Raw genomic sequence first — 56,841 nt, forward strand, 5'->3', positions numbered from 1 at the left:
AGACGGCGGACGGTGCCCTCGCGGCCCGACAGCACCGCAAGCACTTCGGGCGCGTTGGAAAGGTCGAGCCTTACCACGACGCTCGCATCGGGCTGGCGGATGAGGAACGCGCGGCTGTGGGCCGGCAGCGAGCGGATCAGGGCAAGCTCGTGGCTGGTCAGTCCGAAACCGTCGCAATAGTCCTCCGCCCGTGCGCGGGCGTTGGGCATGAAGATCATCGTCGCCGTCTGCTCGACCAGCGCGGTGGCGATGCGGCTATCCAGCGCATCGCGCGCCGACTGGGTGGCAAAGCCGACCAGCGCGTTGCGCTTACGCAAGGTCTTGAGCCAGTCGCGAATGCGGGCCGCGAACACCTCGTCGTCGAGCGCCTTCCACCCCTCGTCGATCAGGATCATCGTCGGCTTGCCGTCGAGCCGTTCCTCGATCCGGTGGAACAGGTACATCATCGTCGGCGTGCGCAAGCGCGGATTCTCGAGCAGCGCGGTCATGTCGAATCCGAGCACGCGCGCACCCAGATCGAGCCTGTCCTCGGCGTTGTCGAACAGCCACGAATGCTCGCCGCCCGCGATCCAGGCGGAGAGCCGGTCGGCCAGGTCACCCGGTTGCGGCCGCTTGGCGCCCGACAGCAGTTCGCGGAAATGCTTCAACCTGCGCAATCCGGCATCGTTGGCATAAGCGGCATCGACCGCTCCGGCGATCGTCGCCAGTTCCTCTGGTCCATCGGCCTTCAGCAGCACCGCCAGCCAGTCGCGCAGGAAGGCGCGGTTGCCGGGCGTGTCGGGAAGAGCGAGCGGATTGAATCCGGTGGGTTCGCCGCTGGCGATCCGGTCGTAGCGCCCGCCGATGCCCCGAATGAAGAGTTCTGCACCGCGATCCTTGTCGAAAAGGATCGTCCTAGGGCTGAATTTCTGCGCCTGCGCGGCGACGAAATTCATCACTACCGTCTTGCCGGAGCCCGAGGGACCAATGACCGTGAAGTTGCCGAGGTCGCCGTTGTGGAAGTTGAAGAAGAACGGGGTCTGGCTGGTCGTCTGCAGCAGCGTGACCGCATCGCCCCAGTGGTTCCCCTCGGCCTGGCCGAGCGCCATGCCGTGCAAGGACCCGAAGCTCGCCATGTTGGCGCTCGAGATCATCGCGCGGCGGGCGATATAGCCCTCGTTTCCGGGAAACTGGCCCCAGAACGCCGGCTCGAGGTTGGTATCCTCCCGAACCACGATGGCGCCCGTATCGGCCAGCGCCGCGGCGCAGGCGGCGGTCGCCTCGTCCAGAAGCGGCAAGGTCCGTTCGCGCACGAGGACCGTGAGGTGGTGGTCGCCGAAACCGACAGCTCCATTGCCCAGCGCGTCGCGGGCGGCGAGCATGTCGTGCCGCTCGGCCATCGCCTCCTCGTCGGCGCTCTTCAAGCGGCGGATCGCCAGGTCCATCCGCTCGCGCGCCGTCGTGCGTTCGGACGGAGCATAGCTTTCGGACACAACCATCTCAAACGGCTGGCGCAGCAGCGCGTCGAGCAGGCCAGGGCTGGTCGCCTCGGGGTAGTCCTTGAGGCTGAGGATCGCGGCAAAGTCCGGTTCGCCGCTGCCGCGCAGCTCCATCGCGTCGAGGCCGAAGCTCGCCCGGCGATAGGGCAGCATCTGGCCGATGTCGGTCTCGTCGGCCGGACGGCGCACCGGGCGCATCTCGCCGTTGTAGAGCGCGCTCAGCAGTTCGAGAATCTCGTTGTTGAGGGCGCCGCTCGGGCCCTCGTAATCGTCGAGCATCGTCGCGCCATAAGCCTGCAGCGAGGCGACGAGCCCGGTGGCCGCCGCCCTTAAGGCGCGCACGTCCTTGGGATCGGCGTCGACTTCCCGCTGCCCCTTCCTGCTCCACATCTTCGCCGCCTTTTCGGCGAGGCCCGCCTTGCCGCGCGCCGGTCGCCGAACGAGCGTGACGAACTGATCGTTGACGAACAGCGAACCACTGCCCAGCCGCTCTTTCCAGCGGCGGTCGATGTGCGCGCTGAGGGGATCGGGAAACTCCGCGTCGAGCTCGATCTGCACCCGGCGGCGAATGACGTGGTGATACAGCACGAACCGCGCATCGAGCGTCGAGCGCAGCATCACCTCACGCGTCGCGGCATGGTGGTTGAGCGCGTCCGAATCCTCGGTCTCGAACAGCAGTCCGGGGACCTGCAGAGCGGTCATCACGCTACCGTCGCGCAAAAGCACGGTATTGCCGTCGATGAGGCGGGCGTAGGGCAGGCGGTCGCCAGCGCGGGCTTCCTTCGCGCTCCAGGCGGCGGCGCCGATCCATTTCTTCATTCGCCGAATCCTTCCATCAGGCGGCGTAACTGTTGCAGCCCCAGCGCTTCCAGTTGGGTACACGGGGACACTTGCTGACCTTGGTGAGCCAAAGGTCGAAGATGCGGGGTTCGCGCAGGCAGGCGAAATAGCCGATCGCATGGAGGATGATCGGGATCGGAATGATCCAGAAACTCTTGAAGATCAAGAACAATTCCGACGATACGAACAGCCAGACGATGATGAAATAATTGAGCGTCACCCCGGCGAACATCTGCGGGCGGGTCAGCGCGCGGTGGACGGGGTGGCGGACCAGTTCCATCGCTCAGCTCGCCGCAGCGGCGCCCTGGATGCCGGCGACGATCGACGCCGATCCGAACAGGATGAACACCCCGATGATCACCGTCGCGCCGAAGCGCCAGTTGAGACGGCCGGTCAGCATCATGAACCCGATCGCGGCAACCGCCATCACCGCCACCGCGGTCGCAACGTTACCGAGCAGGGTGCCCTGCAACCAGGAAAGCGCCGCGACGATCGGACCGGAACCGGCGGGATCCTGCGCAAAGGCAGCGGTCGGCATTGCCAACAGGGCAACGGGGAGAAGGCGGGTCAAGCGATGCATGAGTGTCAGTTCGGCTTTCGTGAGTGATCGGACAGGCGCCCCATGATCGCGGCGACGTATCCTTGCGTTTCGCGGATGCGCGGAATGCCGCCAGCGGCGATCACACGCCCGGGACCGGCATTGTAGGCGGCCAGCGCCTTTTCGATGTTCCCGTCGAAGCGGTCCATCTGCTCGCGAAGGTAGCGCGCGCCCCCCTCGAGATTGGCGAATGGATCGTCGGGGTCGACACCCAGGTACCGCGCGGTGCCGGGCATCAGCTGGGCGAGCCCGCGGGCACCCACGGGCGACCTGGCAGACGCATTCCACCGGCTCTCCTGCCAGACCATCGCCTCGATCAAAGCGGGACTGAGATCGAACCGGCCGGCGAGTTCGGCCACCTTGGCGGCGTATAAGGCGGGTACCATGCCGGCGTGCGCCGCCGCGTCGGCGATCGCGTGAGGGGGTACGACATGATCACCCGAGAGTTCGACCAGAGCGGCGGCGTCCTGTTCCGGCGCGGCGGGATCGGCGGCTGCCACAGCAAGCGCCCCGGCTATCCAGCGCGGCCCGGCGGGTCCGATCTCCAGCACATCGGCGCGCACGGGAGCGGCGGCGCAGAACAGCGCAAACGCAGCAAACGTGCCCGCCTTGGCGAGAATCATGGAATACCTCCGTCGTCCGGGCCCCAGTGCCTACACTAAATGACAGCGGGGTGACAGATTCCTGAACCGTCCTGTTCGCCTTGCAGACAATAAAAAGGCCCGCCGGCGCAAACCGGCGGGCCACGAAACCCGAAGGATTGTATGTTTTTAGCGAAGCGCGGTGCGGGTTGCGCCGGACGCGAAGGCACCCCGATCGAGAGCCGCAAGCGCGCGCTTGGCCAGCGCCTGGCTGTCCACCCAAGCTCCCCCAGCGGTTTCCAGCTGATAGTGCCGGTTCATCTTAGCGGCGCGTTCAAACAGGCGGCGCGCCTGCGCGTGGTCGCCTTCACGGGCGTATGCCACGCCAAGATTGATAAGGCTGGCGGGATGATCGACTGCATCACCTGCCGAACTCTCGATCTGCGCGATCGCTGCGGCGTTTCGTCCCGCGGCCACATCGTCGAAAGCGACATCGACCTGCTCCACGTCGGGCAGGGGGGCGGTCACCAAGATCGCCGCGACCAGCAAAGCAGACATTTCACTCTCCCACGTTCGTTATGGATGCAAAATGCTACTGGATCGCGCGAAGTGCAACATATCTGAAACATTGTCATTGTTTTGTAATATTCGACCTAGCTCAGCTTGTAGGCGTGCCGCCCGCGTACCGCCACATTGCGACCGATACGTCATTCGCGAGTCATAGTTACGTCGTATTCGTATCGCCGTAATATTGCAAAGAAACCGTCACTTAGTCCCCCTAGTTCGCGAGTCGCGGCGATCACGGATCGTCTGTTCTTTCGACATGAGGGGAATTCAATCGTGCAGAGATTTCAGGGTCTGGTCCTTGCCGGATGCAGCGCACTCGCATTGGCCGCCTGCGGCGCCGACGACGTGGTCGCACCGGGCGGTCCGATCATCGTCAACCCGGCTCCGACGCCGACCCCGACGCCGACGAGCGTCCCCGGCGGTTCGGTTACCGCGGCTGCATCCTGCACCCCGGGCACGACCGACGCCGGGACCGTCGCCTTGCAAAACGGGCGCGGCACGATCCGTAACTGCGTCGTTCCCAACCTGATCACCGGCACCCTGACGCTCAGCGGTCGCCGGGCCGACGGCATCATGTATTCGATCAGCGGACGGACCGACGTGGGCCGCGACATCGACCTCACCGGCGGCACCGCCGGCACCCTGAACGTCCTTCCGGGCGTTACCGTCTTCGCCGCAACGCGCGAGACCACCCTGATCGTCAACCGCGGCTCGCGCCTCAATGCGGACGGCACCCAGGCGCAGCCGATCATCTTCACCGCCCTGCAGAACCTGACCGGGTCGGGCCTGACCGAGGCGACCGACAACCTCTGGGGCGGCCTCATCATCCACGGCCGCGCGCCGATCTCGCGCTGCGACCCGACCGTTTCGACTTCGACCGTCGGCGGATCGGCGGGCTGCTGGCGCAAAGCCGAAGGCGTGTCGCAGGACACCCTGTTCGGCGGCAACGTGAGCAACGACAACTCGGGCATCCTGCGGTACGTCCAGGTGAACTTCACCGGCGTCGGCTCGGGCGGCAGCGAAGTCCAGGGCATCACCACCGGCGGCGTCGGCTCCGGCACCGTGATGTCGTACATCCAGATCCACAACAGCCTCGACGACGGTATCGAATCGTTCGGTGGAACCCAGAACATGGACCACCTGGTGATGACCGGCATCGCCGACGATTCGCTCGATACCGACAACGGCTACATCGGTTCGGTCCAGTTCATGCTCGCCGTCCGCCGCGCCAACGGCAACGTGGGCGACAGCATCGGCGGACAGACGATGCTTGAGATCGACAGCTCGGGCACGAACGACGCCAGCCCTCGCCAGTACCTCAAGCTGGCGAACTTCACGCTGCTCCAGACCACCCCGAACGAACCCGCCATCCGCCTGCGCGGCGGCGCGGACGTCGACTTCATCAACGGCATCGTCGTCGCCCGCTCCGGTGGAACGACCGGTTGCCTCGACGTCGACAACGCCGAAACGGTACAGGCTGCCGGAACCTACAACGGAACCGCCGATCGCGGCCCGCCGCGGTTCCTGTCGGTGGTCTTCGACTGCCAGCTTCTGATCGATAGCGACGCCGACGCCTTCGAGGATGCCGCGCTGAACAACCCGGCCAACTCGAACGTCAACCGCGCCTTCACCAACACGCTGCAGTTCCTGACCGGATCGAGCGTGGGGCGCATCGCCAACGGCGCCAACGAATCGGCGGTCGTCGCGGCGACCAGCCTCGGCTCCATCAGCAGCTTCCTGACGACGGTGAACTACATCGGCGCCTTCAGCGGCCCGAACGACACGTGGACACGGGACTGGACGTGCAACTCTGACGTCGCCGACCTGCGCGGCGCCCTGGGCTGCACCGACATCCGCGTTTTCTGATCAGACCGTATCCGGCGGGGAGGCGGCGCATGCGGCGCTTCCTCCCCGTCCATTTTTCGGGGGAACCCACAATGCGCCGCCTGCGACCCTTCGCCGCCGCTCTCCTCGCAGGGACCGGCCTTGCCGCTGCACCTGCACTCGCCCAGGCCGAACCCCAGCCCCTGCCGACCACCGGCGAGCAGGTTGCCGAGCCTGCAACCTCGCCCGAAGCGACCGACGCCCAGACGGAAGAGCAGGTCGAGGTATCGACCCCCGGCTCCGAAGGCGCTGAAATCGTTGTTACCGGACGTTTCATTCCCGAGCCGGTACGCAACACCGCGCAGGTCGTCAGCGTCCTGTCTTCGGCGGAAATCGCCCGCACCGGCGACGGCGACATCGCGGTCGCGCTGCAGCGCGTGACCGGCCTGTCGGTCAACACCAACGGCTTCGTGTTCGTTCGCGGCCTCGGCGATCGCTATTCGCTGGCGCTGCTCAACGGGTTGGCGCTGCCGTCGCCCGAGCCGCTGCGCAGGGTGGTGCCGCTCGACATCTTCCCGACCAGCATCGTGTCCAGCGCGGTCGTGCAGAAGAGCTATTCGGTGAACTATCCGGGTGAATTCGGCGGCGGCGCGATCAACCTGACGACCGCCTCGCTACCCGACGAGAACTACCTGACGGCCGGCATCGGCATCAGCGGGGACAGCGAGACCACCGCGCAGCTCGGCTATACCTATTACGGCAGCAAGCGCGACGTCTTCGGCTTCGACGACGGCACGCGCGACCTGCCCGCTGCGTTGCGCGACAATGGCGGCGAACTGGTCGACGCCGGCGTGCTGGAGAACGAGGACACCCTTATCCTCCAGCGCAACAACCAGATCCCGGCCAACTTCAGCGCCTCGCTTGCGGGCGGGTACGCCACCGACATCGGCGACACGCGGTTCGGCGCGATCGCCTCGGCCAGCTTCTCAAACGGCTGGCGTACCCGCGGCGCGACGCAAGAAACCGCCACTGCCGGCTCGCTGTTCACCAGCAGCTATGGCGTGCGGACCGAGAACCGCGTGCAGGCGAGCGGGCTCCTCGCGCTCGGGCTGGACTTCCCGCAGGAACACAAGATCCGCCTGACTAACGTATTCATCCGCGATACGTCCAAGGTGGCACGCGTGCGCGGCTCTTTCGAGAGCATCCAGACCCCGTTCGAGGATCTCGAGGACGATCGCCTGACCGGCCCGTACGATGCGCTCAGCTATGAAAGCAGCTATGTACAGCGCCAGCTGATCACCTCGCAGGCGGTCGGTGAGTTCGAATTCGGCGCGGTCGAGCTGGACCTGCGCGGCAGCTATTCGAAGTCCGAACGCGATTCGCCGTATGAGCGCACGACGCAATACCGGTTTGTCGGCTCGACCGGCGGATATGCGGTCAACCTGGGCACCCCGACCGGCGTGATCTTCAGCGAACTCGACGAAACGGTGTGGGCCGGTGGCGGCGATATCGGCTACGATCTGACCGGCCTGATCAACGGCAAGCTGTCGGTCGGCTATGCCTACAGCGACACCCAGCGTACGTTTCAGAGCCTCAACTTCCTTTACAACGACGGGGGCGCTCCGATTGCCGGCACCGGGCAATCTTACCTGCCGATCTATGCGCTGCTGACGCCCGCGCTGATCGATTTCGAGGATATCGGGTTGCGCCAGGTTAACCGCGCGTTTGGCCAGACCGAATATCGCGGCGACCTGACCGTCCACGGCGCATACGTGCGCGCGGACGTCGAGGTGGCGACCGGCGTACGGCTGGAAGCGGGCGTGCGCTACGAGGATGCGGTTCAGCTGCTCACGCTCCCCGATCTCTACGGCAACAATCCGTCGGGGGCCGGCAACGAGGCCGTGATCCGCAAGGCTAACGACTACTGGCTGCCCGCCGCGACGGCGACGTGGAACTTCGCCGAAGACTTCCAATTCCGCCTTCACGGCTCGAAGACAATCGCGCGTCCGCAGTTCCGCGAGCTGGGCACGATCCCGGTTCTCGACGTGGAATCCGACCGTTTCCTTTCCGGAAACCCGTTCCTCACGGACAGCATCCTGTGGAATGCCGAGACCCGGATCGAATGGTATCCGGCACGCGGCGAGCGCATTTCGATCGCCGGCTTCTACAAGTCGCTCGACGCGCCGATCGAGACGATTGCGACGATCGACGGCGCCGGGACGCTGCAGGTTACCAACGCCAACGCACCCAAGGCCACGCTTTATGGTGTCGAAGCCGAAGTGGTGAAGTACATCGGGCTCGGCGGCCTGGGCGACGGGCTGGCCCCGTTCCGCCTCGCGCTGTCGGCCAACTACACCTGGAGCAAATCGAAGCTGCAGGTTGGCGCCGACGACGAGACGATCCTCTACCCGGGCAACATCGACAGTCCGCTGATCGCCCCGGCAAGCCAGGTTTTCACGGACGGCAGCCCGCTTACGGGTCAGTCGGAGCACCTCGCCAACCTTCAGTTCGGCATCGAGAACACCGACCGGCTCGAGCAGCTGACGTTCCTGCTCACTTATGCCAGCGAACGGGTCACCTCGCGCGGCGCCAATACCGGCGGCGTGCTCGATCCGGACATCATCGAGCGGCCCGGAATCAATCTCGACATCGTCGCACGCCAGGGTTTCGAGTGGCCGGGCTTTGCCGAAATGGAAATCAAGTTCGAGGCCCGCAACGTATTCGGACGCGGACACATCGAAGAGCAGGACTACGGAACCGGCATTGCCCGGATCAACAACTACGACATCGGCACGACTTTCGCCGCATCGCTGAGCGCCAAGTTCTAATGCCGGAATCTAATGAGTGGGTGACCGGGCGGCACGAGCCGCCCGGTCGTCCGCTCTAATATAAAGCCAGAACTTCAAAGCAGATCGAGCACGTAGCCCAGAGAGCGGACCGTGCGCAGCGGGTTGCCCGCACCGGCAGTCTTGAGCGCCCTGCGAAGGCGGCCGATCCACACATCCACCGTGCGAGCATCGATCGCCGGCTCCTGCTTGCCGAGGCCTGCGATAAGCTGTTCGCGGGTCATGACCTGGTTCGGGTTCTCCGCGAAGAACAGCAGCAGTCGAAATTCGTTTGGCGGCAGGACGAGCGGTTTTCCGCTCCAGCGGGCCTGCAGGGCCGTCATGTCGATAGTCAGGTCGCCCACTTCGAAGCGCTGGCCGATCCTTCGCTGTTGCTGCAGCGGATCGACTGCGATGACCCGGTCCAGTACGGCATTCCGGTCCACCGGGCCGAGCATGTAATCGTCCGCCCCCGCTTTGAGTGCGCGGCGACGATCGTCCGGATCGTCGGCTTCCAGCACCATGGTGATGTGCGCTTCGCTGGTGCGCGGATCGGACCGCAGCCGGCGACACATCTCCAGCCCCGCTAGATCGTCGAGCACCCAGTCGACAAACGCCCAGACGGGTCCTTCGACCAGTCGTTGCGGCCCAGCGGCGTCGATCCGCGCAAATGTGTAGCGCCGGCCGGCGTGAACGAAGTCGTCCATCGTTTCGGCGTTACGGTCGGTGAGGAAAATATTGACCACGTCCATCGATGCCCCCGGGCGTTAGAGCGACGGAATGCAGGCGGGATGTGACGCGCGGATGACTAATGTTGCAGTCGTCCCATGACCGGCGATTAACAAAAGATGCTGTTTTTTTTCAATGATGCGGAACCGAACACCCGTCTCGACCGATAGGGTCAGGGCATGGTGGACGATGTAACGAGATTCCCGCTGACGGGTCGTTTCCTGATGGGACGATCCCGCCACGCACTGGGAGAGCGGGAGAAGGAGATCCTGGAAGCCTCAATCGCTGAGGTCCGGGATTTCGACAAACCCACCCGAATTCTGGCGCGGGGGGAGCCTACGTCCCGTTCCACGATGCTGATCGACGGATTTATCCTGCGCACTATTATCGAGAACGATCGACGCTATGTCGTCGGCATTCAGGTTCCGGGCGACTTCGTCGACCTTCATGCGTACGCGTTGAAGCGACTCGATCACGACATCGTGACCTTGGGGCGGACGAAGGTGGGCTACGTTTCGCACGACACCATCGCGCGGATACACGAAAACGAACCGCACCTGTCGCGCTTGTTCTGGTTTTCGACGCTGCTGGATGCCGCGATCCATCGGCAGTGGACGCTCAAGCTACAGCAGCTGAAAGCAAGCCGCCGCGTCTCGCATCGTATCGCAGAAATCTGGAAGCGGCTCGAAATGGTCGGGCTGGGGCGACAAAGCGGTTTTCGATCCCCTCTCACCCAGACCGATCTTGCGGACATGTGCGGGACCACGCCGATCCATATGAACCGCGCGCTTGCCGAACTGCGCCGCGACGATGTCGCCGAATTTCGCCGCGGCCTCGTGGTGGTCAGGGACCGGGAGGCGCTGGAAAGACACGGCGATTTCGATCCGGCGTATCTATACGGTGAAGGACTACTTCACGTCGAGCACGAGCTCGACGCGCTCGCCTGAAGATACAGTTTCAGCCGTGCGCGCCGAACAGATTGGCGATAGCCACCGACACTCTTAGCGATAGGGCCTGCGCCGCTGCGATCGGGTCGATGAAATCGCGGTGAATTGAAGCGTACCCTTCCGCCTCGCCATCCGGGTATTCCCCCGGTTCGTCCACTTCGAAGTCGGCGGCCCTGGCAACCTGTGCAGGATAGGCCCTGCGGAGCTGCGCCAGCGCATCGTCGATCCTTAGAGTGAACACCATTTCCAGCACGTCATCGCGGCTGATGTCGTTCGCGCGACTGAAGGCAGGAATACTCACCGCTTTCAAGAACATGTGCTGCAACAGGGCAAGGCGCAGCGACTGGAGCACGCCTATCTCGCGCCGCACCTGTTCGCGCGTTGCGAGCGGGCTGTCGTCAGGCACCAGCTCGAGCAAGCGATGGAGCTTAAGGGCATCGACCCGCAACCGCGAGGCCAGACGTCGGAACACTCCGTTCCGGTCATCCTTGGTCAGATACTCGGCAAGCGCCGCGCAGGCAGGAGCGAGGTGCTCCTCCGTTCCGCGATAGGTCCGGCTGGCCCAATAGGCGGAGTTGAACAGTTCGCCGTATGCCGCCACCGTCTTGATGCTGGCGAGCGCGTTGGCAGCACGCAGCAGCCGGACGATCTGACGCCCCCGCGCACTGTCCCGTAGCAGCCCGGCCAATTCCTCGAGATTGCCGTCGGCGGCGCTGCCGACGCCCGCGATCACGTTAACCGGATAGCCGAGCTGCTGCAGAACCGCGTTGTGCGGGATCGCGCGAATCTGACGCAGGTTCATGTCGCGGTCGGCCGCAAGGTCAGACTGGCGGCGCGATTTTCGGCTGCCGGTTTCGACCAGCATCCCCAGTCCGAATGCGGTGATCGCCCGGCTGTAGGTACCACTCTCCAGGTGTTCGCGCTGGTGGTCCTTGATCGCGCGATAGAAGTCGAGGCTCAGGTCCGTTCGGCGATAGAACGGGTCCACCGGCGCCTGCACGTCGGTTTGAGCCGGGCTGAGAGCGGCGATCCTCGTCAGCGTAGCGAGCGCGAGTTCGGGTGTGGCAAAGAACAGGTACCCGTCCCCGCCCTGAAAACTGACTTCCGGCTCAAGCGCGATGCCCGCGCGCGCGAAGCGCCGCCGCGCCCACGGCGACAATGGCCATTCGAGCCGGTCGGCGAAACTGGACGGGTGTGCGCCCCGCCCCATGCTCTCGCCGTGCGTGTCGAAAATCAGCGCGGCGACTTCGGTCAGCCCGTTCGCCTCCATCGCGGCGGCGAGGCGGCCCTGTAGACGCTCGATCGCCAGGCTTGCCGGAATCTGCCCCACGAAGCGCCCGGCATCGGAGAAACCCGTCTGCACCGCTACCCGTCCACGCCGGCGCGCGTAGGCCTGATAGGCAGGCTCGGCCAGCAGCGCATCGAGCAGGCGACCGCCGTGCTCCAGCGCGCTCTCGGTCTCGAACAGCGGCGATACGTCGACCTTGTCGGCCACGCCGAAAAGCTCAGCAAAATAGAGCGCGGCAAGCACGGTTGCGGGCTGTTCGCATTCGGCGATCAGCATCCGGATCGGCGCGTCGGCATCCACATGGTGCAGTATCTGCGCCATGCTGATGAACTGGCGGATCGCAGTCGAGCTTTCGACGGCCAGTGCCGCGAAATTGGCGCGGAGCGGGCGCACTTCGGCGAGCATGGCGCGAAGGGTCGCCAGCGCGCCTCTGCTGGCGATCTCGATCGCGTGACCTTCGGGCAAGCGGCGCCGGATCGCATTGTGCAACTGGCTCGCGTTCACCCGGAAATGGATCCAGCCCATGCCCAGTCCATCGGCGCGCATGGCAGCGGCCAGTGTGCGGAAGGCCACCGCCTGCGGGCCTGCTTCCGCCTCGGCTTCGATCTGCGCGATGACCGGCGCCAGCGTCAGCAGCTTGTCGGGGTGGTCCGAAGTAAGGCCATTCGCAGCAGCAGCAAGCGCCGCAGGATCGGAGAGGTCGGCCTCGAATTCGGTGGCGTGGCGTCCTGCGTGTGCGGCGGCGCGGCGCAGTTGGTCCACAAGCTGGTGACCGGGCGCGATCCCTTCCAGACAGTCCGCATAGCGACCCAGGCGCCGAGCCTTCTCCGCAAGCCGATAGGCGATCGACGTGTGCCACTTGATGTCGGTCCGGCCATCCATGTCGTAACCGACCCAAGTCGCGAAACGGAAAGGAACCGGTGCCAGCTCTCGCCACCGGTCCGGCCACCGCGCCTGCGCCTGCTCGAATATGCGCTCCGCGATCCGGTCGCGCGCATCCTGCGCGTGGGCGATCGCCCGCATCGCCTCGCCATGCTCAAAGTCTAAAGTGAGCGCCGGTCGTTCTCCGCTGACCGCGCAGACCGCGTCGTCACTGCCGTCGCGGTCACTGGCCGCCGCGGCGATCGCATTGGACTGCGCGGGTGCGAGCAGGAACGTGGGGTGCGCGGTGAAGACCGCATGGAGTTGCGGGCGCGACCAGCGCTCGGCGAAGGCATCGAAGTCGTCTTCCTCGGCGACCAACATCGCGATCGTCGCATCGGCCTTGTCCGGCTCAACGAGCGCCTCGAGACGATCGGCGCGGCTCTTTAGGCCGGAACATTCGAGTTCGGCCACCATCGCGCCCAGCCCGTCGATCGTCAACGCGCCGCTTTCGAGATCGCGCGACAGGTCAAGCGAAAGCTGGAATACCGGGTTGAACAGGGGAGTGTCGGCTGTCTGCCGATGATGCACCCGGAGGCGCTCGACGAGATCGGCGACCGTCTTCATCGGCCGAGCGCGGCAGCCTCTCGCGCCAGTCGTTCGATCACCTCGCGATCGGGGGCACCCTTGGGCGACACCCAGCTTCCGCCGACGCAGAGCACGGGGTCGAACGCCAGCCATTCTGCCGCGGTCTCTAAGCCGATGCCCCCGGTCGGGCAAAAGCGGCATTGGCCGAACGGAGCCGCAAGCGCCTTGAGCGCGGGAAGCCCGCCCGCCGCCATCGCCGGGAAGAACTTGAAGTGGGTCAGGCCCATGTCCAGCCCGCGCATGATGTCGCCAGCATTCGCGATACCCGGCAGGAACGGAATACCCGCCGCGATGGCCGCTTTGCCAAGGGGTTCGGTCAATCCGGGCGAAACGATGAATTGGCTTCCGGCGTCGAGCGCCTGCGCAAGTTGGGCGGGATTCGTGACCGTCCCTGCCCCCACGATCGCGCCGGGCACCTGTCGCATCGCACGGATTGCCTCGAGTGCCGCCGGGGTGCGCAAGGTCACCTCCAGCACCGGTAGCCCCCCGGCCACGAGCGCCTCCGCCAGCGGGACAGCGTGCGCGATATCCTCGATGACGATCACCGGGATCACCGGCGCGGTGCGCATGATGGAGGCGATGTCAGTCACATGTGCTCCGAGGCAAAGGCGGCCGCGGCACCATAGAGGCCGGGCTGGGGATGGACGATGAGCTTCACGGGGATCGCAGCCATCAATTCGGCAAAACGGCCCTTGGCGCGAAACCGCTCGGCAAAGCCCGACTTCAGCAGCGTGTCGCGGATACGGTAGCCAAGCCCGCCGGCAATCACGACCCCGCCGAAGCCGCCCTGGGCCAGCGCGATGTCGCCGGCGACCGAGCCGAGCGACAGGCAGAACCGATCGACCGCCGCGGCGGCCAGGCTGTCTTCCCCGCTCATCCCGCGAGTCCAGATCGCGATGTCGTCTTCCTCGATCAACGGCCGCCCTTCGAGTGCTGCGAGGGTCTGGTAGATATCGGAGATCGCCGGCCCGGCGACCACACGCTCGACCGACACACGGGTATGGCGCTTGCGCAGGCGGGCAAGGATCGCGTCCTCGATCTGGTCGAGCGGCGCGAAATCGATGTGACCGCCTTCGGTGGCCTGGACATGGTACCCGCCTTTGCCGTCGCGCCAGAGATGCGCCACGCCAAGCCCGGTCCCCGGCCCCAGCACACTTAGCGTACCGGACTCGGCCAGCGGCCTGTCAGGACCGGTCAGGTGAAGGAACTGGTCCTCCGGTGCCCGCGCCACCGCGTGGGCCACCGCCTCGAAATCGTTGACGATGGTATATCGCGTGACGCCGAGCTTCTCCTTCACCAGTGCCGGGCGGATGATCCAGGGGTTGTTCGTGAAGCGGATCACGTCGCCGCCCACTGGCCCCGCGATGGCCATCGCGATCGCATCGGGCAGCTTACCGCCCCGGCTCTTGCGGACGTCCTCCCAAGCGGTCTGGAAGCTGGCGTGATCGTCGGTGTGCAGCGTTTCGGGTTCGCCCAGAGTGATCGTGCCGTCGTCGGCGATCGTGGCGATAGCGAACCGCGCATGGGTGCCGCCGATATCGACTGTTACGATCTCCATCACAGACCTCCCGCCGCCAGCATGGCGCTCGCGCCCCGTTCAGCCGAATCCGCGCCCAGCCGGAACATGGCATACAGTTCGCGCCCCACGCCTTCGTGCACTTCGCCCGGCACAGCGGGTTCGCGGGACGCGAGGTCCGCATCGGTCGAAAGCGCACCGGTGTTCGCGCACAATCGGATGACGTCGCCATCGCGCAGCCGGGCGAGCGGACCGCCCCCGAGCGCCTCGGGGACGCAGTGGATCGCGGCCGGCACTTTGCCGCTGGCGCCGCTCATCCGGCCGTCGGTGACGAGCGCGACCTTGTAGCCACGATCCTGCAACACGCCGAGCGGCGGGGTCAGCTTGTGCAGTTCGGGCATCCCGTTCGCACGCGGCCCCTGGAAGCGGACGACGACCACGACATCGCGGTCGAGTTCGCCCTTGGCAAATGCCTCGGCCACCGCGTGCTGCGTCTCGAATACCCGGCACGGCGCCTCGACGGTATGGCGCTGCGGATCGACCGCGCTCGTCTTGAAGCAGGCACGACCCAGGTTGCCCTCGACCAGCCGCATTCCGCCGTCGGGATGGAATGGAGCCTTCACGGTGCCGAGCATTTCGGGGTCCCCGCTGGCCCCGACCTCGCGCCATGCGAGCGCCTCACCGTCGAGCCAAGGCTCCTTCGCATAGTCGGATAGATCGCCGCCCCAGACGGTCGCGATGTCGCGGTGTGCCAGTCCCGCCTCGAGCATTTCCTTGACGACGTACCCCATGCCGCCAGCGGCGTGGAAGTGGTTCACGTCCCCCGACCCGTTGGGATAGACCCGCGCAATCAGCGGCACGGCGCTGCTGAGGTCCGAAATGTCATTCCAGTCGAGCGCGATCCCCGCCGCGCGTGCCATCGCGGGCAAGTGGATCGCATGGTTGGTCGATCCGCCGGTCGCCAGCAGTCCTACGACCGCGTTGACGATCGCCTTCTCGTCAACCGTCCGGCCCAGCGCGAATTCGGGCTTGTCGGCGACCTCGACCAGGCGGTGCACCGCCGCGCGCGTCAAAGCCTGGCGCAGCGGCGTGCCTGGCGGAACGAACGCTGCGCCGGGTACATGGAGGCCCATCATCTCCATCATCATCTGGTTGGAGTTGGCGGTGCCGTAGAAGGTGCAGGTCCCCGGACTGTGATAGCTTGCGCTTTCACTCTCCAGCAGTTCCGCGCGACCGACCTTGCCCTCTGCGTAAAGCTGACGGACCTTCTGCTTTTCCTTGTTGGCGATGCCGCTGGGCATCGGGCCCGACGGGATGAAAATCGCCGGAAGGTGGCCGAAACGCAGCGCGCCCATCACGAGGCCGGGGACGATCTTGTCGCATATGCCCAGCAAGGCCATGCCGTCGTACATCGCGTGGCTCATCGCGATCACGGTGGACAGCGCGATGGTATCGCGGCTGAACAGCGACAGCTCCATGCCGTCCTGCCCCTGGGTCACTCCGTCGCACATCGCCGGGGTTGCGCCTGCGACTTGCGCAGTCGCCCCAGCCTCGCGCGCCCAGATCTTCATCTGGGGCGGGTACGCGCCATAGGGCTGATGCGCCGAGAGCATGTCGTTGTACGAGGTGACGATTGCCAGGTTCGGCGCGCGACCGGCCTTGATCGCGGGCTTGTCTTCCAGGGCCGCCGCAAATCCGTGTGCGAGGTTCGAGCATCCGAGCGAATTGCGATCCGGCCCGCGGCCGCGTTCGCGCTCCATCAGGTCGAGATAGCGGCGGCGGGTGCCCGCACTGTTGGCAATTATCCGCTGGGTGACGCGGTGGACGGTATCGTCGAGGTTACTCATGCCAGCTCACTCCATCGCGCTCGGCCAGCGCGATCGCCGCGCTGGGGCCCCAGGCCCCGGAAGTGTAGGTCTTCGGGGTCAGGCCGGCCTCCGCCCAGCCGGCGCGAATGGCGTCGATCCATTCCCACTGCGCCTCGACCTCGTCACGCCGGACGAACAGCGTCTGGTCGCCTTCGACGAGGTCGAGAAGCAGCCGCTCGTAAGCGATCCGCTTCATCGCGCCGGCAAAGGCATCGGGCATCGAAATGTCGAGCGGGACGGGTCGCAGCCGCAGCCCCTCGCGGTCGAGGCCGGGAACCTTGGCCATCAGCCGCAGCGAGATATTCTCCTCAGGCTGAATGCCTATGACCAGGCGGTTGGGCATCGTCTTCGCGCCGCGCCCCTCGAAGATCGAGAACGGGATACAGCGGAACTGGACAACGATTTCGGTCACGCGTTCGGGCAGCCGCTTCCCGGTTCGCAAGTAGAACGGCACGCCCTTCCACCGCCAGTTGTCGACGTGCGCCTTAATGGCGACGAAGGTCTCGGTGTCGGAGTCCTTGCCCAGTTCGTCGTCGTAGCCGGGCACTGCTGCTCCGTCGATGGCACCGGCACGGTACTGCCCCGTCACCGTCTCGCCTTGCCCCACGGGGCGCAGCGAGCGCAGGACCTTCACCTTTTCGTCCCGCACCGCGGTCGCATCGAAGCTCGTAGGCGGTTCCATACAGACGAGCGCGAGCAGCTGGAGCATGTGGTTCTGCACCATGTCGCGCAGCGCGCCGCTGTCGTCGTAATAGGCCACGCGGCTTTCCAGCCCGACCGTTTCGGCCACCGTGATCTGGACATGATCGATGTAGTTGGCGTTCCAGATCGGCTCGAACATCACGTTCGCGAACCGCAGCGCCAAGAGGTTCTGGACGGTTTCCTTCCCGAGATAGTGGTCGATCCGGAAAATCCGGTCCTCGCTGAACGCTGCCGCCACCGCGTCGTTGATCTCGCAACTCGTTGCCAAATCGGTGCCGAGCGGTTTTTCCAGTCCGATGCGGACCTTGGGACCGGTCAGCCCGGCGGATTCGAGGCCCGCGATGGTCGGCTCGAACAGGCTGGGCGCGGTCGACAGGAAAATTGCGAGGCCCTGCTCCGGCTGGCCCACTTTTCGGGCCAGTTCGGCGAAACCGTCGGTAGATGAGGCATCGAGTGGCTGGTAGGTTAGGCGACCTAGGAAATCCTCCATCCCGCCGCGGCGATTTTCCGGGAGATACTTTTCCAGCGCCTTGCCGGCGAAATCGCGAAACTCGTCGTCGCTCATCGCCGAGCGCGCAGTGCCCACGATTTGCAGGTCGGACGACAGAAGACCCTCGTGCGCGAGTGCGCATAGCGACGGCAGCAGCATCCTTTGCGAAAGGTCGCCGGTGGCGCCGAACAACAGCAGCCGGTCGGCGGTAAAGGCAGCGCTGGCACGGGCTTCGATCATGATCTTCCTGGACTTGCGGAACAGACGATCCGTACTCGGGGACCTAGCAACCGCGCGCCCTCGGGCATAGCGCGGGCATACTTATTCATGATCCGGACGTGTCATTCCCCGATCGCGGTGAGCACCACCTCGCGGCGGTGACCGCGCGCGCGGTGCTCTGCGAGGTAGATCGCCTGCCAGGTGCCAAGCAGCAGGCGGTTCCCCGTGAACGGCACGGTCAGCGAATTTCCCGTAAGCATGGCCTTGATGTGCGCAGGCATGTCGTCGGGCCCTTCGTCGTCGTGCTCGTACTGCGGACCCTCGGGCGCGAGCCGGTCGAACCATCGCAGAAGATCGCGCTTGACCGCCGGGCTGGCATTCTCGCTGATGAGCACACCCGCGCTGGTATGGCGACAGAATACCGTGAGCGTGCCCTTCACCAGCCGGGCCTCGGCGAGCCAGACCGCAACCTTCGAAGTGATATCGATCAGCCCGGTCCCGGTCGTCTCTATCCGGAGAATGCCCTGCGCGGTCCGCACTATTCGCCCGCGAGGCCCAGCGTCCGCTGCGCGGCCTTGAGATGCGGAATGTCCAGCATCTTGCCATCCAGGCCCACGACACCCGCCCCAGGCTCGGCCGCGAAGGCCGCGACGACGCGGCGGGCATCTTCGACCTCGCCGGCAGATGGAGTGAAGCCTTCGTTGATCGGGCCGACCTGCGCCGGGTGAATCGCAAGGCGTCCCGAAAAGCCCTCCGCGCGCGCCTGTCGACTTGTGGCGAGAAGGCCGGACTCGTCCTTGAAGTCCGCGTGCAGCGTCTCGATCGCAGGAACGCCCGCGGCATGGGCGGCCATCAGCGTAAGGGATCGCACTAGCCGGTAAGTGAACAGCCATTCGCCGTCCTCGCCCCGGTTGCCGGTAGCCCCGAGCGCGGCGGCGAGGTCCTCCGCGCCCCAGGTCATCGCACGTAGCCTGGTCAAACCCGCGGCCGCGTAGTCGCCCAGCCGGAACGGAGCGATCGCGGTTTCGCTGGCAACCGGGATGATCCCGATCGATCCGGGCTTGACCCCGTGAGCCAGTTCCATGTGGTCGAGCAGGCTCGACAGCTTCGCGCAATCATCGGGGCCGTCCGGCTTGGGCAGCATGATGCCGGCCGGCCGTGCAGGAACCACTGCGGCGAGATCGCTTTCGGCAAGGCCGCTATCGAAGGGATTGATCCGCACCCAAAGCTGCGGGGCAATTTCTGCGCCGCGATCGAAGCCGAACAGGAAATCGGCGACCTTGTCGCGCGCGGCCGACTTGTTGGCGGGCGTGACGGAGTCTTCGAGGTCGAGGATCACCGCGTCGGCGCCGCAGCCGGCGACCTTGGCGAGCTTCTTGTCGCTGTCGCCGGGGATGAACAGCAACGATCGCATCTGGCCGCTCATACCGGCTTCCTCCGCTGAAGCCCGCTTCGCTTGCAACTGGCGACAAGCGTGCCGTTCTGGTTGTACGCCCGGTGGGCGAAGGTCACGATCCCCGCTTCGGGACGGGACTTGCTGTCACGCAGATCGATCACCTCGGTCTCGACACGCAGCGTGTCGCCGACGAAGACGGGGGCGGGAAAACGCACTTCGTCCCAACCCAGGTTGGCGATCGCCGTGCCGAGGGTCGTGTCGCCCACCGACACGCCGACCATCAGCGATAGCGTGAAGCACGAATTGACGAGGATCCGCCCGTACTCGCTATCCTTCATGTACTCGGCATCGAGATGCAGCGCCGCCGGGTTGTGGCTGAGCGTCGTGAAAAGCAGGTTGTCCGTTTCGGTCACCGTCCGGCGGATCGGGTGATCGAAGGTCTGTCCCACGGATAATTCATCGAACCACAGGCCCGGCATCTGCGTCTCCTTGTTGTGCAGATCGACTAGCGCGGGCTTTTCGGAAAAGACAGGTCTGGCGCGAAACCGGTTCTCCTGCCAGGCGTTCGGCACGCCATGACCATCGCAATCAAGACCCGCTTCGACTTTTCGCTCGACAACCCGACCGACGTGATCCTCCAGTTCGAGGCTGCAGAGATTCCCGAGCAGGTCATCCTGTCCGCGAATACCGTGCTGACCTGCGGCAACGACTGCGCACGCGTGCCTGCTCACGAGGCGATCGGCGAACGTGTGCTGGTCAGGGCCGAGGGGCGTTTCGAGGTCGAGTACGATGCCACGGTCGATGTGCGGCGACTGACCCCCGACCTGGCCGGTCTTGCGCAGCTTTCGCCGCACGATCTGCCCGGCGATCCGCTCGAGTACCTGCTCGATTCGCGCTACTGTCCCGCCGACCGGCTGCAGTCCTTCGTGGAGGACGAATTCGGCGGGACTTCGGGCGGCGACCGGGCGCTGGCGATCCGAGACTGGATCGCGAAGCACTTTACCTACGAGCCAGGCTCCAGCACCGCGACCACGACCGCGCTCGACACGTTCGTGGAACGGCGGGGAATCTGCCGCGACTACGCCCATGTTCTGATCACCCTTGCGCGGGCATCGACGATCCCGGCCCGCTACGTCTCGTGCTTTGCACCCGGGGTTACCCCGCCCGATTTCCACGCCGTTGCCGAGGTATTCCTGGCGGACGAGACGACGCCGGGCGGAGGGGCCTGGTACATCCTCGACGCGACGGGCATGGCCGAGCCCCACGAAACGGTGAAGATCGGCGTTGGCCGCGATGCCGCCGATGTCAGCTTCCTCACCAGTTTCGGTCCATCCAATTTCGGCGACAAGTCGGTGGAAGTCGCCCGAAAGGCTTAACCTTTTCACTGTTGCCGTCCCGTTGGGGGACGTGCCGCGCCCGTGGGTGGAACAACCGCAGCCCGCGAAGCATACAGCGATCATGGATGCGATGTTCAAGTGGATCGGTGGCGGAACGGCAGCAGTGCTTCTGGGTCTGGGCGGCGCGGCCCTAGTGACGAGCATCGGCGACGACAGCGCCTCGTCACCGAAGGCTGCGGCGGCGCAACCACCTGCCCCGACGCCGATATCCGCCGCCGCCGAGGATGACGCGGAGCCCTTCATCGTCAAGCGCATCCTGCCGATCGACGGCCCGATCAAGTACGGCGAGTGGCACTGGGACGACGCCAACGTTCCCGATGGCCCCATCGTCATGACCGTAGACCTCGAGGCGCGAGTCCTTTCGGTGTTCAAGGGCGGTCACGAAATCGGTGCCGCCGCCGTCCTTCTGGGCACCGACGAATATCCCACGCCCATTGGCACCTTCCCGATTCTGCGCAAGCAGAGGCACAACGTATCGGAAAAATACGACAACGCGCCGATGCCGTGGTCGATGTTTCTTACGCAGGACGGCGTCGCGATCCATGGCGGAAGCCAGGTCGAAAACGGCTATGCCAGTCACGGCTGCATCGCCGGTCCTGACGAATTCGTCTCGCGGATTTTCGCGATCGCCAAGCCCGGCGACAAGGTCGTCATCACTCGAGGCGAAACGCTGGGCATGGGCGACAAGATCGTCTAGCGGCGCGGGCCTTCGGGCCGGACCGTCCAGGTGCCGCGCACGACTTCGACGATCGCTCCGCCCAAGGTGGCCCTGCCTCCGCCGCGCAGTCGCTCGGAAAGAGCAGCCAGCTCGCCGCCCCGCGGCTGCGAACCGCCGCTAAGAGCAATCATCCGTTCGAAAATGCGCAGGCGGATCGCTTCGGGCGCGTCGATGGGACGATAGACTAAGCCGTCGCCGCTTTCGGTAACCTGCTCGCACCACTCGCGCTCTACCGCCCAGCCGAGCGCCTGCTCGGCTTGGGCCAAGTGGCCCGCCGACCGCGCAATGCCTTCGGCATCGAGCCAATTCGCCGAAGCGAGGCCGGCACGAACCCTGGCTCGATCGAAACGCAAATCCGTGTTCGAGGGATCGACGACTGCCGCGATCCCTGCTTCGGTGACGATGCGCTGCAATTCGGCCTTCGTCCACGCCAATAGCGGACGCACGATCAACGTTCCGGTCGACGGAATGACGTTGACCGGGCGGATTGCAGACAACCCTCGCAGACCGCTCGCCCGGTTGAGCCGCATGAGAACGGTTTCCGCCTGGTCGTCGGCATGATGAGCGGTCGCGACGGCGACCAGCCCGCGTTCGGCCGCCCAGTCGCCGAGTGCGGCATAGCGCGCCTTGCGGGCGGCTTCCTGCATGTTGCCTTCTTCAACCCTCACGGGGATTGTGCTGTGGGCGACACCCAGTTCGGCGCACACGCGCGCAACCTCCACAGCCTCGCCAGCGCTTTCCGGGCGCAAGCCGTGATCGACCGTCGCCGCCTCTACATGGTCGGGCCTGAGTGCATGGGTCAGGAGAAGCAGGGCCAGGCTATCGGGTCCACCCGATACCGCGACCCCGAAGCGCAGGGGCAATTCCGCCCCGGCCTGCCAGACCCGGCGAAGATCGGCGGCGAACCGCTCTAGTGTTGCGGGTGCGATACCCGTATCAATTGCACTTCACCTTCGCGCGGTCGGCATCGTATTGGCTCTTGAGCCGCCCCGATGCGACCGCCGGGTACGTCTCGCTGAATTCCGCCAGTGCAATGCAGGCCCGCTTCGTGTCGTTCATCGCGATCATTGCCGAGGCAAGGTAAAGCAAGCTGTCCGGAGCGCGCGCGCCCTGCTTGTCGCTCTGGTAATTCTTGAGGAACCACGGGGCGGCCTCCTTGGCCTTGCCGTCGTCGAGATAGGCCCGGCCCAGCAAGTTGCGACCATAGCTGATCTGGCTGTGGTTCGGATACTTTTCCACGAACAGGGAAAGCTGCTGCTGCGCTTCGGGATAGAACTTCGCATCCCACAGGCGGAACCCGTAGCTGTATTCGTCATCGCCGGGATCGGCCGTCTGCGGCTTGGCGATCGCCTGGACCGCGGCGAGCCGCTGCGCGGTCGGACCAGTCGGTCGAACGGTAGCGGGTGTGGGCGCCGGCGTGACGGCCGTGGTTGCCGGTGCGGAAACAGGTGTCGCAATCGACGTGGCCGGGCGAACGACATTCGTGCCAGTGGTCGGCGCGCCCAGCGTGCTTGCCGGTACGCTCGCTCCCGATGCGGTGGCGGCGGCCCCGGTGGTGACTTCGAGCGCGGCAAGGCGCGTCCGCAATTGGGCGATCGAGTTGGTGTTTTCTTCCGTCTGGGAAGTCAGCCTGGCGATCTGCGACTCCAGCGCATCGAGCCGGGCAAGAATGTCGGTCACGGCAGTGGTCGACGGTACGTTCGTGGCAGACCCGATCGGCTGCGCGGGGGTAATCTGGGGCTCGAAAAAGCGACCGTCGCCGCCCGGAAAGACCTTGCGCTGCAAGGCGCGCACTTCGCCTTCGACCTTTCTCAGTCGCTCGGCGGTCGCGGCGTCCTGTGCCAAAGCCGGCGCGGCCGTGCCAGCCATGGCAAGAATCGCCAGCGGAGCGGCCAGCACGCGAAACGAAGTGAACCCCATCGAACCTGTTCCCGTCAGCTATCAATCTTGCGGCCTTCTAACCGGCGGCCCGCGAACCGTGGATGAATGTGGCAGCGGTGGTTAACGCCGCGCCGTCGACCTTGTCGAGCAAAGGTACCGGCAAATTTGGGGACAGCGATCAGGTCCCTGCGGCTGTCTGAGTCCCCGCCTCCGTTGCGACAGGCGACGCAGCATTGCGAGCGAGCAACGCCTCGGCAGTAACCGGAATGTCCCGCACGATGGCTTCCCGTTCCGCCAGCTTCGGGACGGTGCGGCCGCCGACCGTGATCGTCAGCGCGTCGGGGCGACCGGTCCAGACCTGCGGCCCGTTCGCATCCGCCGGGACGGTGTAGGTTTCGCCCCTAGCCATTTGCTTCTGCATGAGCTGGCTTCCGTCGGCATCGTAGAACTTGACCCAGATGCCATCCTCGAGCGCGGTGAACACGACCGGGCCGCCAGCCGGGGCGGCAGCCGTGGTCGCGGGGCGGGAAGGTGCCTTTGCCTGCGCCGCCTGACGGGCAAGCTGCTCTTCTTCGACGAGCGAACCCGGCCCGGAACCGGGAGCCAATATCCGATCGTAGAAGAAGAAGCCCCCCACCAGGAGCAGGACCACCGCCAGCAGGCTCAGCAGCGCAAGCCCCCGCGAGGGCACCCGCGCCGGGTCACCCGGCTCGAAGCTCGACGCCCGCGAGCGATCGCCCGGCGCGCTCATCGAAAGTTCCGCTCGGACCCCGTCGACGATCGCGCTCGGATCGAGGTCGACCGCCTTCGCATATGTCCGCGCAAAGCCGGTCGCGTAAGTGCGCGCCGGCAGGGCTTGCCAATCGCCCGCCTCGATCAGTTCCAGATGCCGCTGCGGAATGCGCGTCTCCGCCGCGAGCTGGGCGAGCGTCATGCCGGCCTGCTCGCGCGCCATGCGCAGCCTGTCGCCGACGCCATGCAGCGGCAGTTGTCCGTCAAGCGAACCCGTTTCCATATTCATGCGGCGTCCCGAAGTTGTCACTACCGCCCCCGCGCAGACTCAAGAGGTCCGCCGGGTTTGTGTCAAGCTTCCCGACAACGCGCCATCCGCAAGCCGGGGACAAAGCGCGCTTCACAAGCGATGAAATCAGTCGAACTCGATGCCCCGCGCGTCGGCCCAGGCAGACAATTCGGCACGCATCGATACGGGCGGAGAGGAAAGCCAGCCGTCCATCGCGGCGGTAATCTCGGCCAGGTCGACCTTGCGGACGAGTTCCTTGATGGGGCCAACCGCAACCGGGGTGATCGACAGCCGCCGGAAGCCGATGCCCAAAAGCGCCAGCGCCTCGAGCCGACGACCGCCCATTTCGCCGCAAATGCCGAGGTCCACCCCCGAACCAGCGGTCGCCTGAGTGATCCGCTTGAGAAACCGCAGGATCGCCGGGCTCAACCAGTCATAGCGTTCGGCGAGCTTGGGGTTGGCGCGGTCAGCCGCGAACAGGAATTGCGTCAGGTCGTTCGTTCCGACCGAGATGAAGCTCACCCGCGGCAGCAGCAGGTCCAGCGTCTCGGCAAGAGCTGGTACTTCGAGCATGGCGCCGAACTTGATCTGGTCGGGTAGCATCTTCTTCTGCGTCTTGAGCCAGGCGAGCTGCTGGTCGAACACGTCCTTGGCCGCGTCGAACTCCCACGGTTCGGAGACCATCGGAAACATGACGTAAAGCGACTTGCCCGCCGCGGCCTCGAGCAGCGCGCGCGCTTGCGCCTTCATCAAACCTCCGCGTTCGAGGCCAAGGCGTAGCGCGCGCCAGCCCATCGCCGGGTTCTCGTCCGCGTCGGCATTTTCGCTGTCGAGATAGGGAACGGCCTTGTCACCCCCGATGTCGACCGTGCGGAATATCACCGGCTTGTCTCCAGCCGCTTCCAGCACGTCGCGGTAGAGCCGCGTCTGCCGCTCGCGCTGCGGGAGGGTGGCCGAGACCAGGAACTGGAATTCGGTCCGGAACAGACCGATCCCGTCGGCACCCACCAGACTGAGCGCGGCGATATCGTCACGCAGCCCGGCGTTGATCATGACCTGTATTCGCGTGCCGCAGCGGGTGAACGGCTCGACATCGCGCAGCTCGGCATAGGCCGCCTGCCGCTGGCGGGTCTGCGCGAACCGTTCGGCGAACAGGTCCTGCGTCTGCTGGGTCGGTCGGATGTGGACGAGGCCCTTGTCGGCATCGAGCAGCACCTCGTCGCCTTCGCGCACCAGCCCGCGCAGGGCTCGCGCACGACCGAGCACGGGAATGCCCATTGCCCTTGCCACGATCACGACGTGCGCGGTGAGCGAGCCTTCTTCCAGCACCACGCCCTTCAGCCGCCGACGATCGTATTCGAGCAATTCGGCCGGACCGAGGTTGCGGGCGATCAGGATCGTATCGCGCTTGAGACCCTGCGTCGCCGCGGTGCCGAGTTGCCCCGAGACGATCCTGAGCAACCTGTTCGACAGGTCTTCCAGATCGTGCATCCGGTCGGCAAGCAGGGGATCGTCGATCTCCCGCATCCGCATCCGGGTGCGCTGCTGGACCCGCTCGATCGCCGCCTCGGCGGTCAGCCCGGAGTCGATCGCTTCGTTGATCCGCCGTCCCCAGCCCTCGTCGTAGGCGAACATCTTGTAGGTCTGGAGGACCTCGTCATGCTCGCCGCCGACGCCGAACTCGGCCTGGTTGGACATCGCCTCGATCTGGTCGCGCATCTTGTCGAACGCGCGGTAGACCCTCTGGCGTTCGGCCTCGGTATCTTCGGCGACGACATGCTCGATATGCACGCGCGGCTGGTGGAATACGGCGCTGCCTCCGCCGATGCCCTTTACCAGCGTCAACCCCTGGATGACTTGAGGGCCGGATAGTGCCTCGCCCAGCGTAGAAGATTCCTCGTCGACCAACCCGGCGCTGGCGATCAGCTCGCTCAAGACCATCGCAACCGTCTGCAGCGCCTCGATCTCGACATCTTCGTAGCGGCGCGGATCGGCGTGCTGGACGCACAGTGTGCCCACGGCGCGCTCGCGGTGGACGATGGGCACGCCCGCGAACGAGTGGAACTTGTCTTCCCCGGTTTCGGGGCGATAGGCGAAGTCGGGATGCGCGGCCGCCTCGGCCAGATTCAGCGTCTCGACGTGCTCGGCGATGATCCCGTTGAGACCCTCGCCCACCGCCAGCCGCGTGACGTGGACGGCGCTCTGCTCGAGCCCGCGGGTGGCGAACAGCTCGAGCATTCCCTCGCGCAGGAGGTAGATCGAACAGACCTCGCTATCGAGGCTTTCGCCGATGATCTGGACGACCTGGTCCAGCTTTCCCTGTGGATGCAGCCGCGACGCCATGACCTCATGGAGGCGGGTGAGGATCGAGCGGGCTGCGGCAACTGCTGTCATGTCCGGCAGGACCTAGCGCATCGACGGCGGACAAGGGAAGGGCGCTGGCGTCCTGAGCCAGGATATTGCTGCGGCTTTGAAAATATTGGATCCGTTGCAGCAATGGCGCGCGCGGCAACCGCCGAAGCGGCCAGCCGCTGCGCGCCATCCCTCCCGTCGCCGAAGGGTCCGGTTAGCGGCGCGAAGCCGCTCGAACTCAGATGTGGCTGAGTTCTTCCTTGATACGAAGCTTCGCCTTCTTGAGCTGCTGGATCGTCCCCGTGTCCGGCACGGGCCGGTTCATCTCTTCGTGCAGGCGCGCTTCGAGGTTGGCGTGCTTGGTTTCGAGAGCGTTCGCGTGGGAAGATGACAGCATCTGCGTCTCCTTTCAGGTGGACCGAAAGCGACTCGTGCCGGATGCGGCACGGGCCGCGCGTCGGCAATACAACCACAACAATCGTGCCTTGCGAACCCCTCACGAACGCCTAATCGGCGAGTCGCGCGCAATCGTGCGACAAGTCGATTCTCGATCTTGGATCCATGGGGGGACCGACCGGGCGTGACCGAGGCGGAACTGAAAAAACTGCTGGCATCGCTTCGCACCGAGCATCGGGATCTCGACGCGGCAATCGATGCGCTTACCGGTGCCGGCTCTACCGACCAGCTTCAGATCGCCCGCCTCAAGAAGCGCAAGCTGCGCCTGCGCGATCAGATCGCGATCGTCGAAGATCAGCTTCTCCCCGACATCATCGCCTGAATCCCGTTTCGGGCCATCCGACTCGCAAAACAGTTCCATTGCGGGACGCCTCGAAATTCGCGCAGGATAGTTAGGTTACCGCAGTGGCGGCCCGAGTCGCGTGGCGATAGCGAGGATGGACCAATGGGCAGCCCGACCGACATCAACCAGGCGATCATCGAAACGCTTTACTGCGAGGCTCTCGTCCTCGCCGACGAGGTGCGTTCTGCGTTCGATCTCATGCCCAAGCGCGCCGGAGACGAGGACTTCGTCCGAATTGCCCTTTCTGTAGAGGGGCTCCGCACGACCACGCGCATGATGCACGTGCTTGCGTGGCTGCTCAATCACCGCGCGTATTTCAGCGGCGAATTGAGCGAATTCCAGCTTCGCCGCCACGGGTTACTGCCCCCCGACAGGCCGTCAGACCCGGAGCAGCTTGCCCTGCTCGAGCCCGAGACCTGCGCGCTCATTGCCGATACCGAGGCTTTCCATGGCCGGATATCCCGGCTCGATGCCGCATGGCGCGACCGCTTCGTGGTCAGGCCCGACGCGGTCCACCGCTTGCGCGAGAGGCTCGGCCGCGAGTTCGGCGGCGGCTAGACCGCCCTCAGGGCTTTGTCCCAGCGGAAGAGCCGTTCGTCCCTGACAGCATCGTCCATCGCCGGATCGAATTTTCGCACCGCACCGCGCATCGAAGCGGCGGCATCGCTCAGCGAGGCGAATTGACCGGTTCCGACGGCGGCGAGCATTCCTGCACCAAGCGCGGTCGTCTCCACCATGTCGGGCCGCTCGACTTCGAGGGCCAGCACGTCTGCAAGGTCCTGCGCCATCCAGTCGTTGGCGCTCATTCCGCCATCGATGCGCAGCCGTCCCCACGGCGCGCCGTCGGCGGCGAATGCCGCGCACAGATCGTGCGTCTGGTGCGCCATCGCCTCGAGCGCGGCGCGGGCGAGCTGCGCCCTGCCGGTCGCAAAGCTCAATCCGGTCACGACGCCGCGCGCCTCCGCGTTCCAGTGCGGCGCACCCAGTCCCGACAACGCCGGCACGATGGTCACGCCTCCGCTATCCGGAACCGAGCGAGCGAGCGCATCCGTCTCGGCGGCGCTGGCGATCATGCCCAACGAGTCCCGCAGCCACTGGATCAGGCTGCCGGCGACGAAAACAGACCCCTCCAGTGCGTACGTCCGCTTTCCTTTATCTTGCATCAGCACGGTGCCGAGCAGCCGGTTGGCCGACTGCGGCACCGTCTGCCCCATATTGGTCAGCACGAACGCGCCGGTACCATAGGTGGCCTTGGTTTCGCCGGGGGCGAAGCACCCCTGGCCGATAGTCGCCGCCTGCTGATCGCCGGCGAGGCCGGCAATCGGGATCCTGCCACCGAGCAAGGTCGTGTCTGTGAGGTGGCCCTGCGTATCGACGACGGTAGCCAAGGCACTGCGCGGAACACCGAGCAGGTCGCACAGGCCTTCATCGAATTGCGCTCCGTCCAACGCCAGCAACTGCGTGCGACTGGCATTCGAGGCATCGGTGATGTGCGCCCCGCCCGACAGCTTCCAGACCAGCCAGCTTTCAACAGTTCCAAGCGCAAGCCGACCAGCCTCGGCCGCTGCGCGCACGGTGCCTTCATTGTCGAGCATCCAGCGCATTTTCGTGCCCGAGAAATAGGGATCGAGCAGCAGTCCGGTCCGGCGCTGGACCTCGTCTTCATGACCGGCATCGCGCAATTGCGCGCAGAATTCGGCAGTACGGCGGTCCTGCCACACGATGGCGCGGGCGAGCGGCTCCCCACTGTCGCGATCCCAGGCGACGACCGTCTCGCGCTGGTTGGTGATGCCGATCCCGGCAATTCGATCGCTGCCGACGGCAGTCACGACTTCCTGCGCGCAGGCGAGTGTATGCTGCCAGATTTCCTGCGCATCATGTTCGACCCAACCCGGGCGCGGGTAGTGCTGGGTCAGCGCCCGCTGCGCCACTGCGGCAATTCGACCCGACAGGTCGAACGCGATCGCTCTGGTCGAAGTCGTGCCGGAATCGAGGACGAGGATGTGGTCGGTCATATGCTGCGCTCTCCCGGCTCTTCGTTTGCCCACACCCGCCCAATCCCGCAAGCGAGCGGGGAGTTTCTCGACAGTCGCACCGATGGCCCCCATATGTGGGGCATGGCTGGTCCTCCTCCCAAACCCTGGCCCACCGGCGCGTCGGAGCGGCTCGAGCCGCTGGTCGCGCGCGTGCTGGCACCCAACCCGTCGCCGTACACCTACACCGGCACGCAGACCTACGTGGTGGGCAGCGGAGATCGGGTCGCGGTGATCGACCCGGGACCGGTCGACCCGGCCCACCTTGCCGCGATAGAGGCCGCGGTGGGGGACGCGGCTATAGCCGCAATCATGTGCACCCACACCCACCGGGACCACTCGCCTGCAGCAAGGCCCCTGGCCCAGCGGACGGGCGCCCCCATTGTCGGGTGCGCGCCACTCGTGCTCGACGATAGCGGTCCACGGGCCGACGCGTCGTTCGACCGGACCTACGAGCCCGACCGCGTGCTGCTGGACGGAGAGGCCATGACCGGACCGGGGTGGACGCTCACTGCAGTGCACACTCCGGGCCATACGTCGAACCACCTCTGCTTCGCGCTGGAGGAAAGCGGGGCGCTGTTCACCGGCGATCATGTGATGAGCTGGTCGACCAGCGTCGTGGTGCCTCCGGACGGCGACATGGCCGCCTACATGGCCAGCCTCGACAAGCTCTACGCGCGCGGAGACAGGGTCTATTACCCGGCCCATGGCGCGCAGGTCGACAATCCGCGACAACTCGTGCGCGGAATGATCGGCCATCGCCGCCAGAGGGAAAACCAGATCGTCCGCATCCTGTCGGAGGGGCCGCTGAGTGCCGCCGATTTCGTGCCCCGGATGTACAAGGGTCTCGATCCGCGGCTTGCGGGAGCGGCAGAAATGAGCGTCACGGCGCACCTGATAGATCTGGAACGTCGCGGCCTGGCTATTCGTTCGGAGGACTTATGGACCGCACAATAGATCCAACCTCGCCGGAAACGACCGTCGATCGGTCGATTGCCGCCGAACGGCCTCTCACCCGCGTGCAGGCGACGCCCTGGCTGCTGGTCATCCTGCTCATCGCGGCGGTCGCCTGGCTCGGCTGGCGCGCATTCTTCTATCAAGTGGAAGGCGATCCGGTCGGGAGCGCGATGCTGGCGTTCGAGAAGCAGAATTCGCTCAACGTGTTTTCCAGCCGGTTCGAAGTCGTCGCCGAAAGCGAGGATGCGCGGGGTGTGCTGGGCATCGACCTGCTGAAAAGCCGGCAGGCGACCATCATCCCTGCCGACGTTTCCTATCGCCTCGACCTCGCCAGCATGGACCGCGATGCATTCGATTGGGATGCGAGCAAGGAGACCCTGAGCGTCGTCCTGCCACCCCTGCGAATTTCGCGCCCCAATCTCGACGAGGCGCGGGCGCGGGTATTCACCGAAGGCAACTGGGTCACGGCCAACGCGCAGCGGGATCTATCACAGAACAACTCGCTGCAGGCGGAGCGCAAAGCGGCGGTGTTCGCCAAGAACCCCGAAGTCCTCGCCCTCGCCCGCCAGGCCGCGAAGGAAGCGATCCGGCAGAACCTCGCGATCCCGCTGCAAGTCGCAGGATACGGCGACGTGAAGGTCAATGTGCGGTTCGAAGGCGAACGCGCACCCGGTTGAGGACGCACCCTTGCGGTGATATTGAGCCGGCGGTCGCTTCGGAAGGGGAAGTCCGATGGCTACGATGGCTCCGCCAGATACCGCCGAGCACGGCGAAGAGCGTTTCTTCTTCGTCATGGCGTGTGTGATGTCGGCACTGATAGTGGCCGGCTTCGCATTCAACTTCGCGATGGGCCGGTCGACCCTGTCGCTGCCCCCGATCTACCACTTGCACGGCATCGTTATGCTGTCTTGGATCGGGCTCTACCTCACCCAGAACTCGCTGATCTTTACGGGGAATGTCGCGATGCACCGCCGTCTGGGCTGGCTCTCGATCCCGCTCATCCCGCTGGTCGCGGTCATGGCCCTGCTGGTCATGAGCACTTCGTTGCGCAGGACGGGCGGCCCGTTCTTTTTCGACCAAAACAGCTTCCTCATCAGCAATACCGCGGGCCTCGCCGTGTTCGTTGGCCTTGCAGTGTGGGCGATATTGGTTCGCGCCAACACCGGCTGGCACCGGCGGCTGATGTTCTGCGCCTTCGCGATCCTGCTGGGACCGGGGCTCGGCCGCCTGCTGCCGATGCCGCTTTTCATGCCGTATTCCTGGTGGATCGGGTCGATCATGGTTCCCATGCTGTTGCCGATCATCGGGATGATCGCCGACAAGCGCCGCTATGACCGGGTCCACCCCGCGTGGTTCTGGGGCGTCGGAACGATCGTCGCAGTGCAGATCGCATCGGACCTCGTTGCTTACAGCGAGTGGGGCTTGGCCTTCACCCGCGATTTCCTGGCCGGCACGCCGGGTGCGGAGCGCCCGATGGAAGCGTTCATCCCGCCCGGTTTCGCGATGTAGCGGAACGCTCTCGCGCTTCCGTCCGTTCGGGCTATAGGGATCGCCGCACGGCCTGAACGGGGAAAGAAATGAGCGTCGAATCGAAGTTGCCCACCGGCACGGACCTGCTCGCCGAGATCGACCGGCTGCGCAAGGAACGCAACGCCGTGATCTTGGCGCATTATTACCAGACGCCCGCGATCCAGGACATCGCCGACTTCGTGGGCGACAGCCTGGAGCTGTCCCGCAAGGCCGCCGAAACCGATGCCGACGTGATCGCGTTCTGCGGGGTCAAGTTCATGGCCGACACCGCCAAGATCCTCAGCCCCGAAAAGATCGTGGTCCTGCCCGACATGGACGCCGGGTGCAGCCTGGAAGACAGCTGCCCGCCGGAAAAGTTCAAGGCTTTCCGCGAGGCGCATCCCGATCACATAGCGCTGACCTACATCAACTGCTCGACCGAGGTGAAAGCCCTTTCGGACGTGATCGTCACCAGCTCCAGCGCCGAGACGATCCTGTCGCAGATCCCCAAGGACCAGAAGATCATCTTCGGGCCCGACCGTCACCTTGGCGGGTATCTCTCGCGCAAGTTCGACCGCGAGATGCTATTGTGGCCCGGCGTGTGCATCGTGCACGAGGCTTTCAGCGAGACAGAGCTACTGAAGCTCAAGGCCCAGTATCCCGGCGTGCCGGTCGCCGCGCACCCCGAATGCCCGCCCGCAATCATCGACCATTCCGATTACGTCGGCTCGACCAGCGGCATCCTGCAGTTCGCCAAGACGTTCGAGGGCGATACGCTGATCGTGGCGACCGAGCCGCACATCATGCACCAGATGGAGCTGGCCCTGCCCGAAAAGACCTTCATCGGTGCGCCGGGTGCGGACGGAAACTGCAACTGCAACATCTGTCCGTACATGGCCCTCAACACGATGGAGAAGCTCTACGTCGCCCTGCGCGATCTCGAGCCGCGCATCGAGATCGAAGAAAGCCTGCGCCTCGCCGCCAAGAAAAGCCTCGACCGGATGCTAGAAATGGCCAGCGGCACGATCGGCAAGGGCGATCTCGGTCCCACCGGGGACTGACTTCCTGCGGCGGTCAGGCCCGCACCCGCGGGCCGACCGGAGCCTTTGCGCGGGCGAGCACCAGCGCCACGCTGACCAGCGCCATGCCCGCGATGTCGGGCAGGCCCAGCGTCTCGCCGAACGCGATCCAGCCGACCGCCGCGGCGATGGCCGGCTGGGTCAGCAGCGCCATTCCGACGATGAGCGGCGTGAAGTGCTTCAGGGCATAGACCAGCAGCCCTTGCCCGATGACCTGGCTCGTCAGCGCAAGCGCCACAACCGGCGTCCACCCCGCCGATCCCGGCCAGACCGGTTCCCCAAGGAAAATCGCCATCGCCAGCAGCGGCGGCGCGGCGGCGGCGCAGACCAGCGCCAAGACGCTCCACTGGCCCATGCTAGCCCGGGCGGTCTGCGCGGGGATCAGGTAGAAGACATAGAATACCCCGGCCAGCAGACACAGCAGGTCGCCGATCAGCGTGGTGGTCGAAATCTCGAGGCTGCGCCCCATCAGGATCGCCGCCCCGCCCATCGCTGCCCCGAACGCCAGCCATTCGCTGCCGTTGGGCGCGCGGCGCAGCGCGACGAGGCCCCAGAACATCAGCAGGATGCTGCCCGAATTGCCGAACAGCGTCGCGTTGCCGAGCTTGGTCTGCTCAATCCCCATGTGCCAGCTCGCAAGGTCCGCCGCGAAGAAGGCACCCGCCGCCAGCAGGACCACCACTGCCTTGGTGGTGGGCCGGCTTTCGCCGCGTTCCCGCCATGCCAGAAACGCGAACAGGGGAAGCGGAAGCAGCATGCGCCAGAAGCCTGCCGCGACCGGGCCCGTATCGGTCAGGCGCACCAGCCACGGTCCCAATGCGAGCGCGACGTTGCCGCCCAGCAACGCGGCCAAGTGCCACGCGTTGCCCTGCAAGCGAATCTTGTCGCCGCTCTGCGTTGCGCTCGTCATTGGCGGCTCCTAACTCCGTTGCGAAGCGAAACCAGCAAGAAAAGGCCTGCCCATGCACGACCATCTGTTTAAGCCGATCGACCTGGGAGCGATCCACGCGAAGAACCGGATCCTGATGGCTCCGCTGACTCGCGGCCGCTCGACCCAGCCGGGATCGATCCCGAACGACATGATGGTCGAATACTATCGCCAGCGGGCAGGCGCGGGCCTGATCATCAGCGAAGCGACCGGCATCAGCGTGGAAGGTCTCGGCTGGCCCGCCGCGCCCGGCATCTGGTGCGACGAGCAGGTCGAGGGCTGGAAGCCGGTGACCAAGGCGGTCCACGATGCGGGCGGACAGATCGTCCTGCAGCTGTGGCACATGGGCCGGCTGGTCCACCCCGATTTCCTGGGCGGCAATCCGCCGGTGTCGGCCAGCGCGACCTGCGCGCCGGGCCACGCGCACACGTTCAAGGGACGCCAGGACTACCAGCCCGCCCGCGAACTCCCGGCAGACGAGATCGCGCGCGTGGTCGCCGACTATCGCAAGGCGGGCGAAAACGCGAGGGCCGCCGGATTCGACGGCGTGCAGCTTCACGGCGCCAATGGCTACCTTGTCGACCAGTTCCTGCGATCGTCCACTAACCTGCGAACCGACGACTACGGCGGCTCCGCGGAAAACCGCGCCCGCTTCCTGCGCGAAGTCCTGACCGCCCTGATCGAGGTGTGGGGCGCGGACCGCGTCAGCGTGCGCCTGTCGCCGAATGGCGAGACGCAGGGCTGCGACGACAGCGATCCGGCGACCACGTTCGCAGCTGCCGCTAAGGTATGCCAGGACCTGGGCCTGGGCTTCGTCGAATTGCGCCAGCCGGGACCCGACGGCACCTTCGGCCAGACCGACGTGCCCCAGCAGGACGGCGTGATCCGCCAGATCTATACCGGTCCGCTGGTGCTCAACAGCGACTACTCCGCCCATGAGGCAGAGGCCGATGTCGCCAGCGGTCGCTGCGATGCCGTGAGCTTCGGCCGCCCCTACATCTCCAATCCCGACCTCGCCGAACGCATTTGCGCCGGCGCGGAATGGGCGCCCAACGTCAACGTTCCGGCAAGCTGGTACATGCCCGGCCCCGAAGGCTACATCGACTATCCGACGATGGATCGGGAGAACGCGGCGGCCGCCGCCGAATAACGGTTACTCTTCGGAATCGGCTTCCGGTTCCGCCGCAGCCTCGGGAGCGGGTGCTTCGTCCGCGTCCGGGGCTGCATCGTCCGATCCCTCATCGGCTTCGGCGTCGTTCGCAGCGCCCGATGCCGAAGCGCGGCTTCCCGCCGCTGCGCCGCTCGCCTGTTCGCGCAGCGCGGGGCTCTGCGACGTGATGGTGTCGAGCGGCAGCATCTCGTCGTTGATCGATCCTCCCATGACATCGCCCACCGCGCTCGTGCGCTCGGCCTCGGCTTGGTCGCCACTGCCACCGCAGGCGGCCAGCAGTCCCATTAAAACCGGAGCGACAAGGCGGGCGGCAGGCTTCATCGAAAAATCCTCGTCAGGGCTGCGGGCATGATTTGAGAGCGGCAACGAAGTCACCCGCGCGGGCCAGCAATGCCGCATCGAACGCCTCTGGTGCAAGCGGCTTGCCGAGCCGTTCCATACTGGTCACGCCGTATTCGGCGATGCCGCACGGCACGATGCCGCCGAAATGGGTGAGGTCGGGCGACAGGTTGACCGAGAAACCGTGCATCGTCACCCAGCGACGCACGCGCACGCCGATCGCGCCGATCTTGGCCTCGCCGCCGTCGATGTCGCGGGTCCAGATGCCGATCCGTCCCGGAGCGCGCCAGCTTTCGACACCCAGGTCGCCCAGCGTCGCGATCACCCAGCCTTCCAGCGAGTGAACAAAGTTGCGCACGTCCCTGCCCCTATGGCCGAGGTCCATGAGGACATAGCCGATGCGCTGGCCGGGTCCGTGATAGGTGTAGCGCCCGCCGCGGCCCGCCTCGACCACCTCGAACCGCGGGTCGAGCAGTTCCGCCTCCGCCGCGCTCGTGCCGGCGGTGTAGACCGGCGGATGTTCCAACAGCCAGACCAGCTCGCGCGCTCCGCCCGATGCGATGGCGCGGTTGCGCGCGTCCATTTCATTCAGCGCGTCGCGATAGGGGACGCGGGCATCGGACACGCGCAATTCGATCTCTGGCGGCAGCGAATTCGACATCGGCGATTGCGTGGGGCGGCGCGCGGTGCTTATCAAGTGGGAACAGGGACGCAAACGAGGGGAATCCGATGAAATTCGACATGAGCGCGGCATGGAACGAGGCGACGCGGCTGATGGCCGCCAATCGCGACGTCCTGCTCATCGTCGCCGGCGTGTTCTTCTTCCTTCCCTACGTCGCGTTCATGCTGATCTTCATGAACGAGCTGACGGCGCTGGAGGCGGCGCAGGCCGCCAATCCCGATCCCGCCGCGATCAGCGCGGCCATGATGGGGTTCTACGGCGAGATCTGGTGGATGGTGCTGATCATGGCCCTGTTCCAGGCGGTCGGCATGATCGGCCTGCTGGCATTGCTATCCGACCGGAGCCGACCGACCGTCGGCGAAGCGCTCAAGCTGGGGCTCAAGCTGCTGCTGCCCTACATCGGTGCGCAGCTGCTGCTGAGCTGCCTGTTCGGCCTGCTGCTCCTAGTTCCGATCGCGATCGGTGCAGGTTCCTCTCAGGCTACCGGGGTGCTGGTGGGCATCGTGGCGCTGTTCGCCTTCATCTGCCTGTTCACCCGGTTTCTGCTGGTATCCCCGGTCGTCGCGATCGAGCGGGTGGCAAATCCGCTGACGGCCATCGGCCGGTCGTGGCGGCTGACGAAGGGCAATACCCTGCGCCTGTTCCTGTTTCTGCTGATGCTCCTGATCGCCGTGACGGTCGTCGCGATCGTGATCAGCCTGGTCCTGGGCCTGATCCTCGCCCTCGCGGGTGCGGAAATCGCATTGATCGGCAATGCCCTCGTATCGGGGCTGATCAACGCGATCTTCTATGTGGTATTCCTGGCGGTGCTGGCGGCGATCCACCGCCAGCTTGCCGGACCATCGACCGAGGTGGTCGTCGATCCGGCAGACTGACTGAGGGTCAGTCCTTCCAGCCCCAGAACAGGCGGCAGGGCAGCACGTTCAGCGCTTCGAACCCGCTGTCGATGCGGGCGAAGTGTTTGGCCATGAAATCGCGCGCCGCGGCGCTGAACTGATAGACCAAGAACGCACCGCCCGGCCGCAGGACGCGGTGGGTCGCGGCGGCGATCTCGGGCCCGACCCCGTCCGGCAGGGTCGAGAACGGCAGGCCGGACAGCACGTAGTCGGCATGGTCGAAGCCATGCGCGCGGACAATCTCTTCGACGTCGGCGGCGCTGCCGAGCACGGCATGGAAGCGCCCGTCGGGGATCGTCTTCTTCAGGTAGTCGATATAGAGCGGATTGGTGTCGATCACGATCAGCGTGCCGTCGCGCCGCAGCCGCTCGAGCACCGGGCGGCAGAAGGTGCCGACGCCCGGTCCATACTCGACGAATAGCTGGCATTCGTCCCATTTCACCGGCGCCAGCATCTTTTCGATGGTGAACCGTGAGGAAGGAATGATCGAGCCGACCATCCGCGGATGTTCGACGAAGCCGCGGAAGAAAACTCCCCACTGGCCGAAAAGGCGGGCCACGCGGCCGCCGAAAGTCTCACCGCGCTGGATCGCGAATTCACTGGGATTGGTCAAGCAATGCGCCCCGTCCGGCACCCCGTCCATCAGGGCCGATTAAGGCGGCAGGAACTGGCAGCTTCCACTGGCGATTGCAAGCTTGGACCCGCGCAGCTAGCCAGCCGGGAATGGATCACCCCGACCCCGTGACCGCGCCCGCGGAGGCGCCGCGCAAGCCCATCTCGCGGGAGCGGATGGTGCTGCTGTTCATGGTCATGCTGGTCACGGCGGCCGGCAACACCGCGATGCAATCGGTCATGCCGTCGATCGGGACGGAGCTGGGCGTCGCAGACGTCTGGATCAGCCTTGCCTACACTTGGTCGGCGCTCTTGTGGGTCATCTGTGCACCGTTGTGGGCCCGCAGGTCCGATCGCCGCGGGCGAAAGGCGATGATGGCGCTTGGCCTGATCGGGTTCATTTCCAGCTTCGCGCTATGCGGACTGATGCTGTGGATGGGCCTCAACGGCATTCTCCCGGCGATTTGGACGCTGCTGCTGTTCGCCGCCTCGCGCAGCCTTTACGGCGGCTTCGGTTCCGCCGCGCCGCCCGCCGTTCAAGCCTATGTCGCAAGCCGCACGCCGCGCGCCGAGCGGACGCAGGCGATGGCGCTCATCGCATCGAGCTTCGGCCTCGGCACCGTCATCGGACCCGCGCTCGCGCCGCTGCTCGTGTTCCCCGGCACCGGCCTACCCGGCCCGTTCTTCGCGTTTGCGGTGGCCGGGGTGATCGTGCTGATCGCCCTGCGTGCCAGCTTGCCCGACGACGATCCGCAGTTCGCCGCGCGCGGCGACGTGGTGACCGCGCCCTTCAGCGCCAACTCGAGCCCCAAGGCTGCCGAGCAGGACGATGGCGATAGCGTCGGCGGCGACATTCCCCACTTGTCATGGCGCGACCGGCGCCTGCGTCCCTGGCTGGTGGCCGGACTGGTCGGCGGGCACGCACAGGCCGCTTTCCTCGGCCTTGCCGGGTTCTTCATCCTCGACCGGCTGGGGCTGAGAGCCGACCCCGGCGCCGGGACCGGACCGATCGGGCTCGTGCTGATGTGCGGTGCGATTGCGACCCTGCTGTCCCAATGGGGCTTGATCCCGATGCTCAAGCTGGGACCGAAATCGTCGACCCTGTGGGGCATGGCGATGGCGCTTGTGGGGATCGCGGTGTTCGCGGTGTCGACAACGCTCAACGTCATGGCGCTGGGCATGGCGATCGCGTCGATGGGCTTCGGGCTCTACCGCCCCGGCTTCACCGCCGGCGCATCGCTAGCCGTTTCGCGCATCGAGCAGGGGCAGGTCGGCGGCATCGTCGCGTCGCTCAACGGAGCGGCCTACATCGTCGCGCCGGCACTGGGCGTCTGGCTATATGGGCATCACGAGACGATCGGTTTCGTCACGATCTGCACCCTGTGCGCCGCCGTGTTCGTATATGGTTGGCGCAAGCTCGACAGCGACGTCGTGCTCGAGGCTCAGTCACCGCGCGAAGGCTAGAGGATTTCCTCGACGCGCTCGGGCGGACGGCACAGCCGCACGCCCTTCTCGGTTTCGACCAGCGGGCGCTCGATGAGCCGTGGCTCGACCATCATCGCGTCCAGAACCGTCTCGTCGTCGGCGGTGGTCAGTCCGCGCTCCTCGGCATCCGTCTTGAAGGTGCGGACGCCTTCGGCCGCTCGCATCCCGGCGTCGCGATAGAGCTGGGCGAGCTTGGACCGGGACGGGGGAGTCTTCAGATATTCCACAACCGTGAGGTCGATATCCTGCCGTCCTTGGAGGATCGCCAGTGTCGAGCGCGATTTTCCGCACTCGGGATTGTGCCAGATCGTTGCTTTCATCGCGCACTCCTCGCTCCACTGGCGAGTTAGTGTGAGAGGGCTTCGGCGCAAGGCGCATAATCCAGTTGTAAGTGAGAATTATTCGCAATAGAGCGTCGGTAAGCGATAACGATTCTCAACAAAGGTTCTCATGAGGCTCTTCCCCAATACCGTGATTCTCGCGAGCGTTGCGCTCGGCGCCCTGGCAGCGCCGCTGGCTGCTGCCGAAGCCGATGCCCCGGGGGATTATCTCCCCGACGACATTCTCGTCATCGGCAAGCGCGACGGATACGCGACCACCGACGGTTCGACCGGCACCAAGACCCAAACCCCGCTGATCGACGTGCCCCAGACCGTTACTGTGCTTACGGAAGAGCAACTCGACGACCAGGCCACGACACAACTCGTCGACGCGCTGCGCTACGTTCCGGGCGTCACGCTCGATACCGGCGAAGGGCACCGCGACCAGGTGTTCATCCGAGGTCAGTTGACCACCGCCGATTTCTATCTCGACGGGCTGCGCGACGATGCCGAGTACTATCGTCCGCTCTACAACGTCGCGCGGGTCGAGGTGCTGAAGGGCGCGAACGCGATGATCTTCGGCCGCGGCGGCGGCGGCGGGGTGATCAACCGGGTGAGCAAGACCTCCAACCTGACCGACCCCGCGCTGGGGCTCGAAGGCGGCGTGGACAGCTTCGGCGCCTTCTCGCTCTCGGCCGACGTCAACCAACCGCTGGCCGATGGCGTGGCCGCACGGATCAACGCGGCTTACGAGGAATTCGGCAACGCCCGTGACTTCTACGAAGGCCGCTTCATCGGCGTGTCGCCGACAATTTCCGCCGCTTTGGGAGAGCGGACGCGCGTCTCGGCGTTCTACACCTACGACGACGACAGCCGGGTCACCGACCGCGGATTGCCGTCGCTCGACGGCGGACCCTTGCGCGGCTACGATCGCACGTTCTTCGGCGATCCCGTCCTCAATCGGTCGGACAGCGTCGCCCACATCGCGCGCCTTCGCCTAGATCACGCGTTCTCCGACAGCCTCAGCGTGAACGTGATCGGACAATTTGCCGACCACAACAAGTTCTACGGCAACGTCGTTCCGGCGAGCGCCACCGCGACCACCGCCACGCTCAACGGCTACACCAGTGGGACCGACCGGCAGAACCGGATCGTACAGGGCAACCTCGTCTGGACTGCCGCATTCGGCGCGGTGAAAAGCACGCTGCTCGCAGGGGTCGAGGCCAGCCGACAGGATACCGTCGCGGAACGCTACAACATCGCGTTCGCCAACGGTGCGACCAGCGTGACCGTGCCGCTCGCCCGCGTGCTCACCATCCCGGCGGCGCGCCAGACCACGATCCAGCGCGCCTCGATCTCGCGCCTCGACACGGTGTCGGGCTACATCCAGCAACAGCTCGATTTCGGACCGGTGCAACTGGTTACCGGGGTTCGCTACGACGAGTTCGACCTGGCTACGGTCAACACGGTGAATGGCTTCGCCGCCGACCGGATCGACCGCAAGTGGAGCCCGCGCGCCGGCATCGTCCTGAAACCCACCGAAGCGGTTTCGGTATTCGCGGGATACGCCACCAGCTTCCTGCCGCAATCGGGCGACCAGTTCTCCGTCCTCGACGCGACGACCGCCAGCCTCGCGCCGGAGAAGTTCGAGAACCTCGAGGCGGGTGTGAAGTGGGCGCTGACCCCGACGCTGTTCGCGACCGCAGCGGTCTTCCGCCTCGACCGGTCGAACACCCGCGCGGTCGATCCGGCGAATCCCGCGCTCACGGTGCTGACCGGCAAGAGCCGCGTCGAGGGGTTCGAGGCCAGCCTCGTAGGACGGATCCTGCCCGACCTGCAGGCGAGCCTTGGCTATACCTTCCTCGACGGCGAGCTGCTGACGACGAGCACCGCCGGTCCGGCCGGTCGCCGCCAGGCACAGCTACCGCGCCACCAGGCGAGTGCGTGGGCGCGTTACGACCTGTCCGACCGGTTCGGACTGGGCTTGGGGGCGGTGTATCAAGGCGAGCAGTTCGCATCGGTGAGCAACGCGGTCACCCTGCCCGACTGGGTGCGAGTCGATGCCGCGGCCTTCTTCGATCTGAGCGATCGCTTCGCGCTGCAACTCAACGTCGAAAACCTGCTCGACGCGACCTATTATTCCAGCGCGCACGGCGACAACAACATCCAGCCGGGCGATCCGATCAGCGTTCGCCTTGGAGTGAAGGTAAAGCTCTAGGAAGTCAGTCGCCGCGATCCATCGCCGGGATGGCCCGCGCCGCATCGTCGGCGCTGATCCCCGGCGCCGGCGCGGCACTGATCGTTTCGGTGCGCCGGGCCACTCTGCCGGCGCGTTCGATAGCGCGTACGAGGCGCGGATAGACTCCGCAGCGGCACAGGTTCGGTACCGCCGCCTTGATCTGGTCCGGCGTGGGGTTGGCGTTTCGCGCCAGCAAGGCCGCGGCGGCGAGGGCGATGCCAGGGGTGCAAAACCCGCACTGGATCGCCTGTTCGGCCACCAGCGCCTGTTGCACCGGATGGCTCCGATCCCGGCTGAGCCCCTCGATAGTGGTGACGTACCGCCCCTCGGCCTCGGCGATCGTGACGAGGCAGCTACGCAGCGCCTCGCCATCCACGATCACCGTGCAAGCTTGACAATCTCCAGTTCCGCAGCCGTACTTGGTGCCGGTCAGGTTCGCGGCCTCGCGCAGCGCGTGGAGTAGCGGCGTGTCGGGATCGATGTCGAACCGAACGGGCCGCCCGTTGACGGTGAGCGCGGTCATCGTGCGAGGTGTCTCGGATTCATCCCGCCCCTATGCCGCATCGTTTCGCCTGCGACAAACCTCCCGCGGAGCATACCCAGCGTTAACCATCAGCGGGGCATATCGGCGCACGAGGGGCAATCCGGGGCGTATTGATGGACGATCTGCTGGCCGAATTCCTGGCCGAGACGCGCGAGATGATGGAGGCGATCGGCGGCGAGCTGGTGGCCTGGGAAGCCGATCCGTCGGACGGCGCGCGCCTCGATGCGATCTTCCGCTTCGTCCACACGGTCAAGGGCAACTGCGGCTTCTTCGACTTTCCCCGGCTGGAGGCGCTGAGCCACGCGGCTGAGGATGCGCTGGCCGAAGTGCGCGCCGGACGCCGAGCGCCCAGCCCGCGTATGGTGACAGCCGTGCTGGCGATCGTGGATCGGATCGGCGTGATGGTCGATGCGATCGAGGCGGGCAGCGAACTGCCCGATCGCGGGGACGACGTGCTGATCGCCGCGCTCGAGAACGACGGCGGAGACGCGGGTTACGCGGTCGCGGCCGAAGCGGGCGCGGCGCGCGGGACAGCGGCCGGCCCGCAGCGCACGATCCGTCTGCCGGTCGGGCTGCTCGACGACGTCATGGCCAGCGTCTCGGACCTCGTCCTTGCGCGCAACGACCTTGCCCGCCGGATCCGCGATGCCGGCAGCGACTATGCCCTGCACGGTCCGTTCGAGCGGCTCAACGCGATCCTCGACCAGGTGCGCGAGGCCGTGACCCGGATGCGGATGCAGCGGATCGAGCATCTCTACGCCGCCCTTCCGCGGCTCGTTCGCGATCTGGCCGCCGAACTCGGCAAGCAGGTGATGATCGACCTGGAGGGCGGCGAGGTCGAACTGGACCGCGAGATGATCGAGATGATCCGCGATCCGCTGACCCACATCATCCGCAACGCCATCGATCACGGCATCGAGACCCCGGCCCAGCGGATTGCGGCGGGCAAGCGCGAGATCGGCACGCTCGTGATCAGCGCCCGGCAGAGCGGCAACCGCATCGTCCTGACGGTGGCCGACGACGGACGCGGGATCGACGGAGACCGCCTCGTCGACAAGGCGATAGAGGCGGGCATGCTGTCGAAAGGCGAAGGCGATGCCCTTGCGGCCCGCGAACGGCACGCACTCATTTTCGAACCGGGCCTATCCACCGCCGCATCGGTTACGTCCGTTTCGGGTCGCGGCGTCGGAATGGACGTGGTCCGCGCCAACATCGAGCGCGTCGGCGGAACGATCCAGGTCGACAGTGCACGGGGAGAAGGCACGCGCATCGCCCTCAGCCTGCCGCTCACGCTGAGCATCATTCCGTCGCTCACGGTTCTGGCGGGCGACCAGATGTTCGCGATGCCCCGCAGTTACGTGGAGGAAATCGTCCACGGCCGCGCAGGGCACATAGAGTTCGCCCGGGCGGGCGACGCCGTCCTCGTCACGGTGCGGGGCCGCCGCGTGCCCTGCATTTCGCTCGCGGCGATGCTCGGGATGCCGGGCGACTTCGTTCCGGAAGCCAATACGCTGGTGCTGGTCCGCCTGGCGGGCGGCGACCTGTTCGCGCTCGCCTGCGACAAGATTCTCGATCACGAGGAACTGGTGATCAAGCCGCTGGCCCCTGCCGTGATGGCGACAGGGCTCTACGCGGGCAGCACGCTGCTCGACGACGGCAATCCCGTCCTCATGCTCGACGTCGCGGGGCTCGCGCGCGCTGCTGGACTCGTCGGCGACGTCCAGGGGCGGGTGCGCGCGAGCGCCGAGGATGACGTCCGGGAGACCGAAAGGCGCGCCACGCCCGCGATGCTGTTCGTCGGCCTCGACGGCCGCCGCAAGGCGATCCGCCTTTCGCTGGTCCGCCGCCTCGAACGGGTCCCCTCGAGCGCGGTCGATCTCGACAGCGAGCGGCCGCGCGCGGTCATCGGCGACGCCATCTACGTGATCGCCGGAGCGCACGGATCCAGGGTGACCGAAGGAACCGTGAACCTGCTCAGGCTCGGCGACGGGGCGAACGAGATCGCCTACCTGTTCGACCGGGTGATCGACACCGTCGACCTGCCCGACGAAGTCGTGCCGGCATCGCGACCCGGCGAGATCGAGGGGTCCGTACTGATCGACGGCACCCCGGTCGACCTGATCGATGCGCACTGGCTGTTCGCCGCCAATGCCTCTCCGGTCCAGGCAGCCGCGAGACTGGTCTGCCGCCTGCAATCCGGCGATGCCTGGGCCCAGTCGATTCTCGCGCCCCTGGTGGAAGCGGCGGGGTACCGGGTGGTGGACGAAGGATACGAAGGGGAAGCCGACCTTGCCATCGTCACCGAGGGAGCCCGTGCCTCGGGCAACGCCACCGCGCTGATCACCCTGAGTGCCGATCCCGATGCGGGTTCCGCCAGTAAGGATCGCCTCTACCGTTACGACCGGTCGGGCCTTCTGGCGCGCCTCGCGACCCTGCGCGCGGAGAAGGCGGCATGAGCGAACTCGTCTTGGTATTCACGCTCAACGGACGTCGCGCCGCGCTGCCTACCGATTTCGTACATTCGGTCGTCGAACTCGACGGGGTTACGCCCATCCCGCACGCCCCGCGTTTCGTTATGGGCCTGAGCGCGCTGCGTTCGCACAGCCTGACCGTGATCGATGCCGCCGCTGCGCTCGGAATCGTGTCCCGGCCTGTCGAGGTAGAGGGTGCGCGCGCAGCGATCGTCGAGCTGGCGGGCCACCGCTATGCACTGATCGTCGATGCGATCGACGACGTGGCAGCGACCATCTCGGACCCGGTCGCCGTCCCGGGGGACATCGGCGCCGGATGGCAACGGGCCAGCGTTGGCCTGGTCGAGACGGATCGCGGGCCGGCGCTGCTGCTTTCGCTCGAGGCGTTGCTGGCCGGGCCAGAGCCGCTGGCCGCTTAACGGGATGCTTACACCTCGCAGCCTAGGCTCGGACCCAAGAACCGAACATAACGGATCGCGAAGCTCATGAAACACTGCCTCATCGTCGACGATTCTCGCGTGATCCGCAAAGTATCGCGGCACATCCTGGAGTCGCTCGGCTTCACGGTAGACGAGGCGGAGAACGGGCGCGAAGGGCTGGAACGATGCACCCAGTCGATGCCGGACGTCGTCCTGCTCGACTGGAACATGCCGGTGATGAGCGGGATCGAATTCATCGTCCAGCTCCGCAGGCGTGAAGGTGGCGACAAGCCCAAGGTCGTCTTCTGCACGACCGAGAACGACGTGGCGCACATTCGCGAGGCGATCAGCGCCGGAGCCGACGAGTACGTGATGAAGCCCTTCGATCACGAGACTCTGCAGATAAAACTCCAGCTCGTCGGCTTCGGCTGACGGTCGCATGGCTGGCAATGCCGCCTACCCCGGCGGGTTCGCGAACCGGGAAAGGGACAAGTCGCGAATCCGCGTGATGATCGTCGACGATTCCCTCGTCGCGCGCACCGTGCTCTCGCGCATCGTCCTTGCCGAAGCCGACATCGACATCGTCGCCAAGGCCACGACCGGGGAAATGGCCATCGAGAGGCTATCCGAAACCGCCGTCGACGTGATCCTGCTCGACCTCGAGATGCCGGGCATGGGTGGTATCGGGGCACTGCCCAGAATCATCGACCTGGCGCGTGACGCAAAGGTCCTGGTCGTATCTTCCCTGACCGAGCGAGGCGCGGAAGCGACCCTGTCCGCACTGGCCATGGGTGCCGCCGACACATTGCTCAAGCCCCGCTCCGGCGAATTCGACGAAGGCTATGCGCGCACTCTGATCGGCAAGATTCGCGCCCTGGCTCCGCGCGGCCATGCGCGGACGACCCGGCCGATTTCCGCACCACGGTTAAGCACGGGGGTATCGACACACTCTCAGGCACAGCCTCTGGCACTGGCGATCGGGGCGTCGACGGGCGGCATCCATGCCATGTGCCTCATGCTCGACGCCCTTCCCCGCGATTTTGCGCTGCCGATTCTCGTCGTCCAGCACCTCCCGCCGAGCTTCATGGCCACCCTCGCCCGCCAGCTCGCCAACGCGGCCAACCGTCCGGCGTCCGTCGCGGGTCTCGGATCGCCGCTCGTGCCGGGCGAGATCCTCGTCGCGCCCGGCGACGGACACATGATCGTCGGCAGAACGGCAGGGCGTCTTGTCACGGGCATCGCACACCACGCCGTACCCAGCGGATGTGTCCCTTCGGTCGACCCGCTGCTGGAAACCCTTGCCGATGCGACCGGGGGCAACGCCATCGGCGTGATATTGTCCGGCATGGGCCGCGATGGCGCGGCTGGAGCCGAGAGCTTCGTCAGGGCAGGCGGGACCATCTTCGCCCAGGATGCCGCGACGTCTGCCGTGTGGGGGATGCCCCGCGCGGTTGCCGAGGCGGGCCTGGCAACGGCGGTGCTGCCTCCCGTGGCGATAGCCCATAGGGTAGCGGCCCTCGCGGTTTCGCCGACATGCACGGCCGATCATCGGACCGTCCGCGCGTGAGCGAGATTTCCCATCGCATCATTGCCGACCTGCTCTTCTCGCGAACGGGCCAGCAACTCGGCGAGAGCCGACGCTGGCGTATCCAGACCGCGCTCGCAGGTCTCTTTCGCGAACGCGGAATCTCGAACCTGGACCAGCTCGTTTGCCTGCTGGCGGATACGCGCGAAGACGATCTTGCGAGGGAAGTCGTCGAAGCCCTGCTGAACAACGAGACGTATTTCTTCCGCGACAGGCTCATGTTCGATCTGCTGGCAAACGAAGTGCTTCCGGATCTCGCCGCGAAGCGGGCGGCGACGCGGCGCCTGTCTATCTGGTCGGCCGGTTGCTCGACGGGCCAGGAAGCGCTGTCGCTGGCAATGCTGTTCGCCGACGATCCGCGGCGGTGGGAAGGCTGGCGGATCGACATCGTTGGTACAGATATCTCGTCCAAGGCGATCGAGGCCGCCCGCGCGGGCCTCTACTCGCAGTTCGAAATACAGCGCGGCCTGGGTGTCACCCAGATGCTGCGCTGGTTCGAAGAGACGCCGGACGGCTGGTGTCCCAAGCGCGACCTCACCAGGCGTATCCGATTCAAGCAAAGGAACGTGCTCGATAACCCGCCCGACCCGGGCCGCTTCGACCTCGTGCTCTGCCGAAACGTCCTGCTCTACTTCGGCCGGGTCCACCGGGAGAAGGCATTCGACAAGCTCGCGGATGCGATCGTCGACGATGGCTGGCTGATGATCGGCGCAGGGGAAACGGCGACCGACCATTCGCGGGCTTTCGCTCCTGCGAGCGACACGAGCGGACTGTATCGTCGCACAGTTCCAACCGGCGCGAGCGCTCGCCGACGGGCGCAAAATGCGTTCTGACCGTTCGTTTCACCCTTCCTTAGGCACTCGTCCCTATTGCGAGGGCGGCGCCGGGCGCCGCGCGAAAGGGGACTACGCGTGATTGGGAGGGTCGACAGCAAATCCATCGGGTCGAAGATGCTCGTCTTCGCGCCGCTGGTCGTGCTCTCGGGCCTGTTCGGAGCGTTCGCCACCCTTTTCGCGCTCGGCACCCGCTTTTCGAGCTTTTCCGGAATAACGATCGTCGGCGTCGGCGTGGTGGCTTATGCGGCTGCGGTGGCCATTCTCGGCCGATACGGTTTGGCACACGTTCGCCGCCTCGAAGGCCTCAGCCGTACCGACAGCCTCAGCGGCCTGCCCAACCGGCGGGCGCTGCACGAAGACTGCGCGCGTTCGACCCGTATGGGAGAAGAGGTCGGCGTCGCACTGATCGACCTCGATGGATTCAAGATGGTCAACGACCATTACGGGCACGTCGTCGGCGACCAGGTCCTGTGCGAATGCGCGGAAGTCCTGCGGGAAATATGCGGCGACGAGGCCCGCCCCTATCGACTGGGCGGCGACGAGTTCGCCATCCTGAAAGTGGGCGCTGTTGCCGGGACCATCCTGGAAGGGATATGCCGCAGCCTTATCGACCGGATGAACGCGCCGATTCCGGTGGAAGACCGCCGGATTCCGGTGGGGGCGAGCATTGGCCTTGCCCGTTCCAACGGTAGCGACGGGCTGGGCTCGAGCGAATTGCTGCGACGCGCCGACGTGGCGATGTATGCCTCCAAGCGGGGCGGCAAGATGCGCTGCACGTGGTTCAAGAGCGATTTCGATCAAAGCCGTGCTGCTGCCCAGGTGCTCGACGAGGAATTGCGCGCCGCGCTGGCGAGGGATCAGTTCGTGGTGGCCTACCAGCCGCTGGTGGATGCACGCAGCGGAGCGATCGTCGCGGTCGAATCGCTCGTCCGGTGGAACCGACCCGACGGCAAGAATATCGGACCCAACGTGTTCATTCCGATCGCCGAGGAATCCGGCCTGATCAACGCGATCGGACTGTGGGTGCTCGACCGGTCGTGCCGCGATGCGCTGCCGTGGACGGGGATCAAGTTGTCGGTCAACATCTCGGCGGCGCAGCTGCGCAATCCCGAATTCCCGATTCAGCTCGGCCAGATCCTGGAAGATACCGGCTTTCCGCCCGAGCGTCTCGAGCTCGAGATCACCGAGACCTGCCTCGTGCTCGATCCGGTCGTGGCGGAACGCAGTCTCAACCTGATCCGCGAATTCGGGGTCGATATCGCGCTCGACGATTTCGGTACCGGCTACGCCTCGATCGGCTTCCTGCGCCAGTTCCGGTTCGAGAAGCTGAAGCTCGACCGCTCGCTGGTGGTCGAGGCGCAGCGCGATAACGGCAGCCGGGCGATGATGATGTCGAGCATCTCGGTCGCCCGGGCGATGAACATGGACGTCACCGCCGAAGGTGTCGAAACCGAAGAACAGGCCGACCTGGCCCGCGCCGCCGGCTGCGACCAGATCCAGGGCTGGCTTTACTACAAGGCAATGCCCGCCGACGAATTCGCGGCGCGGCTAAAGGAGGCCGGCGGACCCAAGCACCGCGCGGCGACGAGGGCAGCATGAATGCAGTTTCGATGATCGAGGCGGAAACCCTGGAGGACGAGATCGCATCGGCCAGCCTCGGCGACAGCACGGTCGCAGCCCGGCGGCAGCGCTGGGTGGCCGCGCGGTGGTTCAACGATCTGCCCCTCGCCCGCAAGCTGGGCGTGCTGGTCGGCGGACTGCTGCTTGGCCTGGCCGTCAACTCGGTCGTTGCCCTTGCGGCTCTCAGGCAGATCGTCGCGCCCTCGGTGGCGGTTTCGGTCGTGACCGTGATTTTCGTTCTCGGGTTCGGCCTGGGCACAATCGCCCTGCGCCGCATCCTCATCGACACCGCGATGCCGCTGCGCAAGCTGTCGGGCGACATGATCCGGCTGAGCGAGGGCGATCGCACCTTCACGCTCGATTATCTTCACCGGGCCGACGAGATCGGCGACATGGCGCGCACATTCCAGGTGTTCGTGAAATCGGGTCACAAACTCGACGAGATGTTTGCCCAACGCAAGGCAGTGCGCGAGGAACAGCAGCGGATGCTGCTTCAACTCGCGGCGAATTTCGAACGCGAGGTCGGCGACGTCGTGACCGCCGTGGCCTCGGCGGCGGACCAGCTCGAGCACGCGGCCAGTTCGATGGCAGCGGCGGCGGACCAGTCCGCGAACCAGGTCGATGCCGTGTCGCACTCGATGAACGACGCCTCGAACGGCGTGGCCGCAGCGGCGGCCGCAAGCGACGAGTTCGCCATGTCGATCGGCGAGATCAGTCGGCAGGCCGCGCAATCGGCCGGGCTAGCGCGCGAGGCGACGACGACGGCGGAGCAGGCCGACGGCACCGTCAAGGCGCTGGCGTTCTCGGCCGACCAGATCGGCGAGATCGTCGAGCTGATCAGCGCGATCGCGCGGCGCACCAATCTGCTCGCGCTCAACGCCTCGATCGAGGCCGCCCGCAGCGGCGAGGCCGGCCGCGGTTTCGCGGTGGTGGCGAGCGAGGTCAAGGAACTCGCGGCGCAGACCAGCAAGGCGACCGACGAAGTGGCCGCGCAGATCCGCGCCATGCAGCAGTCGACCGGCGCGAGCGTGACCGCGCTCAAAGCCATTGCCGAACAGGTGCAGCAGCTCGAATCGACGGCCGTTTCCATCGCGTCCGCCGTCGACCAGCAGTCGGTTGCCGGGCTAGAGCTGGCCCGCAACATCGACACGGCCGCGCGCGGTACCGGCGACGTGTCCGCCAACGTGGTCCAGGTGCGCGAAACCGCGCTGGCCACAGGAGCCACCGCGAGCCAGGTCCTCAGCTCGGCAAGCGAGCTCAAGGCGCAGGCGGCCAGCTTGCGCAGTCAGGTCAGCGGCTTCCTGCGCCACGTCCGCGCCGCCTGATCAAGCACGCGATCGTACACGCTCCGGCTTGACGGAGCGCAATCGGCAACCGACAAGCCCGTCAATCGACTTTGAGGGGTTCGCCGACTATCATGCGCACACATTCGCTTTTCCGCGGCATTCTGCTTGCCGGTATTTCGCTCGCCACCCCTGCCCTGCACGCGCAGGACAGCGTTCCGATCGTCCAGCCCGGCGCGCCGGGCCAGCCGGGCAAGGTTCTGTCGGCGGCGGATGCCATCAAGCTGGCGGACATGCGCTATTCGCCGGGTGACGTCGCCTACATGCAGCACATGATCGTGCACCATAAGCAGGCCACCGAAATGACCGCGCTGGTGGAAGAGCGCACGACGAACGCCGACATCCGGCGCATCGCCCGCCGGATCGAGGCGAGCCAGGCCGACGAGATGAAGTTCATGACCGACTGGCTCACCAGCCGGGGCGAGTCGGTAACGATGGCGGGCATGGGCCAGCCCTCGCACGCGGGCATGGACCATTCTTCCATGGATCACAGCGGCCACGGCGGTTCGACCGTCGCCGGCAAGGACATGGTCATCATGGAAGGCATGGCGACCCCGGCCCAGATGGCCGCGCTCGCCGCGGCCGAGGGCACGGCGTTCGACCGCCTGTTCCTGGAAATGATGATCGCCCACCACCGCGGCGCAGTGAGCATGACCAACAACCTGCTCCGGTGGTACGGAACCGCCTCCGATCCCGAGATGAACCAGTTCACCTCGGACGTCGTGAGCGATCAGAACTCAGAGATCGCGCGGATGAACCGCCGCCTCGCCACCCTGTCACAGGACGCGCGCGCCACGCTGAAGCCCGGGTTCCGCGATGCCGGGGAAGCCATCATGGGCCTGCGCAAGCTTGCCAGCCTGGAAAAGCCCGCCGGTTTCTACGATCCGACCAACCCGGCCGGTCTCGCCCTCCCCGTCGCGAAGTCGAAGGAGGAAAAGGAAGCCGAGGCGAAAGGCGGGAAAGACGGCAAGAAGGATGCCAAGGCGGACGCGGACAAGAAGGACGACAAGCCTGCCGATCCCAACGATCCCAAGGCGCTTGCCGAGGACGAGAAGGAGCCCAAGGCGCCCAAGCTGGTCGAACGTGGGTCCATGCTCGATTTCGCCAACACCGACATGGCGTTCTCGAAGGACCTGCTGATCGCAGGCAACTATCACGGGTTCAACGTGTACCGCCTACCCGCCGACGGCATTCCGCAGCTCGTCAGCTCGGTCGTCTGCCCTGGCGGGCAGGGCGACGTGTCGGTGGCCGGCAACCTCCTCGTCATGAGCGTCGAGGAAGGACGGGGCCGCGTCGATTGCGGCCTGCAGGGCAACATGGAACAGGTCACCGCAGAGCGGTTCCGCGGCCTGCGCCTGTTCGACATTTCCGATCCCGCGATGCCCCGCCAGGTCGGCCAGATCCAGACTTGCCGCGGCAGCCATACCCATTCGATCGTCAGCGCGGACGACAAGCGCCTGGTGATCTACGCATCAGGGACCGGCGGCGTCCGTCGGACCGAGGAACTGTCGATCTGCACCGACCTGCCGGGCGACGACACCGCGCTGTTCTCGATCGACGTGATCGAGGTTCCGGTCGCCAACCCTGCAGCCGCGCGGATCGTCGATCGTCCGCGCGTGTTCGCTGCCGGCGGCCAGATCGCGGGCCTGTGGCGCGGCGGCGACCACGGCGAAGGCACGCAGGACACCAGCGAAACCGATCAGTGCCACGACATAACCGTGTTCCCGGCCAAGAAGCTGGCGGCCGGTGCTTGTTCGGGTAACGGCATCATCCTCGACATTGCCGATCCCCTGAAGCCGAAGCGGATCGACGACGTGACCGACAAGGGCTTCGCCTACTGGCACTCGGCCACCTTCAGCAACGACGGTTCCAAGGTGCTGTTCACCGACGAATGGGGCGGCGGCGGTCGGCCGCGCTGCCAGGCGGGAGACCCGACCAACTGGGGCGCGAACGCGTTCTATGCGATCGAGAACGGCAAGCTCGTCTATCGCGGCACCTACAAGCTGCCCGCACCGCAAAGCGACAAGGAGAACTGCGTCGCGCACAACGGCTCGATCATCCCGGTTCCGGGCCGCGACCTGTTCGTGCAGGCCTGGTATCAGGGCGGAATCAGCGTGATCGATTTCACCGATCCGGCGAACGTCAAGGAAATCGCCTATTTCGATCGCGGCCCGGTGGACAAGGACCAGCTCGCCATGGGCGGATACTGGTCGGCCTACTGGTACAAGGGCAAGATCTACGCCACCGAGATCGCGCGCGGGCTCGACGTTTTCGAACTGACGCCCAGCGAATTCCTGACGGCAGAGGAAATCGCCGCGGCGGCTGCGGCAGTTTATCCGGGTGACGTGTTCAATCCGCAAACGCAGACGCAGGTGACCTGGCCTGCCGAAGTGGCGGCCGCCGCGGAAGCCAGCCGACAGGGCGGCTGACCGGATTGGGGCAACCGTGCGTCCTCTCGCTGTCCTGCCCCGACAGGCCCGGTCTCGTCGCCGACGTGGCCGGGTTCCTGGCGGAACGGGGTTGCAACATCGTCGATGCCGAGCAGTACGAAGATCCGCTGACCGCCCGGTTCTTCATGCGGATCGCGTTCGACCCCGCCGACCATGAGGCGGAGGCGCTGCGGGCGCAGTTCACGCCGCTGGCCGGGCGGCATGCGATGGACTGGAAGCTGCGCGACCCGGGATTCGTCCCCCGGGTTGTGATCATGGTCAGCAAGTTCGACCACTGCCTGTCGGACCTGCTCTACCGCCAGCGCATCGGCGAGCTGCGGATGGAAGTCGCCGGAATCGTGTGCAACCACCCGCGCGAGGCTCTGACCGACACTGCGATCATCGGCGATGTGCCGTTCCATCACCTGCCGGTGACGCCATCGACCAAGGCGGAGCAGGAAGCCGCGGTGCGTGCGCTGGTCGAGGAAAGCGGCGCCGAACTGGTGATCCTGGCGCGGTACATGCAGATCCTGTCGGACGAGATGACGCACTTCCTCTCGGGTCGGTGCATCAACATCCACCATTCTTTCCTGCCCGGCTTCAAGGGCGCCCGCCCCTATCACCAGGCCCATGCGCGGGGCGTGAAGATGATCGGCGCGACGAGCCATTACGTGACCAGCGAGCTCGACGAGGGACCGATCATCGCACAGGACGTGGTCGCGATCGGCCATCGCGAACTGCCGGAGGAACTCGTCGCCCGCGGCCGCGACGTCGAACGCCGGGTGCTCGCCCGCGCGGTCAAGGCGCACCTAGAGGACCGGGTGTTCCTCAACGGCAGCCGGACCGTGGTCTTCGCTCACTAGTCGAAAGCCAAACCCGTTGCATGATGCAACGGACAGATTTACGCTCGCGGCAATCTGGAGAGAGATGCGATGACCCTGACTGCCTGCGACCATGACATGCTGATCGTCGGCGCCGGAATATCCGGCATCGGCATGGCCGCACATCTATCGATGAAGTGTCCCGACCGAAGCTATGCGATCGTCGAGCGGCGGGACAACCTGGGCGGTACGTGGGACCTGTTCCGTTACCCCGGCATCCGCTCGGACAGCGATATGCATTCGTTGAGCTACGAGTTCGAACCGTGGACCGGACGCGAAACTCTGGCTGGCGGGGACCGCATCCGCGAATACCTTGCCAATGTCGCCGGTAAATACGGCCTGGCGGACAATATCCGCTACGGCACCAAGGTGGTCTCCGCCGATTTCAGCACCCGACACGGATGCTGGAACGTCACGGTCGAAGACGACAGGGGCCGGCACGAGCTTACGGCGAACTTCCTCTACCTTGCTGCCGGATACTACGATTACGATAATCCCTACTCCCCGGCGTTCGCGGGCGAAGACGAGTTCGCCGGCCCCGTCGTCCACCCGCAGCACTGGCCCGAGGATCTCGATTACAAGAGGAAGCAAGTAGCGGTCATCGGCTCGGGCGCGACCGCCATCACCGTCGTGCCGAACATGGCGCGCGACGCGGCCAAGGTGACGATGGTGCAGCGCACGCCGACCTATATCCGATCGATCCCGGGAGAAGACCGGATCGGCCAGTTCCTGCGCAAGATCCTGCCGCTCCGTACCGCCACCCGCCTGGCCCGCGCGATGCGAGTGCGGCTTGGCGACAAGATGTACAAGACCGCGCGGACCAAGCCCGACATGGTGCGAGAGCGTATCGACAACGACACCCGCAAGCACCTCGGCGCCCACTACCGGGCGGAGAATCACACGCCGCCGTATCAGCCGTGGGACCAGCGCATGTGCTTCGTGCCGGACGCCGATCTTTTCGAAGCCATCAAGGACGGCAGCGTCGAGATCGTCACGGGGCACATCGATCGGTTCGTTGCTGACGGAATCGTGATGACCGACGGCCGCAAGGTCCCCGCCGACATCATCGTCAAGGCGACCGGGCTGCAGCTCACGATGGGGGGCAAGATCGCCCTCAGCCTCGATGGCCAGGCGATCGTGGCGAACGAGCACTTCTATTACAAGAACGCGATGCTCTCGGGCGTGCCGAACCTGGTCCACCCGGTGCCCTATACCAACACCGGCTCGACGCTTCGATACGACCTGCTGTCCGATTTCACCTGCCGCCTGCTCAACGCCATGCGCGCCAAGGACGCCGACATCGCGGTTCCAGTCATCCCTGAAGGGACTGTCCTGGTCGAACACGATTCGTTTACGGTGGATGCAGGCTACGTGAAGCGGTCGGGCGCCGCGCTGCCCAAGAGCGCGGAGGCCGACCCATGGCGGCTCAACCACGATTACCTGCACGATCGGCAGTACATGGCCGAAAGCCCGATCGACGACGGGCTGCTGCAGTTCCGCCGCTCGGGCGCCAACTCGCGGGCATTCGACGAGCAACTCGAGGCCGCCGAGTAGGTCTGGCGCAAGCGGACTGCTTCCATTAGCGCGGCCGCATGACCTCGACCGACCGCATCTGGACCGCCGCGCTCGTCGTCATCGGCGACGAGATCCTATCGGGCCGCACTCACGACAAGAACATCGCGCAGATCGCGTCCTGGTTGCAGGTCCAAGGCATCCGGCTCGCCGAGGTGCGTGTCGTGCCCGATGTCGAGGATCGCATCGTCGAGGCGGTGAACGCGCTGCGCGCGCGTAACGACTACCTCTTCACCACCGGCGGCATCGGTCCGACGCATGACGACATCACGGTTGATGCGGTCGCCAAGGCGCTGGGCGTGCCGGTGATCATTCATCCCGAAGCCCGCGCAATCCTGGAACGTTACTACATCGGGCGCGGGATCGAGCTCACCGAAGCGCGGCTGCGCATGGCTCGCGCGCCTGAGGGAGCCGAACTCATCCCCAACCGCATGTCGGGGGCACCCGGCCTGCGCATCGGCAACCTCTTCGTTATGGCCGGGGTTCCGCACATAACTGCCGGAATGCTCGATGCGCTGACCGGTCAGCTCGAAGGCGGCGCACCGCTGCTGTCGGAAACGCTCGGCGGCTGGGTCCCGGAAAGCGAGGTCGTCGATATCCTGCGCCAGGCGGAAAAGGACTACGCCGGCGCGCCGGGCGGTGTCGCCATCGGCAGTTACCCGTTCTTCCGCGAGGGCAAGGTGGGCGCGAACTTCGTGATTCGCTCGACCGACGGAAACACACTTGCGGCTTGCCGCGACGCACTGGTGGCCGCGATGGACGCGGCAGGGCACTCGACCACGCCGGGCGGCATCTGAGCAAAGAAAAAGGGCCGGAGGTTTCCCCCCGGCCCATTCTTGTCGCGCTATCGCTTCGCTACATGAGCGCAGCGATAAAAACTTGCGCCAACAGACCCTCAGGGTCCGCAAGGCCGACCGGCCGCCGCGCGGTTAGCGCGGGAGCCAAGGGGCCGGATGACCCCGCCGGCACTTAAGGCTCAACAAACTACGCGCCTTCGACCTCGGCAAGATCGACCTTCAGGCCGGGGCCCATGGTCGTGGTCAGCGAGATCTTGCGGACGTACTTGCCCTTCGAGCCCGAAGGCTTGGCCTTGACGACCGCACCGGTCAGCGCGTCGAAGTTCTTCTTCAGCGCATCGTCCGAGAACGACAGCTTGCCGAGGCCGGAGTGGATGATGCCCTGCTTCTCGACGCGGAATTCGACCTGGCCGCCCTTGGCGTCCTTCACGGCCTGCTCCACGTTCGGCGTCACGGTACCGAGCTTGGGGTTCGGCATCAGGCCCTTGGGGCCCAGCACCTTACCCAGACGGCCGACGACGCCCATCATGTCGGGAGTGGCGATGACGC

Annotated in this window: 53 protein-coding genes (1 of these 53 only partly in view); 26 read left to right on the forward strand and 27 right to left on the reverse strand. The window is 65.9% G+C overall.

What is annotated here, in order from left to right; genetic code table 11:
* The 5 genes from AR323_RS13310 to AR323_RS13330 all read right to left on the reverse strand — a co-directional run.
* Positions 1-2,297, reverse strand: a 2,297-nt coding sequence (locus AR323_RS13310) for a VirB4 family type IV secretion/conjugal transfer ATPase (RefSeq protein ID WP_057884479.1), incomplete at its 3' end; no start/stop codon positions are given.
* A 16-nt stretch (positions 2,298-2,313) separates the two neighbouring features.
* Positions 2,314-2,598, reverse strand: coding sequence for a type IV secretion system protein VirB3 (locus tag AR323_RS13315; RefSeq protein WP_057884480.1), 285 nt, complete (start codon positions 2,596-2,598; stop codon positions 2,314-2,316).
* 3 nt (positions 2,599-2,601) lie between these two features.
* Positions 2,602-2,898 carry a TrbC/VirB2 family protein gene (locus tag AR323_RS13320; RefSeq protein ID WP_057884481.1) on the reverse strand — a complete coding sequence of 99 codons (297 nt, stop codon included), beginning with the start codon at positions 2,896-2,898 and terminating at the stop codon, positions 2,602-2,604.
* A gap of 5 nt (positions 2,899-2,903) precedes the next feature.
* Positions 2,904-3,539, reverse strand: coding sequence for a lytic transglycosylase domain-containing protein (locus AR323_RS13325; RefSeq protein WP_057884482.1), 636 nt, complete (start codon positions 3,537-3,539; stop codon positions 2,904-2,906).
* Positions 3,540-3,686: 147 nt separating this feature from the next.
* Positions 3,687-4,055 carry a tetratricopeptide repeat protein gene (locus AR323_RS13330; protein WP_057884483.1) on the reverse strand — a complete coding sequence of 123 codons (369 nt, stop codon included), beginning with the start codon at positions 4,053-4,055 and terminating at the stop codon, positions 3,687-3,689.
* A gap of 282 nt (positions 4,056-4,337) precedes the next feature.
* Here AR323_RS13330 and AR323_RS13335 point away from each other — a divergent pair, with 282 nt between their 5' ends.
* A complete protein-coding gene (locus AR323_RS13335) occupies positions 4,338-5,930 on the forward strand; it encodes a hypothetical protein (protein WP_152980358.1) in 1,593 nt (530 codons plus the stop codon).
* A 71-nt stretch (positions 5,931-6,001) separates the two neighbouring features.
* Positions 6,002-8,716 carry a TonB-dependent receptor domain-containing protein gene (locus tag AR323_RS13340; RefSeq protein WP_057884485.1) on the forward strand — a complete coding sequence of 905 codons (2,715 nt, stop codon included), beginning with the start codon at positions 6,002-6,004 and terminating at the stop codon, positions 8,714-8,716.
* Positions 8,717-8,790: 74 nt separating this feature from the next.
* Here the strand turns inward: AR323_RS13340 and AR323_RS13345 are convergent, their stop codons facing one another.
* Positions 8,791-9,465 (reverse strand): response regulator transcription factor, encoded by a 675-nt coding sequence (locus tag AR323_RS13345; protein WP_057884486.1) that lies wholly within the window; start codon positions 9,463-9,465, stop codon positions 8,791-8,793.
* A 156-nt stretch (positions 9,466-9,621) separates the two neighbouring features.
* Between AR323_RS13345 and AR323_RS13350 the strand changes: the two genes are divergently transcribed.
* Positions 9,622-10,389 carry a Crp/Fnr family transcriptional regulator gene (locus tag AR323_RS13350; RefSeq protein ID WP_057884487.1) on the forward strand — a complete coding sequence of 256 codons (768 nt, stop codon included), beginning with the start codon at positions 9,622-9,624 and terminating at the stop codon, positions 10,387-10,389.
* 10 nt (positions 10,390-10,399) lie between these two features.
* On the opposite strand, the gene AR323_RS13355 is transcribed toward AR323_RS13350, so the two are convergent.
* The 8 genes from AR323_RS13355 to AR323_RS13390 form a co-directional block, all read right to left on the reverse strand.
* The gene (locus tag AR323_RS13355; RefSeq protein ID WP_057884488.1) at positions 10,400-13,165 is read right to left on the reverse strand and encodes a phosphoenolpyruvate carboxylase; all 2,766 of its coding nucleotides are present in this window, start codon (positions 13,163-13,165) and stop codon (positions 10,400-10,402) included.
* Positions 13,162-13,755 (reverse strand): bifunctional 4-hydroxy-2-oxoglutarate aldolase/2-dehydro-3-deoxy-phosphogluconate aldolase, encoded by a 594-nt coding sequence (gene eda / locus AR323_RS13360; protein ID WP_057884489.1) that lies wholly within the window; start codon positions 13,753-13,755, stop codon positions 13,162-13,164. Before eda ends, AR323_RS13355 begins: the two co-directional genes overlap by 4 nt.
* A gap of 17 nt (positions 13,756-13,772) precedes the next feature.
* Positions 13,773-14,744, reverse strand: coding sequence for a glucokinase (glk, locus tag AR323_RS13365; RefSeq protein WP_057884490.1), 972 nt, complete (start codon positions 14,742-14,744; stop codon positions 13,773-13,775).
* The gene (gene edd, locus AR323_RS13370; RefSeq protein ID WP_057884491.1) at positions 14,744-16,549 is read right to left on the reverse strand and encodes a phosphogluconate dehydratase; all 1,806 of its coding nucleotides are present in this window, start codon (positions 16,547-16,549) and stop codon (positions 14,744-14,746) included. The genes glk and edd overlap by 1 nt, the downstream gene beginning before the upstream one ends.
* The gene (gene zwf / locus AR323_RS13375; RefSeq protein WP_057884492.1) at positions 16,542-18,002 is read right to left on the reverse strand and encodes a glucose-6-phosphate dehydrogenase; all 1,461 of its coding nucleotides are present in this window, start codon (positions 18,000-18,002) and stop codon (positions 16,542-16,544) included. Before zwf ends, edd begins: the two co-directional genes overlap by 8 nt.
* A 101-nt stretch (positions 18,003-18,103) precedes the next feature.
* Positions 18,104-18,520, reverse strand: a complete 417-nt coding sequence (locus AR323_RS13380; protein ID WP_057884493.1) for a secondary thiamine-phosphate synthase enzyme YjbQ — start codon at positions 18,518-18,520, stop codon at positions 18,104-18,106.
* The gene (locus tag AR323_RS13385) at positions 18,520-19,407 is read right to left on the reverse strand and encodes an HpcH/HpaI aldolase/citrate lyase family protein (protein WP_057884494.1); all 888 of its coding nucleotides are present in this window, start codon (positions 19,405-19,407) and stop codon (positions 18,520-18,522) included. Before AR323_RS13385 ends, AR323_RS13380 begins: the two co-directional genes overlap by 1 nt.
* On the reverse strand, positions 19,404-19,856 hold the full coding sequence (locus AR323_RS13390; protein WP_057884607.1) for a MaoC family dehydratase: 453 nt from the start codon (positions 19,854-19,856) through the stop codon (positions 19,404-19,406). The genes AR323_RS13385 and AR323_RS13390 overlap by 4 nt, the downstream gene beginning before the upstream one ends.
* A gap of 96 nt (positions 19,857-19,952) precedes the next feature.
* Here AR323_RS13390 and AR323_RS13395 point away from each other — a divergent pair, with 96 nt between their 5' ends.
* Positions 19,953-20,753 carry a transglutaminase-like domain-containing protein gene (locus tag AR323_RS13395; protein WP_057884495.1) on the forward strand — a complete coding sequence of 267 codons (801 nt, stop codon included), beginning with the start codon at positions 19,953-19,955 and terminating at the stop codon, positions 20,751-20,753.
* 46 nt (positions 20,754-20,799) lie between these two features.
* Complete coding sequence (locus AR323_RS13400; protein ID WP_235510636.1) at positions 20,800-21,471, forward strand: L,D-transpeptidase family protein; 672 nt, start codon at positions 20,800-20,802, stop codon at positions 21,469-21,471.
* On the opposite strand, the gene tilS is transcribed toward AR323_RS13400, so the two are convergent.
* From tilS to AR323_RS14555, 5 genes are all read right to left on the reverse strand, one after another.
* Complete coding sequence (gene tilS / locus AR323_RS13405) at positions 21,468-22,355, reverse strand: tRNA lysidine(34) synthetase TilS (RefSeq protein ID WP_161808763.1); 888 nt, start codon at positions 22,353-22,355, stop codon at positions 21,468-21,470. The genes AR323_RS13400 and tilS overlap by 4 nt on opposite strands.
* A 73-nt stretch (positions 22,356-22,428) precedes the next feature.
* On the reverse strand, positions 22,429-23,412 hold the full coding sequence (locus AR323_RS13415; protein WP_057884498.1) for a tetratricopeptide repeat protein: 984 nt from the start codon (positions 23,410-23,412) through the stop codon (positions 22,429-22,431).
* Between the two features lie 139 nt (positions 23,413-23,551).
* A complete protein-coding gene (locus tag AR323_RS13420; protein WP_057884499.1) occupies positions 23,552-24,394 on the reverse strand; it encodes a helix-turn-helix domain-containing protein in 843 nt (280 codons plus the stop codon).
* Positions 24,395-24,520: 126 nt separating this feature from the next.
* Entirely contained in the window at positions 24,521-26,788 is a 2,268-nt protein-coding gene (gene ptsP, locus AR323_RS13425) for a phosphoenolpyruvate--protein phosphotransferase (protein WP_057884500.1), read from the reverse strand.
* Positions 26,789-26,984: 196 nt separating this feature from the next.
* Positions 26,985-27,143 (reverse strand): YdcH family protein, encoded by a 159-nt coding sequence (locus tag AR323_RS14555; RefSeq protein WP_407701079.1) that lies wholly within the window; start codon positions 27,141-27,143, stop codon positions 26,985-26,987.
* A 183-nt stretch (positions 27,144-27,326) separates the two neighbouring features.
* On the opposite strand from AR323_RS14555, the gene AR323_RS13430 reads away from it, so the two are divergent.
* Together AR323_RS13430 and AR323_RS13435 are read left to right on the forward strand one after the other, a co-directional pair.
* Positions 27,327-27,524, forward strand: a complete 198-nt coding sequence (locus tag AR323_RS13430) for a YdcH family protein (protein ID WP_057884501.1) — start codon at positions 27,327-27,329, stop codon at positions 27,522-27,524.
* A gap of 123 nt (positions 27,525-27,647) precedes the next feature.
* Positions 27,648-28,103, forward strand: coding sequence for a DUF1465 family protein (locus tag AR323_RS13435; protein WP_057884502.1), 456 nt, complete (start codon positions 27,648-27,650; stop codon positions 28,101-28,103).
* On the opposite strand, the gene AR323_RS13440 is transcribed toward AR323_RS13435, so the two are convergent.
* A complete protein-coding gene (locus AR323_RS13440; RefSeq protein WP_057884503.1) occupies positions 28,100-29,560 on the reverse strand; it encodes a glycerol kinase in 1,461 nt (486 codons plus the stop codon). The genes AR323_RS13435 and AR323_RS13440 overlap by 4 nt on opposite strands.
* A gap of 102 nt (positions 29,561-29,662) precedes the next feature.
* On the opposite strand from AR323_RS13440, the gene AR323_RS13445 reads away from it, so the two are divergent.
* The 4 genes from AR323_RS13445 (at position 29,663) to nadA (ending at position 33,105) form a co-directional block, all read left to right on the forward strand.
* Complete coding sequence (locus AR323_RS13445; RefSeq protein WP_057884609.1) at positions 29,663-30,535, forward strand: MBL fold metallo-hydrolase; 873 nt, start codon at positions 29,663-29,665, stop codon at positions 30,533-30,535.
* Entirely contained in the window at positions 30,520-31,212 is a 693-nt protein-coding gene (locus AR323_RS13450; protein ID WP_083495448.1) for a DUF4230 domain-containing protein, read from the forward strand. The genes AR323_RS13445 and AR323_RS13450 overlap by 16 nt, the downstream gene beginning before the upstream one ends.
* 55 nt (positions 31,213-31,267) lie before the next feature.
* Positions 31,268-32,044 (forward strand): hypothetical protein, encoded by a 777-nt coding sequence (locus AR323_RS13455; RefSeq protein ID WP_057884504.1) that lies wholly within the window; start codon positions 31,268-31,270, stop codon positions 32,042-32,044.
* 68 nt (positions 32,045-32,112) lie between these two features.
* Complete coding sequence (gene nadA / locus AR323_RS13460) at positions 32,113-33,105, forward strand: quinolinate synthase NadA (RefSeq protein ID WP_057884505.1); 993 nt, start codon at positions 32,113-32,115, stop codon at positions 33,103-33,105.
* A 13-nt stretch (positions 33,106-33,118) separates the two neighbouring features.
* Here nadA and AR323_RS13465 read toward each other — a convergent pair whose 3' ends face one another.
* Entirely contained in the window at positions 33,119-34,033 is a 915-nt protein-coding gene (locus AR323_RS13465) for a DMT family transporter (protein WP_057884506.1), read from the reverse strand.
* A 52-nt stretch (positions 34,034-34,085) separates the two neighbouring features.
* Here AR323_RS13465 and AR323_RS13470 point away from each other — a divergent pair, with 52 nt between their 5' ends.
* Entirely contained in the window at positions 34,086-35,201 is a 1,116-nt protein-coding gene (locus AR323_RS13470; RefSeq protein ID WP_057884507.1) for an alkene reductase, read from the forward strand.
* Positions 35,202-35,204: 3 nt separating this feature from the next.
* On the opposite strand, the gene AR323_RS13475 is transcribed toward AR323_RS13470, so the two are convergent.
* Together AR323_RS13475 and lipB are read right to left on the reverse strand one after the other, a co-directional pair.
* Positions 35,205-35,543: a hypothetical protein gene (locus tag AR323_RS13475; RefSeq protein WP_057884508.1), complete on the reverse strand. Its 339-nt coding sequence runs from the start codon at positions 35,541-35,543 to the stop codon at positions 35,205-35,207.
* A gap of 13 nt (positions 35,544-35,556) precedes the next feature.
* The gene (lipB, locus tag AR323_RS13480) at positions 35,557-36,222 is read right to left on the reverse strand and encodes a lipoyl(octanoyl) transferase LipB (RefSeq protein ID WP_057884611.1); all 666 of its coding nucleotides are present in this window, start codon (positions 36,220-36,222) and stop codon (positions 35,557-35,559) included.
* 68 nt (positions 36,223-36,290) lie between these two features.
* On the opposite strand from lipB, the gene AR323_RS13485 reads away from it, so the two are divergent.
* Complete coding sequence (locus AR323_RS13485) at positions 36,291-37,118, forward strand: glycerophosphoryl diester phosphodiesterase membrane domain-containing protein (RefSeq protein WP_057884509.1); 828 nt, start codon at positions 36,291-36,293, stop codon at positions 37,116-37,118.
* Positions 37,119-37,125: 7 nt separating this feature from the next.
* Here AR323_RS13485 and AR323_RS13490 read toward each other — a convergent pair whose 3' ends face one another.
* Positions 37,126-37,752 (reverse strand): class I SAM-dependent methyltransferase, encoded by a 627-nt coding sequence (locus AR323_RS13490; protein ID WP_057884612.1) that lies wholly within the window; start codon positions 37,750-37,752, stop codon positions 37,126-37,128.
* A 110-nt stretch (positions 37,753-37,862) separates the two neighbouring features.
* On the opposite strand from AR323_RS13490, the gene AR323_RS13495 reads away from it, so the two are divergent.
* Positions 37,863-39,215: an MFS transporter gene (locus tag AR323_RS13495; RefSeq protein WP_057884510.1), complete on the forward strand. Its 1,353-nt coding sequence runs from the start codon at positions 37,863-37,865 to the stop codon at positions 39,213-39,215.
* Here AR323_RS13495 and AR323_RS13500 read toward each other — a convergent pair.
* Complete coding sequence (locus AR323_RS13500; protein WP_057884511.1) at positions 39,212-39,556, reverse strand: arsenate reductase family protein; 345 nt, start codon at positions 39,554-39,556, stop codon at positions 39,212-39,214. The genes AR323_RS13495 and AR323_RS13500 overlap by 4 nt on opposite strands.
* A gap of 130 nt (positions 39,557-39,686) precedes the next feature.
* On the opposite strand from AR323_RS13500, the gene AR323_RS13505 reads away from it, so the two are divergent.
* Positions 39,687-41,774, forward strand: a complete 2,088-nt coding sequence (locus AR323_RS13505) for a TonB-dependent receptor (protein ID WP_057884512.1) — start codon at positions 39,687-39,689, stop codon at positions 41,772-41,774.
* A gap of 4 nt (positions 41,775-41,778) precedes the next feature.
* On the opposite strand, the gene AR323_RS13510 is transcribed toward AR323_RS13505, so the two are convergent.
* Entirely contained in the window at positions 41,779-42,318 is a 540-nt protein-coding gene (locus AR323_RS13510; RefSeq protein WP_057884513.1) for a (2Fe-2S)-binding protein, read from the reverse strand.
* A gap of 134 nt (positions 42,319-42,452) precedes the next feature.
* Here AR323_RS13510 and AR323_RS13515 point away from each other — a divergent pair, with 134 nt between their 5' ends.
* The 11 genes from AR323_RS13515 (at position 42,453) to AR323_RS13565 (ending at position 56,292) form a co-directional block, all read left to right on the forward strand.
* Positions 42,453-44,795, forward strand: coding sequence for a chemotaxis protein CheA (locus AR323_RS13515; RefSeq protein ID WP_057884514.1), 2,343 nt, complete (start codon positions 42,453-42,455; stop codon positions 44,793-44,795).
* Positions 44,792-45,229: a chemotaxis protein CheW gene (locus AR323_RS13520; RefSeq protein WP_057884515.1), complete on the forward strand. Its 438-nt coding sequence runs from the start codon at positions 44,792-44,794 to the stop codon at positions 45,227-45,229. The genes AR323_RS13515 and AR323_RS13520 overlap by 4 nt, the downstream gene beginning before the upstream one ends.
* 66 nt (positions 45,230-45,295) lie before the next feature.
* Positions 45,296-45,661: a response regulator gene (locus tag AR323_RS13525; RefSeq protein WP_057884516.1), complete on the forward strand. Its 366-nt coding sequence runs from the start codon at positions 45,296-45,298 to the stop codon at positions 45,659-45,661.
* Between the two features lie 7 nt (positions 45,662-45,668).
* On the forward strand, positions 45,669-46,796 hold the full coding sequence (gene cheB, locus AR323_RS13530; protein WP_235510638.1) for a chemotaxis-specific protein-glutamate methyltransferase CheB: 1,128 nt from the start codon (positions 45,669-45,671) through the stop codon (positions 46,794-46,796).
* On the forward strand, positions 46,793-47,647 hold the full coding sequence (locus AR323_RS13535) for a CheR family methyltransferase (protein WP_235510640.1): 855 nt from the start codon (positions 46,793-46,795) through the stop codon (positions 47,645-47,647). The genes cheB and AR323_RS13535 overlap by 4 nt, the downstream gene beginning before the upstream one ends.
* Before the next feature lie 78 nt (positions 47,648-47,725).
* Positions 47,726-49,249, forward strand: a complete 1,524-nt coding sequence (locus AR323_RS13540; RefSeq protein WP_235510642.1) for a putative bifunctional diguanylate cyclase/phosphodiesterase — start codon at positions 47,726-47,728, stop codon at positions 49,247-49,249.
* Positions 49,246-50,595: a methyl-accepting chemotaxis protein gene (locus AR323_RS13545; RefSeq protein WP_057884518.1), complete on the forward strand. Its 1,350-nt coding sequence runs from the start codon at positions 49,246-49,248 to the stop codon at positions 50,593-50,595. The genes AR323_RS13540 and AR323_RS13545 overlap by 4 nt, the downstream gene beginning before the upstream one ends.
* A 92-nt stretch (positions 50,596-50,687) precedes the next feature.
* Entirely contained in the window at positions 50,688-53,042 is a 2,355-nt protein-coding gene (locus AR323_RS13550) for a DUF305 domain-containing protein (RefSeq protein ID WP_057884519.1), read from the forward strand.
* Positions 53,043-53,047: 5 nt separating this feature from the next.
* Positions 53,048-53,905, forward strand: coding sequence for a formyltetrahydrofolate deformylase (gene purU / locus AR323_RS13555; protein ID WP_057884520.1), 858 nt, complete (start codon positions 53,048-53,050; stop codon positions 53,903-53,905).
* Between the two features lie 69 nt (positions 53,906-53,974).
* Positions 53,975-55,477 carry a flavin-containing monooxygenase gene (locus AR323_RS13560; RefSeq protein WP_057884521.1) on the forward strand — a complete coding sequence of 501 codons (1,503 nt, stop codon included), beginning with the start codon at positions 53,975-53,977 and terminating at the stop codon, positions 55,475-55,477.
* Positions 55,478-55,515: 38 nt separating this feature from the next.
* The gene (locus tag AR323_RS13565) at positions 55,516-56,292 is read left to right on the forward strand and encodes a competence/damage-inducible protein A (protein WP_057884522.1); all 777 of its coding nucleotides are present in this window, start codon (positions 55,516-55,518) and stop codon (positions 56,290-56,292) included.
* A 187-nt stretch (positions 56,293-56,479) separates the two neighbouring features.
* Here the strand turns inward: AR323_RS13565 and rplA are convergent, their stop codons facing one another.
* Positions 56,480-56,841, reverse strand: partial view of a 50S ribosomal protein L1 gene (rplA, locus tag AR323_RS13570; RefSeq protein WP_057884523.1) — the 3' portion only. It continues 334 nt past the right edge of the window; the window shows 362 of its 696 coding nt (coding positions 335-696); its start codon lies off the right edge, out of view; its stop codon occupies positions 56,480-56,482.

The organism is Tsuneonella troitsensis, from assembly GCF_001441535.1.
GTDB classification, from domain to species: Bacteria; Pseudomonadota; Alphaproteobacteria; order Sphingomonadales; family Sphingomonadaceae; genus Tsuneonella; species Tsuneonella troitsensis.

Bases quoted from the DNA above. Each gene is read 5' to 3' on its own strand.
- zwf (WP_057884492.1), bottom strand. From the start codon at position 18,002: ATGATCGAAGCCCGTGCCAGCGCTGCCTTTACCGCCGACCGGCTGCTG.
- AR323_RS13350 (WP_057884487.1), top strand. From the start codon at position 9,622: ATGGTGGACGATGTAACGAGATTCCCGCTGACGGGTCGTTTCCTGATG.
- AR323_RS13560 (WP_057884521.1), top strand. From the start codon at position 53,975: ATGACCCTGACTGCCTGCGACCATGACATGCTGATCGTCGGCGCCGGA.
- glk (WP_057884490.1), bottom strand. From the start codon at position 14,744: ATGGAGATCGTAACAGTCGATATCGGCGGCACCCATGCGCGGTTCGCT.
- AR323_RS13315 (WP_057884480.1), bottom strand. From the start codon at position 2,598: ATGGAACTGGTCCGCCACCCCGTCCACCGCGCGCTGACCCGCCCGCAG.
- AR323_RS13520 (WP_057884515.1), top strand. From the start codon at position 44,792: ATGAGCGAACTCGTCTTGGTATTCACGCTCAACGGACGTCGCGCCGCG.
- AR323_RS13440 (WP_057884503.1), bottom strand. From the start codon at position 29,560: ATGACCGACCACATCCTCGTCCTCGATTCCGGCACGACTTCGACCAGA.
- AR323_RS13455 (WP_057884504.1), top strand. From the start codon at position 31,268: ATGGCTACGATGGCTCCGCCAGATACCGCCGAGCACGGCGAAGAGCGT.
- AR323_RS13345 (WP_057884486.1), bottom strand. From the start codon at position 9,465: ATGGACGTGGTCAATATTTTCCTCACCGACCGTAACGCCGAAACGATG.
- AR323_RS13515 (WP_057884514.1), top strand. From the start codon at position 42,453: ATGGACGATCTGCTGGCCGAATTCCTGGCCGAGACGCGCGAGATGATG.
- AR323_RS13390 (WP_057884607.1), bottom strand. From the start codon at position 19,856: ATGCCGGGCCTGTGGTTCGATGAATTATCCGTGGGACAGACCTTCGAT.
- AR323_RS13505 (WP_057884512.1), top strand. From the start codon at position 39,687: ATGAGGCTCTTCCCCAATACCGTGATTCTCGCGAGCGTTGCGCTCGGC.
- AR323_RS13485 (WP_057884509.1), top strand. From the start codon at position 36,291: ATGAAATTCGACATGAGCGCGGCATGGAACGAGGCGACGCGGCTGATG.
- AR323_RS13465 (WP_057884506.1), bottom strand. From the start codon at position 34,033: ATGACGAGCGCAACGCAGAGCGGCGACAAGATTCGCTTGCAGGGCAAC.
- AR323_RS13340 (WP_057884485.1), top strand. From the start codon at position 6,002: ATGCGCCGCCTGCGACCCTTCGCCGCCGCTCTCCTCGCAGGGACCGGC.
- eda (WP_057884489.1), bottom strand. From the start codon at position 13,755: ATGCGCACCGCGCCGGTGATCCCGGTGATCGTCATCGAGGATATCGCG.
- AR323_RS13320 (WP_057884481.1), bottom strand. From the start codon at position 2,898: ATGCATCGCTTGACCCGCCTTCTCCCCGTTGCCCTGTTGGCAATGCCG.
- AR323_RS13415 (WP_057884498.1), bottom strand. From the start codon at position 23,412: ATGGGGTTCACTTCGTTTCGCGTGCTGGCCGCTCCGCTGGCGATTCTT.
- AR323_RS13385 (WP_057884494.1), bottom strand. From the start codon at position 19,407: ATGAGCGGCCAGATGCGATCGTTGCTGTTCATCCCCGGCGACAGCGAC.
- AR323_RS13355 (WP_057884488.1), bottom strand. From the start codon at position 13,165: ATGAAGACGGTCGCCGATCTCGTCGAGCGCCTCCGGGTGCATCATCGG.
- AR323_RS13495 (WP_057884510.1), top strand. From the start codon at position 37,863: ATGGATCACCCCGACCCCGTGACCGCGCCCGCGGAGGCGCCGCGCAAG.
- AR323_RS14555 (WP_407701079.1), bottom strand. From the start codon at position 27,143: ATGCTGTCATCTTCCCACGCGAACGCTCTCGAAACCAAGCACGCCAAC.
- AR323_RS13330 (WP_057884483.1), bottom strand. From the start codon at position 4,055: ATGTCTGCTTTGCTGGTCGCGGCGATCTTGGTGACCGCCCCCCTGCCC.
- AR323_RS13510 (WP_057884513.1), bottom strand. From the start codon at position 42,318: ATGACCGCGCTCACCGTCAACGGGCGGCCCGTTCGGTTCGACATCGAT.
- AR323_RS13450 (WP_083495448.1), top strand. From the start codon at position 30,520: ATGGACCGCACAATAGATCCAACCTCGCCGGAAACGACCGTCGATCGG.
- nadA (WP_057884505.1), top strand. From the start codon at position 32,113: ATGAGCGTCGAATCGAAGTTGCCCACCGGCACGGACCTGCTCGCCGAG.
- AR323_RS13550 (WP_057884519.1), top strand. From the start codon at position 50,688: ATGCGCACACATTCGCTTTTCCGCGGCATTCTGCTTGCCGGTATTTCG.
- AR323_RS13325 (WP_057884482.1), bottom strand. From the start codon at position 3,539: ATGATTCTCGCCAAGGCGGGCACGTTTGCTGCGTTTGCGCTGTTCTGC.
- AR323_RS13525 (WP_057884516.1), top strand. From the start codon at position 45,296: ATGAAACACTGCCTCATCGTCGACGATTCTCGCGTGATCCGCAAAGTA.
- AR323_RS13565 (WP_057884522.1), top strand. From the start codon at position 55,516: ATGACCTCGACCGACCGCATCTGGACCGCCGCGCTCGTCGTCATCGGC.
- AR323_RS13395 (WP_057884495.1), top strand. From the start codon at position 19,953: ATGACCATCGCAATCAAGACCCGCTTCGACTTTTCGCTCGACAACCCG.
- AR323_RS13435 (WP_057884502.1), top strand. From the start codon at position 27,648: ATGGGCAGCCCGACCGACATCAACCAGGCGATCATCGAAACGCTTTAC.
- AR323_RS13420 (WP_057884499.1), bottom strand. From the start codon at position 24,394: ATGAATATGGAAACGGGTTCGCTTGACGGACAACTGCCGCTGCATGGC.
- AR323_RS13470 (WP_057884507.1), top strand. From the start codon at position 34,086: ATGCACGACCATCTGTTTAAGCCGATCGACCTGGGAGCGATCCACGCG.
- AR323_RS13500 (WP_057884511.1), bottom strand. From the start codon at position 39,556: ATGAAAGCAACGATCTGGCACAATCCCGAGTGCGGAAAATCGCGCTCG.
- cheB (WP_235510638.1), top strand. From the start codon at position 45,669: ATGGCTGGCAATGCCGCCTACCCCGGCGGGTTCGCGAACCGGGAAAGG.
- ptsP (WP_057884500.1), bottom strand. From the start codon at position 26,788: ATGACAGCAGTTGCCGCAGCCCGCTCGATCCTCACCCGCCTCCATGAG.
- AR323_RS13445 (WP_057884609.1), top strand. From the start codon at position 29,663: ATGGCTGGTCCTCCTCCCAAACCCTGGCCCACCGGCGCGTCGGAGCGG.
- edd (WP_057884491.1), bottom strand. From the start codon at position 16,549: ATGAGTAACCTCGACGATACCGTCCACCGCGTCACCCAGCGGATAATT.
- AR323_RS13545 (WP_057884518.1), top strand. From the start codon at position 49,246: ATGAATGCAGTTTCGATGATCGAGGCGGAAACCCTGGAGGACGAGATC.
- lipB (WP_057884611.1), bottom strand. From the start codon at position 36,222: ATGTCGAATTCGCTGCCGCCAGAGATCGAATTGCGCGTGTCCGATGCC.
- AR323_RS13475 (WP_057884508.1), bottom strand. From the start codon at position 35,543: ATGAAGCCTGCCGCCCGCCTTGTCGCTCCGGTTTTAATGGGACTGCTG.